Annotated in this window: 56 protein-coding genes and 2 pseudogenes (1 of these 58 running past the window's edge); 25 read left to right on the top strand and 33 right to left on the bottom strand. The window is 71.5% G+C overall.

Features of this window, described 5'->3' with window-relative positions; all coding sequences use genetic code 11:
• A protein-coding gene (locus tag AB0F56_RS23775; protein ID WP_362013039.1) for a CehA/McbA family metallohydrolase crosses the window boundary here: on the top strand, positions 1-199 show its 3' portion. It extends 1,286 nt beyond the left edge of the window; the window shows 199 of its 1,485 coding nt (coding positions 1,287-1,485); its start codon lies off the left edge, out of view; it ends in the stop codon at positions 197-199.
• Between the two features lie 9 nt (positions 200-208).
• Here AB0F56_RS23775 and AB0F56_RS23770 read toward each other — a convergent pair whose 3' ends face one another.
• On the bottom strand, positions 209-742 hold the full coding sequence (locus AB0F56_RS23770; protein WP_362013037.1) for a GNAT family N-acetyltransferase: 534 nt from the start codon (positions 740-742) through the stop codon (positions 209-211).
• A gap of 99 nt (positions 743-841) precedes the next feature.
• Positions 842-1,060 (bottom strand): hypothetical protein, encoded by a 219-nt coding sequence (locus AB0F56_RS23765; protein WP_362013035.1) that lies wholly within the window; start codon positions 1,058-1,060, stop codon positions 842-844.
• Between the two features lie 438 nt (positions 1,061-1,498).
• Here AB0F56_RS23765 and AB0F56_RS23760 point away from each other — a divergent pair.
• The 4 genes and pseudogenes from AB0F56_RS23760 to AB0F56_RS23745 form a co-directional block, all read left to right on the top strand.
• Positions 1,499-1,603, top strand: a pseudogene (locus AB0F56_RS23760) (4a-hydroxytetrahydrobiopterin dehydratase); the annotation flags it as partial.
• A gap of 146 nt (positions 1,604-1,749) precedes the next feature.
• Positions 1,750-2,517 carry a GNAT family N-acetyltransferase gene (locus AB0F56_RS23755; protein WP_362013034.1) on the top strand — a complete coding sequence of 256 codons (768 nt, stop codon included), beginning with the start codon at positions 1,750-1,752 and terminating at the stop codon, positions 2,515-2,517.
• A 122-nt stretch (positions 2,518-2,639) separates the two neighbouring features.
• Positions 2,640-3,110, top strand: coding sequence for a carboxymuconolactone decarboxylase family protein (locus AB0F56_RS23750; RefSeq protein ID WP_362013033.1), 471 nt, complete (start codon positions 2,640-2,642; stop codon positions 3,108-3,110).
• Between the two features lie 86 nt (positions 3,111-3,196).
• Positions 3,197-3,409, top strand: a complete 213-nt coding sequence (locus AB0F56_RS23745; protein ID WP_362013031.1) for a hypothetical protein — start codon at positions 3,197-3,199, stop codon at positions 3,407-3,409.
• A gap of 88 nt (positions 3,410-3,497) precedes the next feature.
• On the opposite strand, the gene AB0F56_RS23740 is transcribed toward AB0F56_RS23745, so the two are convergent.
• From AB0F56_RS23740 to AB0F56_RS23715, 6 genes are all read right to left on the bottom strand, one after another.
• Positions 3,498-5,072, bottom strand: a complete 1,575-nt coding sequence (locus tag AB0F56_RS23740; RefSeq protein ID WP_362013029.1) for an APC family permease — start codon at positions 5,070-5,072, stop codon at positions 3,498-3,500.
• A 283-nt stretch (positions 5,073-5,355) separates the two neighbouring features.
• On the bottom strand, positions 5,356-6,816 hold the full coding sequence (locus AB0F56_RS23735; RefSeq protein WP_362013027.1) for an aldehyde dehydrogenase family protein: 1,461 nt from the start codon (positions 6,814-6,816) through the stop codon (positions 5,356-5,358).
• The gene (locus tag AB0F56_RS23730; protein WP_362013025.1) at positions 6,813-8,540 is read right to left on the bottom strand and encodes a D-aminoacylase; all 1,728 of its coding nucleotides are present in this window, start codon (positions 8,538-8,540) and stop codon (positions 6,813-6,815) included. The genes AB0F56_RS23735 and AB0F56_RS23730 overlap by 4 nt, the downstream gene beginning before the upstream one ends.
• Positions 8,541-9,181: 641 nt before the next feature.
• A complete protein-coding gene (locus AB0F56_RS23725; RefSeq protein ID WP_362013024.1) occupies positions 9,182-10,306 on the bottom strand; it encodes an LLM class flavin-dependent oxidoreductase in 1,125 nt (374 codons plus the stop codon).
• 108 nt (positions 10,307-10,414) lie between these two features.
• Positions 10,415-11,176, bottom strand: coding sequence for a glucose 1-dehydrogenase (locus tag AB0F56_RS23720; protein WP_362013023.1), 762 nt, complete (start codon positions 11,174-11,176; stop codon positions 10,415-10,417).
• A 14-nt stretch (positions 11,177-11,190) separates the two neighbouring features.
• Positions 11,191-12,111: an LLM class F420-dependent oxidoreductase gene (locus tag AB0F56_RS23715; protein ID WP_362013022.1), complete on the bottom strand. Its 921-nt coding sequence runs from the start codon at positions 12,109-12,111 to the stop codon at positions 11,191-11,193.
• Between the two features lie 228 nt (positions 12,112-12,339).
• Here AB0F56_RS23715 and AB0F56_RS23710 point away from each other — a divergent pair, with 228 nt between their 5' ends.
• A complete protein-coding gene (locus AB0F56_RS23710; RefSeq protein ID WP_362013021.1) occupies positions 12,340-13,218 on the top strand; it encodes a hypothetical protein in 879 nt (292 codons plus the stop codon).
• A gap of 61 nt (positions 13,219-13,279) precedes the next feature.
• On the opposite strand, the gene AB0F56_RS23705 is transcribed toward AB0F56_RS23710, so the two are convergent.
• Complete coding sequence (locus AB0F56_RS23705; protein ID WP_362013020.1) at positions 13,280-14,497, bottom strand: amidohydrolase family protein; 1,218 nt, start codon at positions 14,495-14,497, stop codon at positions 13,280-13,282.
• 199 nt (positions 14,498-14,696) lie between these two features.
• Between AB0F56_RS23705 and AB0F56_RS23700 the strand changes: the two genes are divergently transcribed.
• Positions 14,697-17,675 carry a BTAD domain-containing putative transcriptional regulator gene (locus AB0F56_RS23700; RefSeq protein ID WP_362013018.1) on the top strand — a complete coding sequence of 993 codons (2,979 nt, stop codon included), beginning with the start codon at positions 14,697-14,699 and terminating at the stop codon, positions 17,673-17,675.
• A gap of 217 nt (positions 17,676-17,892) precedes the next feature.
• The gene (locus AB0F56_RS23695; protein ID WP_362013016.1) at positions 17,893-18,105 is read left to right on the top strand and encodes a hypothetical protein; all 213 of its coding nucleotides are present in this window, start codon (positions 17,893-17,895) and stop codon (positions 18,103-18,105) included.
• A 212-nt stretch (positions 18,106-18,317) separates the two neighbouring features.
• Here AB0F56_RS23695 and AB0F56_RS23690 read toward each other — a convergent pair whose 3' ends face one another.
• Together AB0F56_RS23690 and AB0F56_RS23685 are read right to left on the bottom strand one after the other, a co-directional pair.
• On the bottom strand, positions 18,318-19,025 hold the full coding sequence (locus AB0F56_RS23690; RefSeq protein WP_362013015.1) for a hypothetical protein: 708 nt from the start codon (positions 19,023-19,025) through the stop codon (positions 18,318-18,320).
• A gap of 243 nt (positions 19,026-19,268) precedes the next feature.
• Positions 19,269-20,810 (bottom strand): FadD3 family acyl-CoA ligase, encoded by a 1,542-nt coding sequence (locus tag AB0F56_RS23685; RefSeq protein ID WP_362013014.1) that lies wholly within the window; start codon positions 20,808-20,810, stop codon positions 19,269-19,271.
• A gap of 93 nt (positions 20,811-20,903) precedes the next feature.
• Here AB0F56_RS23685 and AB0F56_RS23680 point away from each other — a divergent pair, with 93 nt between their 5' ends.
• Genes AB0F56_RS23680 through AB0F56_RS23670 form a run of 3 tightly spaced genes read left to right on the top strand, consistent with a single transcriptional unit; the run spans position 20,904 to position 23,260 of the window.
• Positions 20,904-22,046 carry a lipid-transfer protein gene (locus AB0F56_RS23680; protein ID WP_362013012.1) on the top strand — a complete coding sequence of 381 codons (1,143 nt, stop codon included), beginning with the start codon at positions 20,904-20,906 and terminating at the stop codon, positions 22,044-22,046.
• A 15-nt stretch (positions 22,047-22,061) separates the two neighbouring features.
• Positions 22,062-22,487, top strand: coding sequence for an OB-fold domain-containing protein (locus AB0F56_RS23675; RefSeq protein ID WP_362013010.1), 426 nt, complete (start codon positions 22,062-22,064; stop codon positions 22,485-22,487).
• Complete coding sequence (locus AB0F56_RS23670) at positions 22,484-23,260, top strand: enoyl-CoA hydratase/isomerase family protein (protein WP_362013009.1); 777 nt, start codon at positions 22,484-22,486, stop codon at positions 23,258-23,260. The genes AB0F56_RS23675 and AB0F56_RS23670 overlap by 4 nt, the downstream gene beginning before the upstream one ends.
• A 94-nt stretch (positions 23,261-23,354) precedes the next feature.
• On the opposite strand, the gene AB0F56_RS23665 is transcribed toward AB0F56_RS23670, so the two are convergent.
• Together AB0F56_RS23665 and AB0F56_RS23660 are read right to left on the bottom strand one after the other, a co-directional pair.
• Positions 23,355-23,852: a hypothetical protein gene (locus AB0F56_RS23665; RefSeq protein ID WP_362013008.1), complete on the bottom strand. Its 498-nt coding sequence runs from the start codon at positions 23,850-23,852 to the stop codon at positions 23,355-23,357.
• Between the two features lie 79 nt (positions 23,853-23,931).
• Positions 23,932-24,498, bottom strand: coding sequence for a hypothetical protein (locus AB0F56_RS23660; RefSeq protein ID WP_362013007.1), 567 nt, complete (start codon positions 24,496-24,498; stop codon positions 23,932-23,934).
• 120 nt (positions 24,499-24,618) lie between these two features.
• Here AB0F56_RS23660 and AB0F56_RS23655 point away from each other — a divergent pair, with 120 nt between their 5' ends.
• Positions 24,619-25,302 (top strand): hypothetical protein, encoded by a 684-nt coding sequence (locus AB0F56_RS23655; RefSeq protein ID WP_362013005.1) that lies wholly within the window; start codon positions 24,619-24,621, stop codon positions 25,300-25,302.
• A gap of 30 nt (positions 25,303-25,332) precedes the next feature.
• Here AB0F56_RS23655 and AB0F56_RS23650 read toward each other — a convergent pair whose 3' ends face one another.
• Both AB0F56_RS23650 and AB0F56_RS23645 read right to left on the bottom strand, forming a co-directional pair.
• On the bottom strand, positions 25,333-27,708 hold the full coding sequence (locus AB0F56_RS23650) for a PQQ-binding-like beta-propeller repeat protein (RefSeq protein WP_362013003.1): 2,376 nt from the start codon (positions 27,706-27,708) through the stop codon (positions 25,333-25,335).
• A gap of 103 nt (positions 27,709-27,811) precedes the next feature.
• The gene (locus AB0F56_RS23645) at positions 27,812-28,672 is read right to left on the bottom strand and encodes a VOC family protein (RefSeq protein WP_362013002.1); all 861 of its coding nucleotides are present in this window, start codon (positions 28,670-28,672) and stop codon (positions 27,812-27,814) included.
• Between the two features lie 294 nt (positions 28,673-28,966).
• Between AB0F56_RS23645 and AB0F56_RS23640 the strand changes: the two genes are divergently transcribed.
• A complete protein-coding gene (locus AB0F56_RS23640; protein ID WP_362013000.1) occupies positions 28,967-29,614 on the top strand; it encodes a TetR family transcriptional regulator in 648 nt (215 codons plus the stop codon).
• Between the two features lie 156 nt (positions 29,615-29,770).
• Here AB0F56_RS23640 and AB0F56_RS23635 read toward each other — a convergent pair whose 3' ends face one another.
• From AB0F56_RS23635 to AB0F56_RS23625, 3 genes are all read right to left on the bottom strand, one after another.
• Positions 29,771-30,244: a nitroreductase family deazaflavin-dependent oxidoreductase gene (locus AB0F56_RS23635; RefSeq protein ID WP_362012999.1), complete on the bottom strand. Its 474-nt coding sequence runs from the start codon at positions 30,242-30,244 to the stop codon at positions 29,771-29,773.
• Positions 30,244-31,413, bottom strand: coding sequence for an acyl-CoA dehydrogenase family protein (locus AB0F56_RS23630; RefSeq protein WP_362012997.1), 1,170 nt, complete (start codon positions 31,411-31,413; stop codon positions 30,244-30,246). The genes AB0F56_RS23635 and AB0F56_RS23630 overlap by 1 nt, the downstream gene beginning before the upstream one ends.
• An 89-nt stretch (positions 31,414-31,502) precedes the next feature.
• Positions 31,503-31,874, bottom strand: coding sequence for a DUF1801 domain-containing protein (locus tag AB0F56_RS23625; RefSeq protein ID WP_362012996.1), 372 nt, complete (start codon positions 31,872-31,874; stop codon positions 31,503-31,505).
• A gap of 34 nt (positions 31,875-31,908) precedes the next feature.
• Between AB0F56_RS23625 and AB0F56_RS23620 the strand changes: the two genes are divergently transcribed.
• The 4 genes from AB0F56_RS23620 to AB0F56_RS23605 all read left to right on the top strand — a co-directional run bounded on the left by AB0F56_RS23620 (position 31,909) and on the right by AB0F56_RS23605 (position 35,499).
• On the top strand, positions 31,909-33,084 hold the full coding sequence (locus tag AB0F56_RS23620) for an acetyl-CoA acetyltransferase (RefSeq protein ID WP_362012994.1): 1,176 nt from the start codon (positions 31,909-31,911) through the stop codon (positions 33,082-33,084).
• 173 nt (positions 33,085-33,257) lie between these two features.
• On the top strand, positions 33,258-34,541 hold the full coding sequence (locus AB0F56_RS23615; protein ID WP_362012992.1) for an FAD-dependent monooxygenase: 1,284 nt from the start codon (positions 33,258-33,260) through the stop codon (positions 34,539-34,541).
• Between the two features lie 9 nt (positions 34,542-34,550).
• On the top strand, positions 34,551-35,207 hold the full coding sequence (locus AB0F56_RS23610) for a pyridoxal 5'-phosphate synthase (protein WP_362012991.1): 657 nt from the start codon (positions 34,551-34,553) through the stop codon (positions 35,205-35,207).
• Positions 35,208-35,250: 43 nt separating this feature from the next.
• Positions 35,251-35,499, top strand: coding sequence for an SCO4226 family nickel-binding protein (locus AB0F56_RS23605; protein WP_362012989.1), 249 nt, complete (start codon positions 35,251-35,253; stop codon positions 35,497-35,499).
• Positions 35,500-35,532: 33 nt separating this feature from the next.
• Here the strand turns inward: AB0F56_RS23605 and AB0F56_RS23600 are convergent, their stop codons facing one another.
• The 7 genes from AB0F56_RS23600 to AB0F56_RS23570 form a co-directional block, all read right to left on the bottom strand.
• Positions 35,533-37,404: an AMP-dependent synthetase/ligase gene (locus AB0F56_RS23600; protein WP_362012987.1), complete on the bottom strand. Its 1,872-nt coding sequence runs from the start codon at positions 37,402-37,404 to the stop codon at positions 35,533-35,535.
• Positions 37,405-37,448: 44 nt separating this feature from the next.
• A complete protein-coding gene (locus AB0F56_RS23595) occupies positions 37,449-38,126 on the bottom strand; it encodes a TetR/AcrR family transcriptional regulator (RefSeq protein ID WP_362012986.1) in 678 nt (225 codons plus the stop codon).
• Positions 38,127-38,266: 140 nt separating this feature from the next.
• On the bottom strand, positions 38,267-39,598 hold the full coding sequence (locus AB0F56_RS23590) for a dicarboxylate/amino acid:cation symporter (RefSeq protein ID WP_362012984.1): 1,332 nt from the start codon (positions 39,596-39,598) through the stop codon (positions 38,267-38,269).
• A 413-nt stretch (positions 39,599-40,011) separates the two neighbouring features.
• The gene (locus AB0F56_RS23585; RefSeq protein WP_362012982.1) at positions 40,012-40,302 is read right to left on the bottom strand and encodes a DUF4229 domain-containing protein; all 291 of its coding nucleotides are present in this window, start codon (positions 40,300-40,302) and stop codon (positions 40,012-40,014) included.
• A gap of 61 nt (positions 40,303-40,363) precedes the next feature.
• The gene (locus tag AB0F56_RS23580; RefSeq protein WP_362012980.1) at positions 40,364-40,888 is read right to left on the bottom strand and encodes a GNAT family N-acetyltransferase; all 525 of its coding nucleotides are present in this window, start codon (positions 40,886-40,888) and stop codon (positions 40,364-40,366) included.
• Between the two features lie 13 nt (positions 40,889-40,901).
• The gene (mqnE, locus tag AB0F56_RS23575) at positions 40,902-42,065 is read right to left on the bottom strand and encodes an aminofutalosine synthase MqnE (protein WP_362012978.1); all 1,164 of its coding nucleotides are present in this window, start codon (positions 42,063-42,065) and stop codon (positions 40,902-40,904) included.
• A gap of 50 nt (positions 42,066-42,115) precedes the next feature.
• The gene (locus tag AB0F56_RS23570) at positions 42,116-42,571 is read right to left on the bottom strand and encodes an Lrp/AsnC family transcriptional regulator (RefSeq protein WP_318104107.1); all 456 of its coding nucleotides are present in this window, start codon (positions 42,569-42,571) and stop codon (positions 42,116-42,118) included.
• Positions 42,572-42,685: 114 nt separating this feature from the next.
• On the opposite strand from AB0F56_RS23570, the gene AB0F56_RS23565 reads away from it, so the two are divergent.
• A complete protein-coding gene (locus AB0F56_RS23565; RefSeq protein WP_362012977.1) occupies positions 42,686-42,826 on the top strand; it encodes a hypothetical protein in 141 nt (46 codons plus the stop codon).
• Between the two features lie 8 nt (positions 42,827-42,834).
• Here the strand turns inward: AB0F56_RS23565 and AB0F56_RS23560 are convergent, their stop codons facing one another.
• Positions 42,835-43,521, bottom strand: coding sequence for a UbiX family flavin prenyltransferase (locus AB0F56_RS23560; RefSeq protein ID WP_362012975.1), 687 nt, complete (start codon positions 43,519-43,521; stop codon positions 42,835-42,837).
• A gap of 149 nt (positions 43,522-43,670) precedes the next feature.
• Positions 43,671-43,943: a type II toxin-antitoxin system Phd/YefM family antitoxin gene (locus AB0F56_RS23555; RefSeq protein WP_362012973.1), complete on the bottom strand. Its 273-nt coding sequence runs from the start codon at positions 43,941-43,943 to the stop codon at positions 43,671-43,673.
• A 187-nt stretch (positions 43,944-44,130) separates the two neighbouring features.
• Here AB0F56_RS23555 and AB0F56_RS23550 point away from each other — a divergent pair, with 187 nt between their 5' ends.
• Positions 44,131-44,742, top strand: a complete 612-nt coding sequence (locus AB0F56_RS23550; protein WP_362012971.1) for a rhomboid family intramembrane serine protease — start codon at positions 44,131-44,133, stop codon at positions 44,740-44,742.
• Between the two features lie 145 nt (positions 44,743-44,887).
• Complete coding sequence (locus AB0F56_RS23545; protein WP_362012970.1) at positions 44,888-45,994, top strand: hypothetical protein; 1,107 nt, start codon at positions 44,888-44,890, stop codon at positions 45,992-45,994.
• A 15-nt stretch (positions 45,995-46,009) separates the two neighbouring features.
• On the opposite strand, the gene mqnP is transcribed toward AB0F56_RS23545, so the two are convergent.
• A complete protein-coding gene (gene mqnP / locus AB0F56_RS23540; protein WP_362012968.1) occupies positions 46,010-46,912 on the bottom strand; it encodes a menaquinone biosynthesis prenyltransferase MqnP in 903 nt (300 codons plus the stop codon).
• On the bottom strand, positions 46,909-48,366 hold the full coding sequence (locus tag AB0F56_RS23535; RefSeq protein ID WP_362012967.1) for a menaquinone biosynthesis decarboxylase: 1,458 nt from the start codon (positions 48,364-48,366) through the stop codon (positions 46,909-46,911). Before AB0F56_RS23535 ends, mqnP begins: the two co-directional genes overlap by 4 nt.
• Positions 48,367-48,455: 89 nt before the next feature.
• Between AB0F56_RS23535 and AB0F56_RS23530 the strand changes: the two genes are divergently transcribed.
• A complete protein-coding gene (locus AB0F56_RS23530; RefSeq protein WP_362012965.1) occupies positions 48,456-48,863 on the top strand; it encodes a PLD nuclease N-terminal domain-containing protein in 408 nt (135 codons plus the stop codon).
• The gene (locus tag AB0F56_RS23525) at positions 48,863-49,747 is read left to right on the top strand and encodes a LysR family transcriptional regulator (RefSeq protein WP_362012963.1); all 885 of its coding nucleotides are present in this window, start codon (positions 48,863-48,865) and stop codon (positions 49,745-49,747) included. The genes AB0F56_RS23530 and AB0F56_RS23525 overlap by 1 nt, the downstream gene beginning before the upstream one ends.
• On the opposite strand, the gene AB0F56_RS23520 is transcribed toward AB0F56_RS23525, so the two are convergent.
• Both AB0F56_RS23520 and AB0F56_RS23515 read right to left on the bottom strand, forming a co-directional pair.
• On the bottom strand, positions 49,650-50,591 hold the full coding sequence (locus AB0F56_RS23520) for a DMT family transporter (protein ID WP_362012961.1): 942 nt from the start codon (positions 50,589-50,591) through the stop codon (positions 49,650-49,652). The genes AB0F56_RS23525 and AB0F56_RS23520 overlap by 98 nt on opposite strands.
• Positions 50,592-50,679: 88 nt before the next feature.
• A complete protein-coding gene (locus tag AB0F56_RS23515) occupies positions 50,680-50,871 on the bottom strand; it encodes a hypothetical protein (RefSeq protein ID WP_362012960.1) in 192 nt (63 codons plus the stop codon).
• 376 nt (positions 50,872-51,247) lie between these two features.
• Here AB0F56_RS23515 and AB0F56_RS23510 point away from each other — a divergent pair, with 376 nt between their 5' ends.
• A complete protein-coding gene (locus tag AB0F56_RS23510; RefSeq protein ID WP_362012958.1) occupies positions 51,248-51,442 on the top strand; it encodes a hypothetical protein in 195 nt (64 codons plus the stop codon).
• Positions 51,443-51,479: 37 nt separating this feature from the next.
• Here the strand turns inward: AB0F56_RS23510 and AB0F56_RS23505 are convergent, their stop codons facing one another.
• Positions 51,480-51,818: a hypothetical protein gene (locus AB0F56_RS23505; RefSeq protein WP_362012956.1), complete on the bottom strand. Its 339-nt coding sequence runs from the start codon at positions 51,816-51,818 to the stop codon at positions 51,480-51,482.
• Positions 51,815-52,132 carry a hypothetical protein gene (locus AB0F56_RS23500; protein WP_362012954.1) on the bottom strand — a complete coding sequence of 106 codons (318 nt, stop codon included), beginning with the start codon at positions 52,130-52,132 and terminating at the stop codon, positions 51,815-51,817. Before AB0F56_RS23500 ends, AB0F56_RS23505 begins: the two co-directional genes overlap by 4 nt.
• A gap of 150 nt (positions 52,133-52,282) precedes the next feature.
• On the opposite strand from AB0F56_RS23500, the gene AB0F56_RS23495 reads away from it, so the two are divergent.
• Positions 52,283-52,570: a winged helix-turn-helix domain-containing protein gene (locus AB0F56_RS23495; RefSeq protein ID WP_362012952.1), complete on the top strand. Its 288-nt coding sequence runs from the start codon at positions 52,283-52,285 to the stop codon at positions 52,568-52,570.
• Positions 52,571-53,245: 675 nt separating this feature from the next.
• Positions 53,246-53,657, top strand: a pseudogene (locus tag AB0F56_RS23490) (hypothetical protein); the annotation flags it as partial.

Raw genomic sequence — 53,657 nt, 5'->3', positions numbered from 1 at the left:
CACGGTCCGCTTCGTCACGGACCAGGGCGTCCTGCACACGGCGCCCGCGCCCGCGGCGGGGCAGCCGGTGGAGTGGGCGACGACGGCCGCGTACGCCTCCTACGTACGGGCGGAGGTACGGCACCCGGCGACGCTGCCGCCCCTCCCGGGCGCGCTCGTGGCCTTCACCAACCCGGTGTTCCTGGAGGGCACCCGCTGACCGGGCTGGTCAGGCCGCGTACTCGCTGAGGTCGATGGCGTGCACGCGCAGCGGCGTACCGAAGGCCGGGTGCTCCAGCTCGCGCTCCGGGCTCATGCCGAGCTTGCGCATGACGTTCTCGGAGGCCGTGTTGGAGATGTGGGCGATGGAGATCACCCGGTCGAGGCCGCGGTCCTGGAGCGCCCACTCCAGGACCGCGTGCGCGGCCTCGGAGGCGTACCCCTGACCCCAGAACGGCCGCCCGAGCCGCCAGCCGATCTCCACCTCGTGCGCCAGCTCGGGCAGGAACTGGGGGACGGAGAGCCCGGCGAAGCCGATCAGCTCGCCGGAGCCGAGGAGTTCGACGGCGAAGAGCCCGAAGCCCTCGTCGTCCCACTCCTCCTCCCACCGCTCGATGTCCTCCGCGGTCTGCTCCAGATCCCGGACGGACCCGTCGCGGATCCAGCGCATCACCTCGGGGTCGGCGTCGATCTCGGCCATGGGCACGAGGTCGTCGTCGGTCCAGCGGCGCAGGAGGAGGCGGGGGGTGAGGATCTCGGTCATGGCCCCATCCTCTCAGCCGCCCGAGGCCGGCCCGCTCCCTGCCGAGCCGGTGCGGTGGCCCGGGCAGGGGGACGGGCATCCCGAGGCTGCCTCCAGCGGCTATCCCGCGATGACGAACCCGCGGGTGGGCCGGTAGGCCGCGGCGGCGGCCACGGCCGCGAGAGTCTCCTCGGTGATGTCCCGCTGCTCACCCGGGCCGGCCTGATCGACCACTCGCCAGGGGCCCGCCGGATACCGTCGGTCCACCGGCACGAGGACCCCGGGGATCCCGTACCTACGCATCGATTCGTGCAGTGCCGAGACTTCGCGCGCGTCCATGGCTCTCCTTGTTCCCTCGGGGGGTGCCGAGCCCATTCCCCAGGGTCGGGCGGGAGGGAAGCGCAGCCGCCGGGGTTGATCGTGCCGCAGCCGCCGGGCATCGGGGTGTGATCGCAGTTCGCGACGACAGCGACCGGCGACTTCTTCGGTCCCGCCCAGAGCTCGGCGTCCGGGGTATGGCCCGCCTGCTCGATGAGGGCCATGGTGCGGGTGAGGACCTCCGGGTCGTGCCTGGAGACGTCGGGGCGCTCGGGGTAGTGGTGGACGGTGCGGCCGAGGCAGCTGCACAGGGTCGCGTACATGTGCGTGTGGAGGATGAGCGCATGCCATCCCTCGTCCACCTCGCGGGTGGGCGCGATGCGGACCGTCGGGAAGAGGCTGGCGGCATGGACGAACTTCAGGGCCTCGTCGACGATTCGGGAGGCCATTGAGGGGTCGATCACCACGCACGATGCCGACTACCGGCTGACCGAAGCCGACTTCGACCTCGCCGCGCGCATCGACGCCATCGTCGCCGCACACCAGGCGCTGCCGCTCGACTGACCCCGGACACGACGACGGCGCGTCGTCGTGCACGGGTGCCGGCAGCGGGCGGGTCGCGCACCACCGTCTCGCCCCGCTTCTACGGGTGCCGTCGGCCCCGACGGGCGCCGATGGACCTGTGTCGCCGGGTGCGCGACCCTGCTTGGATGGCGATCATGCTGAGCCGCCTCGAGACGTACTACGACACCGTCCCCCGGTCCGCCGCCCGCGCCGAGGAGTTCAGGTCGCTGACCCTGTTCGTACGGGAGGGGCAGGGCTGGCCGTACTACGCCCGCCCCGCGCTCGGGCACACCGGTGAGGTGCCGCTCGCCGACGTGGAGCGGGTGCGGGCGCGCCAGCGGGAGCTGGGCGCGCCCGAGGCGTTCGAGTGGGTCGCGGAGACGACGCCGGGGCTGCGGGCGGCCGTCGAGAAGAGCGGGCTCGTGGTCAACGAGCACCCGCTGATGGTCCTCGAAGGGGAGGGCGTGGCGGTCCCCGCGCCCGAGGGCGTGACCGTACGGATGGTGGAGGCCGGCGACCCGGCCCTGGAGTCGGCCGCCGCCGTCCCGTACGCGGCCTTCGGGGTCACCCCGGACGCCTCGGTCGCCGGGCACCTGGCGGCCAGGATCGACGCGGGGCTCACCCGGCTCGCCGCCGCCGTGGACGCGGACGGCACGGCCCTCTCGGCCGGGCAGCACCAGCCGGTCGGGACCGCCCTGGGCACCGTCTCGGAGGTCGTCGGGGTCGGCACCCTGCCGGCCGCCCGGCGACGCGGGCTCGGCCTCGCCGTGACCGCCGCGCTCGTCGCCGACGCGCGGGCGCGCGGGGTGGAGACCGTGTTCCTGTCGGCGACGGACGAGAGCGTGGCCCGGCTCTACGGGCGGCTCGGCTTCCGTACGGCGGGCACGGCGCTGATCGCCGAACCGGCCTCCTGAGCCGCTCGGGAAAACCGCCGCGAAAAAATCTTCCCGGTCGTGTCACATCCGCGTCGCGCGGTCCGTCAGTGCTGTGAAGGCAACGAGAACCGGCACCACGGACCGCCCAAGGAGCGACCGCCATGCAGCAGCACACGACCACCCAGCGCATGACCAACCCCGCCTACCTCCTGCCCGACGCCGGAACGGCCATCCAGAGCCTGGTGAAGGCCACCCGTCAGGGCGGCGTCGCCGAGTCGATCCTGGAGCTCGTGCACCTGCGGGCCAGCCAGATCAACGGCTGCGGCTTCTGCGTCGACTACGGCGCGAAGGGCGCCCGGAAGGCCGGGGTGAGCGACGAGAAGCTGTTCGCCGTGGCCGCCTGGCGTGAGACGCCGTACTTCACCGACGAGGAGCGCGCCGCGCTCGCCCTCGCCGAGCACGCGACGCGGCTCGCGGATACCTCGGACGCCGTGCCGGACCCGGTGTGGGACGCGGCGGCGGACCACTTCGACGAGAAGCAGCTCGCCGCGATCGTGCTGATGGTCAGCCTCACGAACCTGTTCAACCGGCTCAACGTCACGGTGCGGCAGCCGGCGGGCGTGGCGATCTGAGCCCGCGGAGGGGCACACGGGCGGGCGGCCTGACGGGCACCCGAACGGACCGCACCACCCGCCCGGGGTCCCTCGTTGGTCGGGGCATGAAGAAGATGCTCACCGCGGCCCTGACCGGTCTCGCCCTCGCGGGCAGCCTCGGCGCCGCCGGTTCCGCCGTCGCCGACACGTCGACCGACCTCGGCAACGCCAACCTGCCCTCCGTCGTCCCGCTGAGCGGCCTCCTGAACCCCCAGGAGCGGCCCGCCGAGATGCCGGCCGCGAACGCGGCGGTCGAGGGGCTCCTGCCCGGGCGCTGAGCCCCGGGGGTACGAAAGCGCGAGGTGGCGGGGCCCTTTCGGGTCCCGCCACCTCGCGCGTTCATGACTCAGGTGTACGTACGGGCTGTCAGTCGGCGACCACCAGCGACGGGGTCTCCTTCGTCAGCACCTCGCCCCGGAAGAACGCGGGGCTCTTGCGCTGCATGACCAGCATGATCACGAAGCCGACGAGGAGCAGTCCGACGCCGATCACGAAGACCGAGCCGACGCCGAGGACGGACGAGCCGCTGCCGTAGGCCGGGTCCCACATGTCGTACAGCGTCTTGCCGAAGACGGCGGTCAGCAGGACGCCGCCGAGGACCGGGCACAGGCCCTTGTAGAGGAAGTCCCGGCCGGAGCGGAAGAGCTCCTTGCGGAAGTACCAGGCGCAGGCGAACGCGGTCAGCGAGTAGTAGAAGCAGATCATCAGGCCGAGCGCGTAGATCGTGTCGACCAGGACGTTCTCGCTGACCAGGGTCATCACCGTGTAGAACGCGCCGGTGGCGACGCCCGCGACGATCGTGGCCTTGCCCGGCACCTTGAAGCGCGGGTGGACCTTGGCGAAGGACGGCGGGAGCGCCTCGTACGTCGACATCGCGAGGACCGTGCGGGCCACCGGGATGAACGTCGTCTGGAGGCTGGCCGCCGCGGAGGCGAGGACGGCGACGAAGAGCAGGATGCCGAGGACCGGTCCCATGACCGGGCCCGCGAGGGCCGCGAAGACGTTGTCGGAGGTCTCCGGGTTGGCGAGGCCGAGTCCGGTGTCGCCGGAGCCGACGGCCATCTGCGCGGCGATGCCGGTGGCGAGGTAGGAGCCGACCAGGACGACCATCGCGATGAGCGCGGCGCGGCCGGGGGTCTTGGTGGAGCCCGTGGTCTCCTCGTTGGTCGCCATGCAGGCGTCCCAGCCCCAGTACATGAAGATCGAGAGGGAGAGACCGGCCGTGAAGGCGGCGAAGGACTGGACGGCGAACGGGTTCATCCACTCCCAGGAGAAGGAGAGCCCGGTGTCGAAGGTGCCGCTGCCGGCCTTCTGGAAGGCCATCGCGACGAAGATCGCGAGGACGACGAGCTGGAGGCCGACGAGGGCGTACTGCACGCCCTTGGTGGCGGTCATGCCGCGGTAGCTGATCGCGGTCGCGATGGCGATGAGCGCGAGGCAGGTGACGATGTGGACGGCCTTGTTGTCGTCCAGGGCGGCGATGGACTCAGCTCCGGTGAGTTCTCCGGCGAGGAGCCAGAAGTACGAGGTGGCGACGCCGGCCAGGTTGGAGAGCACGATGATCGTCGCGATGACGAGGCCCCAGCCGCACATCCAGCCGATCTTGGGGCCGAAGGCCTTCACGGTCCAGGTGAAGGAGGTGCCGCAGTCGGGCATGACCCGGTTGAGCTCGCGGTACGCGAAGGCGACGAGCAGCATCGGGAGGAAGCCGGCGAGGAAGATCGCGGGCATCTGGAGGCCGACCTCGCCGGCGGTGGAGCCGAGCGTCGAGGTCAGACAGTAGACGGGGGCGACGGTCGAGATGCCGATGACGGCACTGCCCATGAGCCCGACGGAGTTCCCGCCGAGACCCTTCTTCCGAACGCCGTGGCTGTCGGTGGTGGCGTCCGTGACGCCCCTTACCGTGTCTCCGGCCTGGGGCCGTGCTTCCACCTGAGTCATGAACAGGACGTTAAATGCTGCGGTTTCCACATCCGGAAGACGAAAGTCCGGGACGTTGACCGATCTTCACCTTGCATTAAGAGGGCGACAACGACCTCTGAGCATTGATTGAAAGATCGACCACCCGGTCGCACCGACCGATTGGTAGGCGTCTCACCGACTGTCCGATATGCGGGAACCGCAGCACCACCCCAAATGTCCGTTTTCAAATTTTCCCGAAGAATTTTCCGGGCCGTGCGGGAGGCCGTACTCCGGGCCGCGCTCCGGCCGCGCGGGAAGCGGGTCAGCCCGGCCAGACCACCGCCTGCGTCTCGCTGTACGCGTGCAGGGCGTACGAGCCCACGTCCCGCCCCACACCGCTCTTCTTGAAGCCGCCGAAGGGCGCCTCCATGTTCCGTCCGATCGTGTTCACCCCGACGCCGCCGGCCCGCAGCCGGGCCGCGATACGGAATGCGCGGGCCACGTCGCCCGACCACACGTAGTCGAGGAGCCCGTAGTCGCTGTCGTTGGCCAGCGCGACGCCCTCCTCCTCGTCGTCGAACGGGACGACCACGACGACCGGACCGAAGATCTCCTCCCGCACCACGCGCATGTCGTTCGTGCAGTCGGCGAGCAGGGTCGGGGCGACGTAGAAGCCGCGCTCCATGGCGGGCCGGACCCCGCCCGCCACCACCCGCGCGCCCTCCTTCTTCCCGAGCTCGACGTACGACTCCACCCGGTCGCGGTGGGCCGCCGAGATCACCGGGCCGACGACCGTGCCCGGCACCGTCGGGTCGCCGACCTTCATGAAGGCGAGGTAGCCGGTGAGCTTCTCGATCAGCTGCTCGTAGATCCCGCGCTGGGCGAGCACCCGGGTCGGGGCCGTACAGATCTGGCCGCTGTAGAAGGAGAACGTGGTCCCGATGCCCATCACGGCCGAGTCGAGGTCGGCGTCGTCGAGGACGAGCGCCGCGCCCTTGCCGCCCAGCTCCATCAGCTGCCGCTTCAGCGCCCGGCCGCAGACCTCGCCGATCCGCTGGCCGACGGCCGTGGAGCCGGTGAAGGAGACCATGTCGACGTCCGGCGAGTCGACGGCCGCCTCGCCGACGGCGGCGCTCGTGCCCGTGACGACGTTGACGACTCCGGCCGGGATGCCCGCCTCCTCCAGGGCGCGGGTCATCGCGAAGACCGAGAGCGGGTCCTGCGGGGCGGGCTTCACCACGACCGTGTTGCCCATGGCGAGCGCCGGGGCGATCTTGCCGGCCGGGTTGGCCCAGGGGTTGTTGTACGAGGTGATGCAGGTGACCACGCCGACCGGGCGGCGCACGGCGACCGCGCCGAAGACCCCTGCCTTGCCCATGGGCCCGGCCTCGTTGATCTGCGGGGGCAGCGCCTGCTCGACGGGTTCCAGGGCACCGCGAGCGTACCGCCGGAAGCGGGACGATCCGACGGCGACCTGCATCCCGCGCGCGGTGCCGGTGATGGCGCCGGTCTCGGCCTGCGCGAGGGCCACGTTCGCCTCGGCGTCCCGGGCCATCAGGTCGGCGGCCCGGTCGAGGAGCGCGGCGCGCTCCTCCGGTTTCGTACGGGACCAGGTCGCGAAGGCCTCGCGGGCGGCGGCCGCCGCCTCGTACACCTGGTGCGTGGACGCCTCGGGCGCGAGGCCGACGACCTCCTCGGTGGCCGGGTTGACCACCTCGTAGTGGCCGCCGTCGGGCTCGACCCACGCGCCGCCGATGAAGAGTCGCTGATCCGCCCGGCTCATCGGGTGGACACCGTCCTCGTGTCGCGGCCCGAGCGCAGCACTCGGCCGGGTATCGCGCCGGTCACCTCGTCGTCGCGGATGGTCTCCACGCCGTTGACGCGGACGGAGACGACGCCGATCGCGCGCGAGTCGAGCCGGGGGCTGTCGCCGGGCAGGTCGTGCACGAGGGTCGCGGGCCCGGCGTCGATCCGCTCGGGGTCGAAGAGGACGAGATCGGCGTGGAACCCCTCGGCGATCCGGCCGCGTTCACGCAGCCCGAAGAGCCGGGCCGGGTCGTCGCTGAGCATCTTCACCGCCTGCTCCAGGGGGACGAGCTTGCGGCCGCGCAGGCAGTCGCCGAGGAAGCGGGTGGTGTACGGGGCGCCGCACATCCGGTCCAGGTGCGCGCCGGCGTCGGAGCCGCCGAGCAGCACGTCCTCGTGCTCCCAGGTCTCGCGGCGCAGCGCCCAGGAAGCCGGGTCGTTGTCGGAGGGCATGGGCCACAGGACGGTCCGCAGCTCGTCGTTGGCGCAGATCTCGACGAGGCACTGGAAGGGGTCCTGGCCGCGCTCGGCGGCGATGTCGTTGACGACGCGTCCGGTGAGGCCCTCGTTCTCGCGGCTGTACGTGTCCCCTATGACGTAACGGCCGAAGTGGGCGAGGCGGCGGAAGACGCCGGCCTCCTTGGAGTCGGCGCGGCGCAGCATCTCGGAGCGGACGTCGGGGTCGCGGAGCTTGGCGATGCGCTCGGGGACGGGGAGGCCCAGGATCTCGCCCCAGCCGGGGATGAGGTTGAGGGCGCAGAACGTGCCGAGCGACATGTTCATGGGGGTCAGGATCGGCATGGTGAGCGCGACGATCCGGCCGCCGGACTTGCGGGCGCGTTCGGAGGCGACGAGCTGGCGCGGGACGCGTTCGGGGACGGCGGCGTCGATGGTGAGGACGTTCCAGTTGAGGGGGCGTCCGGCGGCGGCGGTCATGTCGACGAACAGGTCGATCTCGTCGTCGGAGAACTGGTCGAGGCAGCCGGCCAGGATCGCCTCGATCTGGGTGCCCTCGTGCTCGCCGACGGCCTTCGCGAGGGCGACGAGTTCGGCGGGCGAGGCGTGCCGGGAGGCGACGGGAGCGCCGTCGCCGTCGGAGTGGGTGGCGGACTGGGTGGTGGAGAGGCCCCAGGCGCCGGCGTCCATGGCGTCACGGAGGAGGTCGGTCATCCGCCGGATCTGCTCGGGCGTGGCGTGCCCGCCGACGGCGTCGGAGCCCATCACGTACCTGCGCAGGGCGCAATGCCCCACCATGAAGCCGGCGTTGACGGCGATGCGTCCTTCGAGGGCGTCGAGGTACTCGCCGAAGGAGGACCAGCTCCAGTCGACGCCCTCCTCCAGGGCCTTGAGGGCCATGCCCTCGACCTTGGACATCATGCGGCGCGTGTAGTCGGCGTCCTCGGGCCGGTCCGGGTGGAGCGGGGCGAGGGTGAAGCCGCAGTTGCCGCCGGCGACGGTGGTGACGCCGTGGTTCATGGAGGGCGTGGCGAAGGGGTCCCAGAAGAGCTGGGCGTCGTAGTGGGTGTGCGGGTCGACGAACCCGGGCGCGAGGACGAGGCCGCGGGCGTCCTCGGTGGTACGGGCGACCGCGCCGGCCTCGGGGAGGACGATCCGCCCGTCCTTTATCCCGATGTCGGCGACGCGTGCGGGGGCGCCGGTGCCGTCCACGACGGTGGCGCCCTTGATCAGGTGGTCGAGCATGACGGTCCTTTCGGCACGTGGACTGCCCCGGCCGGGACCCACGCAGTCGGCCGCGACTACGAGGCCCCCGACCGGGGCCGGTGACGGGACGGCGATCCGGGAAGACACCGCCCCGCGCTCGTGGTGGGCGGGGACGTTTCCCCCACCCCGCCCCTTCCCTGAACCCTGCCGGGGGCGGGGTGAGGGCTGCTCAGGTGCACGTGAGGCTGCGCCCCGCCCGGTGGGGGCGAGGGCTACGCCCCGCCCCGGAGGACGGATCGGGTTCCCGGGACTGCGCCCCGCCCCCGGTGGGCGGATCGGGTTCCCGTGACTACGCCCCGCCCCGGAGGACGGCAGCTCCGCGCCGCCCACGCCCGTTGTGGGCAGTCGTTCCGCTGGGGCGGAACGGGTGGGCACAACGGACGGCGCCCTGGCGGGCGCGTCCGCTCCAGGGCCCGACGCCCACGGGACCGGCACCCCGTGAAGACCGTCCGCCCGGAGGGCCTGACCCACGGGGGCGGTGCCCCATGCGGGGCCACCCCGAGGACTTCGGCCCTCCGGGCCGGAACCCGGGCGGGCGCCCGCGCAGCAGGCCCCGGTGCGGGTGGGGCCCTGAACGGAACGCGCCCGCAAGGGCGCCGTCCCGCGGCGAAGCCCCCCCGTCACGCGCCCGCGGCCCCGCGGAAGCGGGTGGTGCGGTGGATCGGGTCCGTGTCGATCTTCGGGATCACGTGTTCGCCGATCAGCTTGATCGAGTTCATCGTGTCCTCGTACGAGATGCCGATCGGCAGGCCGAAGGAGAGCTGGTCCGCGCCCGCCTGCTCCCAGCGCTTGCACTGGGCCAGGACCTCCGACGGGTCGCCGCAGATCATCAGCTCCTCCGCGATGAGGAGTTCGATGATCTCCGCGCTGTACTCGGGGAGCAGCTCCGGCCACTCCGGGATGCCTTCGGGGCGCGGGAAGGTGTCGTGGTAGCGGAAGAGCAGCGACTGCAGGTAGTTGAGCCCGCCGCCGACCGCGATCTCGACCGCCTTGTCGTGCGTCTCGGCGCAGATCGCCGTCGAGGTGACCATGACGTTGTCGTTGACGAAGTCACCGACCGCCTTCGCCTCCTTGATCGCCGTCTTGTACGACTCGAGCACCCACTCCATGTCGGAGACCTTCTGCACGCTGAAGCCCAGGACCCCGAGCCCCTTCTTCCCCGCCATCGCGTACGAAGGCGGCGAGCCGGCCGCGTACCACATGGCCGGGTGGGACTTCCCGTACGGCTTCGGCAGGACCTTGCGCGGCGGCAGGGACCAGTGCTTGCCCTGGAAGCCGACGTACTCGTCCTGGAGCCACATCTTGGGGAACTCGGCGATCGTCTCCTCCCAGATCTCCTTCGTGTGGTTCATGTCGGTGATGCCCGGCATGAACCCGAGGATCTCGTGGGAGCCCGCCCCGCGCCCCGAGCCGAACTCGAAGCGGCCCTGGGAGAGGTGGTCGAGCATCGCGACCTTCTCCGCCACCTTGACCGGGTGGTTCACCGGCGCGAGGGGGTTGAAGATGCCCGAGCCCAGGTGGATCCGGTCGGTCGCGTGGGCGAGGTAGCCCAGGTAGACGTCGTTCGCCGAGAGGTGCGAGTACTCCTCCAGGAAGTGGTGCTCGGAGGCCCAGGCGTACTTGAACCCGGACTTGTCCGCCTGGATGACGTACTCGGTCTCCTCCATCAGCGCCTTGTGCTCGGCCTCGGGATCGGTCTCGGCGCGCTTGCCGACGTATCCCTGTACGAAGATCCCGAATTCCAAGGGGGTTCACCGTCCTCGTTGTTTCTGACGTACCGTCAGATTCTCGATGTGCCCGACTCTCGCACCGCACCGTGGGTCAGTCAATACCTGACGCCTCGTCAGGCAAGCTCAGAACAGGCTCACGCCCGCCAGCCAGCCGCCGTCGATGACGAACGGCTGGCCCGTGATGTACGAGGAGTCCTCCGCGGTCAGGAAGAGCGCGAGCGCCGCCACCTCCTCCGGCCTCCCGATCCGCCCCATCGGCACGAGCTTCTGGTACAGCCCCGCCGTCGCCTCCGGGTCCACGCCCTCCGGATTGCTCATCGGGGTGTCGATCGCCCCCGGGCAGACCGCGTTGACCCGGATCCTCTTCGCCGCCAGCTCCAGGGCCGCGACCTTGGTGAGCCCGAGCACCGCGTGCTTGGTCGCCGCGTACGCGCCGACCCCCGCCATGCCCGTCACCCCGGTGTACGAAGCCGTGTTGACGATCGTGCCGCCGCCCGCCGCCTCGATCTCGGGCGAGACCGTCCGTATCCCCAGGAAGCAGCCCACCTGGTTGACCGAGACGATCGCCTGGAACTCCTCCAGCGGGGTGGACACCAGCTCGTTGAAGCGCAGGATCCCCGCGTTGTTCACCAGGCCGTCGATCCGCCCGAAACGCTCCTTCGCGACCGCCACCGCCGCCGTCCAGTCCTCCTCCTTCGTCACGTCGAGGTGGACGTAGACCGCGCGCGCCTCCCCCAGCTCCTTCGCCAGCGCCTCGCCCGGCGCGTCGAGCACGTCCCCGAGGACGACCCGCGCCCCCTCGGCGGCGAAGAGCCGCGCCTCCTGCTCGCCCTGCCCGCGCGCCGCGCCCGTGACGACGACGACCCGCCCGTCCAGCTTGCCCATGTCGGTCCAACTCCTCAGCTCAGGTGGGGGGCGACCTCGGCGGCGAACGCCGCCATCTGATCGGTGAGTTCGGTACGGCTCCGGGAGCGGAACCGGACCTGGATCTGGTGCACGCCCATCGCGCCGTACGCGTTCAGCGACTCCGCCAGGGCCTCCGGCTTGCCGGTCAGCGTCCGCCGGCCGACCTCCCAGCCCGCCTCGCCGACGTACAGCGCCTCGGTGATCGCCCCGACGGTGATCGGGTCCGCGATCCCGGCCTCCTCGCGGAGCTCCTTGAGGCGGGCGATCCGGACGGCCAGCTTCTCCCTCGGGTCGCCCTGCGGCAGCCAGCCGTCGCCCTTGAGCGCGGCCCGGCGCACGGCGGCCGGCGACGAGCCGCCGACCCAGACCGGCACCCGCGCCTGGACGGGCCGGGGCCGCTGCCCGAGGTCCTTGAAGGCGAACCGCTCACCCGCGTGCTCCGGGAACTCCTCCGGCCCGAGGGCCGCCCGCAGCGCGTCGATCGTCTCGTCGAGGACCGGTCCCCGGCGGACGAAGTCCGCGCCGACCGCCTCGAACTCCTCCTGGACGTGCCCGGCCCCGACCCCGAGGACCAGGCGGCCGCCGGAGAGATGGTCGAGGGTCGCGTACGCCTTCGCGGAGACCAGCGGGTGGCGCAGGCCGACGACGGCGACGTGCGAGAGCAGCCGGACGCGCTCGGTGGCGGCGGCCAGGAAGGAGAGGGTGGCGACCGGGTCGTACCAGATGGTGCTCATCGGCCCGGCGAGCCGGCGCGGGATGGCGACGTGGTCGCAGCTCGCGATGTAGTCGAAGCCGGTGCGGTCGGCGACGCGGGCGATCTCCAGCAGGTCGGCGGGGCCCGCGTCGGCCTCCCAGGGCTCGGCGTAGAGGGTGCTCTGCGACTGGACCGGGAGCTGCATCCCGTAGACCACCATGATGGGACCCCCTGCTCTTGATCTGACGATTCGTCATATGGGTGGGCGGGTCTCATGCTTGCGTCTGACGGTCCATCAGACAAGGGGTGGGCCGTGACGAGGTGCCGGAACCGTTCCGGGCATGTCTCGGAGCCGTAACCGGCTGAGTGACCCCCGCGGCCGCCCCCGTACTCCCCCGCGAAGGCAGCACACGAAGGGCACCGACGCCCACGTCACACAGGGGGAACCATGAAGATCCAGCGCCTCGGAACGATCGCCGCCGTCACCACCACGGCCGCGCTCCTGCTCACCGCGTGCGGCGGTACGGAGGACAAGGCGGCGGACAAGGCCGCGGACAGGCCCACCGCGAGCGCCACGAGCTCCGCCGACGCCGCCTCCTCCTCCTCGGAGTTCACCTCCCTCAGCGGCACCGCGAAGCAGAACAACGCCCAGCCGAAGACCGGTGACTGGGCCAACTCGCCCGGCAAGCCGCAGAAGTGGGTGCAGCTGAGCGCCGCCCGCGCGGGCGCCCTCTCGCCGGTCGTCGTCAACGGCGCGGGCTTCACGCTCTACCGCTTCGACAACGACACCGCGAAGCCGTCGAAGTCCACCTGCAACGACGCCTGCGCGACCACCTGGCCTCCGGTGGTCGTCGCGCCCGGCGGGCGGATCTTCATCGACGGCGTCAGGAAGTCCGACGTCGGCGTCGTCAAGCGGGACGACGGCAAGCTCCAGGTCACCATCGGCGGCTGGCCCGTCTACCGCTTCAACAAGGACCTGCGGCCCGGCGACACCAACGGCCAGGGCGTCGGCGGCACCTGGTTCGGCGTGACCCCGGACGGCAAGAAGGCGGGCGGTGGCGCGAGCGCGCCCGCCGGCTCCGGCACGAAGAGCAGCGTGACCCTCTCCGACGAGAAGAACTTCGGCGACCCCTCGGAGGGCCTGGCCGGCACCGGCTGCCAGAACGTGGGGCGCGACAACAGCGCGTCCTCGCTGCAGGCGAGCGGCACGGTGAAGATCTGGACGGAGAAGGACTGCAAGGGCACGTCGAAGTCGGTGACCGGCAACATCGCCGACCTGGCGTCGATCGGCTTCGACAACACGATCTCGTCGGTCCGCTTCGGCTGAGCCGCACAGAGCGGGGAGGCCGCCGCCCCGGAAGGGGTGGCGGCCTCCCCGCGTGACCTGGTTACGGCACCCAGAGCCCCTCCGCCGAAAGCCCCAGCAGCTCGATCGCGTTGCCGCGCACGATCCGCTCGACGACGTCCGGCGCCAGGTGCCCCATCTGGGCCTCGCCGACCTCGCGCGACTTGGGCCAGGTGGAGTCGGAGTGCGGGTAGTCCGTCTCGTAGAGGACGTTCCCGACCCCGATCGCGTCGAGGTTCTTCAGGCCGAAGGCGTCGTCGAAGAAGCAGCCGTAGACGTGCTCGGCGAAGAGCTCCGACGGCGGGCGCAGCACCTTCTCGGCGACGCCGCCCCAGCCCCGGTTCTCCTCCCACACCACGTCGGCGCGTTCGAGGATGTACGGGATCCAGCCGATCTGGCCCTCCGCGTACATGATCCTCAGGTTGGGGAAGCGCTCGAACTTGCCGCTCATCAGCCAGTCGACCATCGAGAAGCAGCAGTTGGCGAAGGTGATCGTGGAGCCGACGGCCGGCGGGGCGTCGGCGGAGGTGGACGGCATCCGGCTGGAGGAGCCGATGTGCATGGCGACGACCGTGCCCGTCTCGTCGCACGCGCGCAGGAAGGGGTCCCAGTAGTCGGTGTGGACGGAGGGGAGCCCGAGGTGCGGGGGTATCTCCGAGAAGGCGACCGCGCGCACGCCCCGGGCGGCGTTCCGCCGGACCTCCTCGGCGGCGAGGTCGGCGTCCCAGAGCGGGATGAGGGTGAGCGGGATCAGGCGCCCGTGGGCCTCGGGCCCGCACCACTCCTCCACCATCCAGTCGTTGTAGGCGCGGATGCCGAGGAGTCCGAGTTCGCGGTCGCTCGCCTCGGTGAAGGTCTGCCCGCAGAAGCGCGGGAAGGTGGGGAAACACAGGGCGGACTGGACGTGGTTGACGTCCATGTCCGCGAGCCGGTCCGGCACGGAGTACGAGCCGGGGCGCATCTGCTCGTAGGTGATGACCTCGAGCTTGATCTCGTCCCGGTCGTAGCCGACGGCGGTGTCGAGGCGGGTGAGCGGCCGGTGCAGGTCCTCGTACACCCACCAGTCGCCGATCGGCCCGTCGTCGCCCTTGGCGCCCATGACGGGCGCGAACTTGCCGCCGAGGAAGGTCATTTCCTTCAGGGGCGCGCGGACGATCCGGGGTCCTGTGTCGCGGTACCTGGACGGGAGCCGGTCCCGCCAGACGTGAGGCGGCTCCACGGTGTGGTCGTCCACCGAGATGATCTTCGGGAAGGTCTCCATGCGTTTCACGGTAGCGCTGATCTGACGACCCGTCAGCTCCTTGTGCGCGTACGAGCACCGTTACGCGCACCGTCTCGTGGGCCGGAACCTGTCGGATCATGGGGCAGGACTTGTGCAGACAGTCACCCGATGCTGACGCGCCCCCTCCGGACAAGGCAGACTGTCTTGGGCGAAACCAGCGGTACGGGCAGGGGGAGCTATGGACCGTGCGAACGGCCCGCGAGTTCCGGAGCAGCGCGCTCCGTCGACAGGTCCCGGCGTCGTCGGTCACGACGATGTCGGTCAGGACCTGCGCTTCGGTGTGCTCGGCCCGGTGCGTGCCTGGCGGGACGGCGAGGCCCTGCCCTCCGGCTCGCCCCAGCAGCGCGCCCTGCTCGCCGCGCTCCTGCTGCGCGACGGGCGGACGGCCACGGCCGGCGAGCTGATCGACGGCATCTGGGGCGACGAGCCGCCCTCGCAGGCCCTGGCGGCGGTACGGACGTACGCCTCGCGGCTGCGCAAGATCCTGAACCCCGGGGTGCTGACCTCCGAGTCGGGCGGCTACGCCATCCGCACCGCCCACTCCGGGGCCCTCGACCTGAACGTCGCGCAGGACCTGGCCGCCGAGGCGGAGAAGCTGCGCGTGGCCGGTGACCGCGCCGCGGCCCGGTCACGGCTCAACAAGGCCCTCGGGCTCTGGGACGGCGAGGCGCTGGCCTCCGTACCGGGGCCGTACGCCGAGACGCAGCGGACCCGCCTGGAGGAGTGGCGGCTCCAGCTCCTGGAGACCCGGCTCGACCTGGACCTGGAGGCGGGCGCGCACGCGGAGGCCGTCTCCGAGCTGACCGCGCTCACGGCGGCGCACCCGCTGCGGGAGCGGCTGCGCGAGCTCCTCATGCTGGCGCTCTACCGCAGCGGCCGGCAGGCCGAGGCGCTCGCCGTGTACGCGGACACCCGCCGGCTCCTCGCCGACGAGCTGGGCGTCGACCCGAACCCGGAGCTCTCCCGCCTCCAGCAGCGGATCCTGCGCGCGGACGCCGAACTGGCCCGCCCGGTCGAGGAGTCCGCGCCCGCGCCGACCGTGGCCCGCCCCGCGCAACTCCCGGCGACCGTCCCCGACTTCACCGGCCGCACCTCCTTCGTACGGGAGCTGGGCGACCAACTGGCGACCGCCGAGGGGTCCGTGATGGCCGTATCGGCGCTCGCGGGCATCGGCGGCGTCGGCAAGACGACGCTCGCGGTGCACGTGGCGCACGAGGCCCGCCCGCACTTCCCCGACGGCCAGCTGTACGTGGACCTCCAGGGCGCGGGCTCCCGCTGGGCGGCGCCCGAGACGGTCCTGGGCGCGTTCCTGCGGGCCCTCGGGACGCCGGACTCGGCCATCCCCGACTCGCTGGAGGAGCGGGCGGCCCTCTACCGCTCCACGCTCGACGGCCGCCGGGTCCTGGTGCTGCTCGACAACGCCCGGGACGCGGCCCAGGTCCGCCCGTTGCTTCCGGGCACGGCGGGCTGCGCGGCCCTGGTGACCAGCCGGATCCGGATGGTGGACCTGGCAGGGGCGCACCTGGTGGACCTGGACGTGATGTCCCCGGAGGAGGCGCTCCAGCTCTTCACCCGGATCGTCGGCGAGGAGCGCGTCTCGACGGAGCGCGAGGCGGCCCTGGACGTGGTCGCCGCCTGCGGCTTCCTTCCGCTGGCGATCCGTATCGCCGCCTCGCGCCTGGCGGCCCGCCGCACGTGGACGGTGGCGGTCCTGGCGGCCAAGCTCGCCGACGAGCGGCGCCGCCTGGACGAGCTCCAGGCGGGCGACCTCGCGGTGAAGGCCACCTTCGAGCTCGGCTACGGCCAGCTGGAGCCGGCCCAGGCCCGCGCCTTCCGCCTCCTGGGTCTCGCGGACGGCCCGGACATCTCCCTGGCGGCGGCCGCGGCCGTCCTCGACCTGGAGCTGCACACGACGGAGGACCTCCTGGAGGCCCTGGTCGACACCTCCCTCCTGGAGTCCGCCGCACCCGGCCGGTACCGGTACCACGACCTCGTACGCCTCTACGCGCGTGCATGCGCGGAACGGGACGAAGAGCCGCCGACGGAACGCGAGAAGGCCCTGTCGCGCCTCCTCGACTTCTACCTGTCGACGGCGGCCCGGGTGTACGCGATCGAGCGCCCGGGGGACCGTCTGGTCGACCACCTGGAGCCCACGGAGTACGAGGGCCTGGTCTTCACGGACCGCCACGACGCCCAGGACTGGCTGTACCGCGAGGCGAACTGCCTGCTGGCGTGCGTCCGGCAGTCGGCGGGGACGGCGGGGACGCTGCGGCGGGCGGTGGACCTGCTGTGGGCGGGCATCGACCTGGGCGAGTCCGGCGCCAACTCCAAGCAGTACGAGTCCGCGGCGGCGGCCCTGCGCGACGCCGCGCGCCAGTTCAGCGACGAGTACGCCGAGGGCCGCGCGTACATGAGCCTCACCAACGTCCGTACCCACACCGGCCGTTTCGACGAGGCCGACCGCGACGCCGCGCACGCCGCCCGGCTCGCGACGAAGACCTCGGACGCCCTGACGCTGCCGTGGGCGGCCAACGCGCGCGGCATCATCGCCGTCTACCAGACCCGCCAGACCGACGGCGAGCGGTATCTGACCACGGCCATCGAGGGGTTCCGCGCGGACGGGAACAACCCCGGCGAGGCCAGCGCCCTGTGCAACCTCTCGCGGATCCACCTGGCGATGGGCCGGGTGGCCAGCGCGGTCTCCCTGGCCGAACAGGGCATCGCCATATACGACTCCATGGGGCACTCGCTCCGCGGGGCGAACGGGCGGTACGCGCTCGGCATGGCCCTGACCGAGAGCGGGCGGCACACGGCGGGGGCGGAGGCCCTCCACGAGGCCCTCGCGGTCTTCCGGGACAGCCGCCAGCGGCTGTGGGAGGGCATGACGCTCTTCCGGCTCGCGGAGCTCGAACTGGCCGCCCGCCGGCACGCGCAGGCGGCGACCCTGGCGGAGCAGGCGCTCGTGGTGCTCAGCGGGATCGGTGGCGAGTGGCGGCGCGGAAACGTCCTCGCCGTGCTCGGCCAGGCGCTCGACCACATCGGGCAGAGCGGCCGGGCGCAGGCGTGCTGGCGCGAGGCGCTCACGATCCACGAGACCCTCGGGTCGCCGGAGGCGGCCGCCATCAGGGCGCTCCTCACCCCTTCGGCCGCCGCGTAGGAGTCCCGGACTGCGCGTTCATCGAACGTTTATCGCCGAACGGCATGCTCTGACTCATCGATCCGTCGCGTCGGGGGGCAGACGGGTCGCTGGTAAGGCCGTCGCTCCGACGCACTAGGGTGAGCGGCCCTGAGAGGCCCGTCCGGCAGTCCGCGGGGGAGCGGCCGGACGGGCCTGCCGATCCGACTCCACCGCTCAGAACAACGGAGGACCCATCATGACCGAGCCGAAGAAGACCGAGCCCGTCCTGAAGCCCCAGGACCAGCACGCCACCGGCACGGAGGAGGCTGCGATCACGAGCATGGACCAGCACGCCACCGGGGGCGGCGCCGACAAGGTCACCACGCTCGACCAGCACGCCACCGGCGGCGGCATCACCACCCTGGACCAGCACGCCACCTCCGAGCCGTTCAAGCCCAAGCAGGTCTGAGCCTTCTCTCGGGAAGCGACCGCGGCGGCGCCATCGGGGGAGCCGCCGGGGTCCCCACTGTCCGGAAGCCAGGAACGCAGGAGCTCGGGGGACGTCCACCGGAGCCGGGGGGACCTCGGCGGACTGAGCACCGCGCACCGCGACCGGACACGCAAGACGGAGGGGCCGGGCAATCGCCCGGCCCCTCCGGCGTGTTCCCGCCCTGATCGCGGTCAGTTCCGCGCGTACGAGCCGAGGCCCACCAGGCAGTAGACGTACTCGTTGATCGTCGCGCCGTTGATCGTGTAGCGGTGGGAAAAGGCGTACTCGGTCTTCGGGTTGCTGTTGCAGCGGTTCAGGTCCGAGGTCAGCGGGAACGTCTGGATCACCTTGTAGTGCGCGTCCGACGCCGAGCACGCGACCTCCTCCACGCCCGAGACGCTCTGCGCGGTCTCGGAGTTCGGGAGCTCGCCGTTGAGGCAGGTGCCCTTCGTGTACGGGTCCGGGGCCGGCTCGGTCGTCTGGGTGGGGTCCGGGGTCGGCGCGGTCGTCGGGTCGAGCGGGTTCTCGGACGAGAAGCTCGGCGAGGGCGCGGTCGTCGAGCCGCTGCCGCCCGCGTTGTCCGTGCTGTCGCTGTCGCTGTTCGAGAAGATCAGGAACGCGATCACCCCGACCACGACGAGCGGCGCCAGGCAGCCGAGGATCCCGGACTTGCGCGGCGGCGCCGCCTGCGCGCTGCCGGCGAAGAGGTTGACCCGGATGCGCAGAAGGACGACCGAGCCGTCGGCGGCCTGCGCCGGGACCAGGTCGCCGTCGCGGCACGGCGGGATGGAGACGTTCGTGGGGCCGGTCGGCAGCTGGACGGTGATGATCACGCCAGTGGCGGCCTGCTGCGGGGAGAGCGTGAGAGGGAACTCGGGCGACGACACCTGCTGCTCCAAGGGGTGAAGGCTGTGAAGCCGTGTGACGCTGGGGACGGGGATGCGGTGCTCAGGGCAGTGCTCGTGCGGGCGGTGCTCAGGGGCGGTGCTCCTGCGGGGCGTACGCGTCGTACTCGCTGGGCCCCGTGCGTGCGGTGCTCGGTGCGGCGCGTGCTCGCGTACTCGTCGTACTCGTTCGGCCGGCGCTTGGCCCGTATGACGTGTACCCGACCGGTGTTGGTTGCAGCGTCCCCCACCCCCTCCCTAACGCCCCCGCAGCACCCCCTTCACCACCTTCCCGCTCGCGTTCCTCGGCAGCTCCCCCACGAACTCCACCGCCCTCGGAACCTTGTAGTTCGCCATCTCCCGCCGCGCCCACGCGATCAGGTCGTCCGCCGTCACCGTCGCCCCCGCCCGCCGGACCGCGAAGGCCTTGCCGACCTCGCCGAGCCGGGCGTCCGGGACGCCGATGACCGCGACGTCGGCGATGTCCGGGTGCAGGCCCAGGAGTTGCTCGATCTCCGCCGGGTAGGCGTTGAAGCCGCCCACGATGAACATGTCCTTGATCCGGTCCGTGATCCGCAGGTTCCCCGCCTCGTCCAGGACGCCCACGTCGCCCGTGTGCAGCCAGCCGTCCGCGTCGATCGCGCGGGCCGTCTCCGCCTCGTCCTCGAAGTAGCCGCTCATCACGTTGTGCCCGCGCACCAGGACCTCGCCCGCCGGCGAGAGCCGGACCTCCGTGTCCGGGATCGGCCGGCCCGAGGTCGTCGCGACGACCTCGGGCGCGTCCCCCCGGCGGCACATCGTCACGATCCCGCTCGCCTCGGACAGTCCGTACGCCGTCAGGACCGTCCCCACCCCCAGCTCGCCCCGCAGCCGCTCCACCAGCCGCAGCGGCACCACCGCCGCGCCCGTCACCACCAGGCGGAGGGCCGAGAGATCGTGGGAGGTACGGGACGGGTGGTCCAGGATCGACTGGTGCAGGGTCGGCGGGCCCGGCAGCACCGAGATCCGCTCCGCCGCGATGTTGGCGAGGACCGTGTCCACGTTGAAGACCGGCTGCGGGATCATCACCGCGCCCCGCATCAGGCACGCGATGATCCCGGCCTTGTAGCCGAAGGTGTGGAAGAACGGGTTCACGATCAGATAGCGGTCGCCCTCGCGCAGGCCCGCGAGCTCCGACCAGATCGCGTAGCAGCGCAGGGTCTGGGCGTGCGTGATCACCGCGCCCTTCGGCGCGCCCGTCGTCCCCGAGGTGTAGATGATGTCCGAGGGGGCCGAGGAGTCGAAGGAGTCCGCCCGTGCCCGGACCTCCGCCCCGCTCACCCCGTCGCCCTCCGCCAGGAAGGACTTCCACGTCACGTAGTCGTCCGGGGCGGTCTCGCCGAGCACCACCACCCGTTCCAGGTCCGGGAGTTCGACCTCCGAGCGGCGCAGGGACGCGACGTACGAGGTGCCCAGGAACGTACCGGTGATGAAGAGCAGCTTCGCCCGGGACCGCGAGAGGACGTACGCCGCCTCCGTGCCCTTGAAGCGGGTGTTGAGCGGGACGAGCACCGCGCCCGCCGTGACCGCGCCGAGCGCCGAGACGATCCAGTCCAGGGTGTTCGGCGCCCAGATCGCGACCCGGTCGCCCCGCTCCACGCCCGCCGCCATGCAGGCCGCCGCCGCCCGTTCGACCCGCGCGCCCAACTCCTCGTACGAGACGCGGTTGCGGCCCTCGACGACCGCCTCCGCCGTCCCGTACCGTTCGGCCGCCGCGCGCACCAGGCCCGCTATGGAGCCCCACTCCAGGTCACCGCGCATAACCGCCCCTCCCGCCGCACCCGTAGCTGACTATCCGTCAGATTAGCTGTAGCCTGACGCGCTGTCAGCAGTGAGGACGATCGAGGGGGTCGTGTGCTCAAGGACCGCACAGCCATCGTCGGCATCGGACAGACACCGTTCGCCAAACAGCTCCCGGAGTCGGAGAAGACCCTCGCCTGCCGGGCGATCCTCGCCGCCCTCGACGACGCCGGGATCGCCCCCTCCGAGGTCGACGGCTTCGCCTCGTACACGATGGAGGAGACCGACGAGGTCGAGGTCGCCAAGGCCATCGGCGCCGGAGACGTCACCTTCTTCTCCAAGATCGGGTACGGCGGAGGCGGCTCCTGCGCGACCGTGGGCCACCTCGCCGCCGCCGTCGCCACCGGGCAGGCCAGCGTCGGCGTCGCCTGGCGCTCGCGCAAGCGCGGCAGCGGGCCCCGGCCCTGGAAGAACACCGCCGTCCAGCTGCCCACGCCCGGCCAGTGGACCCGCCCCTTCGGGCTGCTGCGCCCCACCGACGAGATCGGCATGCTCGCCCGCCGCTACATGCACGAGTACGGCGCGACCCGCGACCACCTCTTCAACGTCGCCCTCGCCTGCCGCAACCGCGCCAACCAGAACCCGGCCGCGATCATGTACGAACGCCCGCTGACCCGCGAGATGTACATGACCGCCCGCTGGATCAGCGAGCCCCTCTGCCTCTTCGACAACTGCCTGGAGACCGACGGGGCGTTGGCCTGCGTGATCGTCAGCGCCGAGCGGGCCCGCGACTGCCGGCAGAAGCCCGTGTACGTCCACTCCGCCGCCCAGGGCCTGCCCGCCCAGCACCACGGCATGGTCAACTACTGGAACGACGACCCGCTCACCGGACCCGCCTGGACCGCCGCCCGACACCTGTGGAAGCAGGCCGACTTCGGCCCCCAGGACGTCGACGTCGCCCAGATCTACGACGCGTTCACCCCGCTCATCCCGCTCTCCCTGGAGGGCTACGGCTTCTGCGAGCGCGGCGAGGGCGCCGCGTTCACCGAGGGCGGCGCCCTGGAGATCGGCGGCCGGCTGCCCGTCAACACCGGCGGCGGCGGCCTCTCCGAGGCGTACGTCCACGGCTTCAACCTCATCAACGAGGGCGTGAAGCAGCTCCGGGGCAGCTCCACCGCCCAGGTCCCCGACGCCTCGACCTGCCTGGTCACCGCCGGCGAGGGCGTCCCCACATCGGCCATCCTGCTGCGAGCCTGAGGAGTTGAATCCACCATGCTGACGCCTGTCGTGGACGAGGACGGGGCGCCGTTCTGGGAGTACGCCGCCCGTGGCGAGCTGCGGATCCAGGGCTGCGCCGACTGCGGCGAACTGCGCTTCCCGCCCCGGCCCTGCTGCCCGCACTGCCAGTCCTTCGCCGCCGAGTGGCGGCTGATGTCCGGACGCGGCCGCATCTGGTCGTACGTCCTGCCCCATCCGCCCCTGCTGCCCGACTACGCCTCCCAGGCCCCGTACAACGCCGTCGTCGTCGAACTCGTCGAGGCGCCCCGCATCCGGCTCGTCGGCAACGTCGTCGCCACCCCGGACGCGGCCCTCGACTCCGTCGACCCGGCACGGCTGCGGATCGGGGCGGGCGTGAAGGTGGCGTTCACCGAGATCGACGGCATGGCCGTGCCGCGCTGGCTCCTGGAGCGCGGATGACCGTCACCGTCGAACGCGACAAGGAGACCGGCGTCGCGGTCGTCACCCTCGACCGGGCCGACAAGCACAACGCCCTCACCCTGGACATGGCGCGCCGACTGGGCGAGATCTGGCGGGAGTTCCGCTACGACGACACCGTACGCGCGGCCGTCGTCACCGGCGCCGGACAGCGGGCCTTCTGCACCGGCATCGACCGGGCGGCCGCCACGGGCGTCCCGCAGCCCTCGTCCCCGTACACGATCGACGATCCGCTGATCGCGATCGGTCCCAAGGCCAACGACCTGTGGAAACCGGTCGTCGCCGCCGTGGAGGGCATGGCCTGCGGCGGCGCGTTCTACCTCCTCGGCGAGGCCGAGTTCCTCGTCGCCGGCGAGGGCGCCACCTTCTTCGACCCGCACACCACCTACGGGATGGTCAGCGCCTTCGAGACCATCCACATGGCCCAGAAGATGCCGTACGGGGAGATCGCCCGGATGGCGCTCATGGGCAGCGCCGAACGGATCTCGGCCCGCCGCGCGTACGAGACGGGCCTCGTCTCCGAGCTGACGGAGGACGGCGGCGCACTGGCCGCCGCCCGCCGCGCCGCCGCCGTCGTCGCGTCCCACCCGACCGAGGCGGTGCAGGGCACGGTCCGGGCGCTCTGGTCGGCCAAGGAGGCCGCCCGCGCCCAGGCCCTCGCCCACGCACCGCACCTGGTCACGCTCGGGAACCTGCCGCCGGTGCGGCAGTCGGAGCTGTTCGTCCGGAGGGCCGGCGGCTTCCGCCTGCGCTAGGGAGTGTCCGGAAAGTATGGTCGTCCGCCCGGAGGGCGTCGCGAGCCAGGCCAGACTTTCCGGACACGACCTAGGGAGTGTCCGGCGGGTCAGGTCAGCCGATGATGCGGTCGGCGTCGACGACCACGCACTCGGTGTACTCGGAGCCGTTGCCGGTGCCGGTGTACGGAGTCGTCGCCTCCGCCGACTTCGAGCCACCGGCCTCGACGCGCACGTCGTCGGCCTTCGCCATCGCGACGGGGGCGCTCGGGTCGCCCTTGAACTGCAGGGAGACGTCGTAGAGGTACGCCGAGGAGTCGCTGTTGGTGATCGTCACCTTGGCGACCAGGTTCTTGCCGTCGGCGCTGACCTTGCACTCGTCGATGCGGACGTCGCGCTTGGCCTTGTCCCTCGACGAGCCGCCGACGCCGCCGGTGGTCACACCACCGCTGGTGGAGCTGGAGCCGCTGTCGGAACCGCCGCTGCTCGAGCTGTTGCTGCTGGAGCTGCTGCTACCGCCGCCGCAGCTGCCGCCGTGGGAGCCGCGGGCGCCGGTGAGCGCGACCAGGGCGATACCGAAGACGGCGATGGCACGGACATGACGAAGCTTCACGCTTCAACCCCCGTTGAGTGTGCGCAGAACGCGAATGTGCGAATGGATACGGGCCCGTTCTTGACGAGCGCACGTCACCCTACTGGATCCGGACACCTGCGATCGCACACTTCTTGACCCGGTCGACCGTCTTCGGCGACCCCATCGAGACCTCGAAGGTCTTCGTCTCCCCCGGCTCGACCGTCACCAGCTTCGACGCGTCGTCGACGTCCACCCCGCCGGAGCCCTCGAAGTCGACCTCGACCTTGAACGTCTCCGTGAACGCCTCGCGCGAGGTGATCTTCAGAGTCGCCGTCGTGTCCGCCTTACGGGCCGGCTTGCCCTTCCGCTTCTTCTGCGCGGGCTTCACACAGTCGACGACCACCACGTCCACCGTGGAGGACGGGGAGGAGGTGACGCTCGGCGTGGGGGCGGTCGTGTAGTCGCTGCCGCCGCTCGAACTTCCGAGGTCGTTGTTGTCGTCGTAGTCGTAGTCGTTGTTCTTCTTCTTCGAGCTGGAGCAGCCCCCTCCGGAGCTCTTGCCCTTGCTCTTGCCCCCGCTGCTGCCGCCGCTCTTGCTCGTCTGGAACCCCGTCAGCGCGAGCACCACCACTGTGAGCGTCGCCGCGAGCCTGAGCCCCCTGCGACGCGCCTTCCCCGTTGCCATTCCGCTCCTCCTGTCGTGTCCGCGCCACCCTAGTGGGTGGCTCGCCGGCGCCGCGTGGCGTGCCCCCCGTACCCGGCGTAGCGTCAAGACCGAGAGCCGGACCGGTAAGGAGGCCGATCGATGGTCCGCAACGTCATCGGCTCGGTCCTGGCCCTCGCCGGAGCGACGGCCGCCGTCTGGAGCCCCTTCCGTGCCTGGTACGACGGCCGTCACGGCAGCGACTACCGCATCGAGGACCTGTTCGGCGGCATCACCGACGCCAAGGCCGAGGTGATCGGCTCGATCCTGCTCCCGTTCGCCTTCGCGGCCCTCGTCACCCTGCTCGGCGTGGTGCTGCGCTCCCGGCTGCTCGTGGCCTTCGCAGGCCTCGTCGTCCTCGGCTTCACCATCCTGTGGATGGTCCGCGTCGGCCAGGCCGAGGGCAGCCTGACGGTCGGCGGCGACGGTACGGGACTCGGCGACGGCCTCGCGTACGCCTTCGGAGGCGGGCTCCTGCTGCTCCTCGGCGCCCTCGTCATGTCGGGCCGCACCCGCGCGCACACCGTGCCCATCGAGCCGGAGCCGACGTACCCGATGCGCCCCATGTACCCCACGCTGGACGACGGCGGGGCGCCGGGCGGCGGCGAGCCGACCCGGACGATGGACGTCCCGACCTGGGACCCGGACCGGGACCGGACGCAGGCACAGGACTGGCCCCCGGCACAGGCGCCCGACCGGGACCGGACCCAGGTCCAGGACTGGCACCAGGGGCAGGACTGGAACCAGGGCCAGGCCCCGGACCCTGGCCGGAACGACCGCGGGTAGGGCCTTTCGTAAGCGCTCAGGCCCCCCGCGTCACGCCCTCGGCGCCGCGCCCCGTCCCGTGGCCGTGCCCTTCACCGCGTCCAGCGCGTACACGCACCGGTCCTTGCTGCACGCGTACACGACCCCGGCCCGCGCCACCGGCGAGCCGGTGATCTCGCCACCGGTCGCCAGCTTCCAGCGCAGCTGGCCGCCCGCCGCGTCCAGCGTGTACAGGACGTGGTCCGCCGAACCGAAGTGCACCCGGCCGTCGGCCACCACCGGCGTACCGATCAGCTCGCCGCCCGCCGCGAACCGCCACTTCGGCGTGCCCGTGACCGCGTCGAGCGTGTACAGCGCGCTGCCGCTGCCGACGTGCACGTTCCCGTTGACGACGAGCACCGGCTCGCCCGACTGCCGGGACTCGGTCGCGATACGCCACCGGTCCTGGCCGGTGGTGGCATCCAGCGCGTACACCGTGCCGAGGTAGTCGGCGAGGTAGACCCCGCCGCCCGTGACGGCGGGCCCGGGCGCGAAGGCGGGCGGGGAGAGGAAGACCGCGGGCGCCTCGAAGTGCCAGCGGACGTGCCCGCCCGCGATGTCGATCGACAGCACGCGCGTGCCGGCCGCGACGTACACGCAGCCGTCCTCCGCCGGAGCCACCCGCACCGGCACGTTGCCGCAGGAGGCGGCGTCGCCGACCGGGTACGACCAGCGCTCCGCACCCGTACGGGCGTCGAGCGCCTGAAGTCGGGCGTCCCGCCACACGTACACGGTGTCGCCGTGCACGGCGGGCCCCGCCTCCGGGGTCTCGAAGTCGGTCTGCGCGCCGGTGATCTCCCACAGCTTGGCCCCGTTGGAGGCCTCCCAGCCCTGGACCCCGCCGCCGCGCGTGCCGGTGACGACCGTGCCCCGGTCGACCTTGAGCGAGTACACCCAGGCGTCGGTCTGGAGCCGCCAGCGCTCGCTGCCGTCGGTGGCGTCGAGGGCGTAGAGCGTGGGCCCGTCGGATGCGTGGATACGGCCCTGGGCCACGGCCATCGACCAGGCGACGTCCCGCGTCTTGAACTGGCGGCGGCCGCTGGCCACGTCGAGGGCGTGCACCTCGAAGGAGGTGACGTAGAGCAGGTCGCCGGCGACGACCGGGGTGCCCCAGACGTCGTTGGACATGCGGAAGCGCCAGGGCCGCCAGTGCGCGGGCTCGGGCTCCTGCGTCGGCGGGGGTACGGGCAGCCGGGTGTCGGGCTGGGGGCTCGGCTCGTGGGGGTACGTGCCACCCGGCGGGCGGACCCAGCCGGTGGCGGTGCTCGCGTCGACGACCGGGCCGAGCGCGGCGCGGGTGTCGGCGACCCGGAGGCCGGGGCCGATCTGCACGCCGGCGCCCGCGAGGCGTACGGGACCGCCGACCTCGGCGGGAGCCCCCGCGTGCCGGCCGCCGCCGCCCTGGCCACCGCGCCCGTCGCCGCTCCACTCCGGCGGCTGCCGGGGCGGGCGGGGCGGGGTGGGCGGGCTGGCCGGGGGCGGCGGGACGGTGGTCCGGCCGCCGCGGCGCCGCTCGATCATCTCGACGGCGGACCGCGGCAGCCAGGCCGAAGCCGTACCGCTGTCGTCGCTGCCGGGTCCGAACAGATGGGGCGCGAGCTGGGCCTGCAGATCGGCCGGGGTGGGACGCCGCGAGACGTCCATCTGCATACAGGAGTCGATGAGCGGCCGCAGCTCGTCCGGCAGCCCCTCCAGGTCCGGCCCCTCCCTGAGCAGCATGAAGACGGTCTCGACGGGGTTGGCGCCGTGGTACGGAGCGTGCCCGGTGGCGGCGAAGACGAGCATGGACCCGAGCGAGAAGACATCGCTCGCGCCGGTGACGCTGCGCGAGTCGCGGGCCTGCTCGGGCGACATGTACGCGGGCGTGCCGACGGCGACGTTGGTCATGGTCAGCCGGGTGTTGGAGACCCCGGAGGCGATACCGAAGTCGATCACCCGGGGGCCGTCCTCGACGACGAGGACGTTCGACGGCTTCAGGTCGCGGTGGACCAGGCCCGCGCCGTGGATGGACTGCAGGGCCTCGGCGACCCCGGCGGCCAGCCAGCGGACGGCCTGGGCCGGCAGCGGCCCGCACTCGTTCACTATCTCTTCGAGGGAGGGCGCGGGAACGTACGCGGTGGCCAGCCACGGCACGGCGGCGCGCGGGTCGGCGTCGACGACGGCGGCCGTGTAGAAACCGGAGACGGCCCGGGCGGCCTCGACCTCACGGGTGAAACGGACACGGAACAGCTGGTCCTCGGCGAGCTCGGTCCGCACGGTCTTGATCGCCACCCGCCGCCCGGAGGCCGAGCGCGCGAGATAGACAAGCCCCATGCCACCTGCACCGAGCCGGCCCAGCACCTCGAAGGGCCCGATCCGTCTCGGGTCGTGCTGCGTCAGCTGCTCCACTTGCCTGCCACCTCCCCGTACGGGCCATGAGGGTACGGCCCCGTGGCCCTGATTCTTCCTGTCCGGGGCGACGGTTGCGAACCCGGGGGCGGATCGGGGTGTCTTAGTTCATTTCGCCGGAGGGGGCGGGGGGCTTTTCGGCGGGTTCGACCGGTTGGGAGGCGGAGGCGTCCGGCACGGCGCCCTCGTCCTTCGGTTCGGCGAGGATCGCGAAGCGGGCGCCCTGGTTGTCGTGGAGGACGGCGATGCGGCCGTGGGGGGTGTCGAAGGGGGGGTTCGTGATGCGGCCGCCCTGGGCCACGGCGGTCGCGCAGGTCGCGTCGCAGTCGGCGACGGCGAAGTAGACGAGGACGTGGCCCGGCATCGCGGCCGGGAAGGCGTCGGTGAGGACGGCCCGGCCGCCGAAGGACGTGTCGTCACCGGCGCGCGAGCCGGGCGGAGACCAGACGCGGTAGTCGAAGTCGCTCTCCCTGCCCTCCTCGCCCGGTTCCACCTGGCGGCCGAGGTAGCCGAAGACGGAGGCGTAGAAGGTGTCGACCGCGTCGCGTTCCCTCGTATAGACCTCCATCCAGCAGAAGGAGCCGGGGAGCATCGTCTTCTCGAAGCCGTCGTCGTCGCCCGCCTGGCGCAGTCCGAAGACGGCTCCGCCGGGGTCGGCGGCGAGTGCGAGGACGCCGAAGGGGCCCACGGGGTACGGATCCATGATCATCCGGCCGCCGGCGGCCTTGATCCGGGCGGCGAGAGTGCCGGCGTTGGATGTGGCGAGGTAGACGGTCCAGGTGGTGGGCATCCGGCCGTCGCTCTTCGGTACGAGCCCGGCGACGCGCTTGCCGTCGCTGAGGGCCTCGTCGCGGTCGGGGTCGAAGGTCCAGCCGAAGAGCTCGCCGTAGAACCGCTTCCCCGCCTCCAGGTCGGGGAGCTGCGCCTCCACCCAGCAGGGGGTGCCCTCTGTGAATACCGCCATGGCTCCACGCTAGGTCGCGGCACCCCTCCCCGCACGCCCCATAATCGAACATACCGCCATATAGGGAGGCGGCCGCCCCGGCCTCCACAGAGTTGTCCACCGAAGTTGTCCACAGGCTGTTAATAAGCCTATTCGAGTGGGCGTCGCTGGGCCGGGCCCCGCCGGTGCCCCCGCCGCCCGCCCGCCGCCCGCCTCCAGGGCCCCTGGGGCCACCCGGGTGCCGCCCCGGAGGGGGTGCACCCCATTTGCAGTCGGCCGAATCGCGCGCCGATCACCCCTCGGTAAGCTGACGGCATGACAGGACAAGTACGCACCGTCGACGGCCGCGTGGCCGGACGACGCGGTCAGGCGACGCGGCAGAAGCTGCTCGACTGCCTCAGCGAGATGCTCAGCTCCTCGCCGTACCGGGACGTCAAGGTCATCGACGTGGCCCGGAAGGCGGGCACTTCCCCCGCGACGTTCTACCAGTACTTCCCCGACGTCGAGGGTGCCGTCCTCGAGATCGCCGAGGAAATGGCCAAGGAGGGCGCCGCGTTGACCGAGCTGGTCTCCGGCCGCTCCTGGGTCGGCAAGGCCGGCTGGCAGACCTCCGAGGAACTGGTCGAGGGCTTCCTGGACTTCTGGCGCCGGCACGACGCGATCCTGCGGGTCGTGGACCTCGGTGCCGCCGAGGGCGACAAGCGGTTCTACAAGATCCGCATGAAGATCCTGAACTCCGTCACCAACTCCCTTACGGACGCGGTGAAGGACCTCCAGGCCAAGGGGAAGGTCGACAAGGACGTCAGCCCCGCGGCGATGGCGGGCTCCCTGGTGGCGATGCTGGCCTCGGTGGCCGGCCACCAGAAGGGGTTCCAGACCTGGGGCGTGAAGCAGGCCGAACTGAAGCCGAACCTGGCACTGTTGGTGCACCTGGGGATCACGGGCAAGAAGCCGACCAAGTAGCCCCTGCCCCTGCCCCCGGACACACGCTCCACCCGCGCTTCGTCCGTCCTGTCGCGCCGGCGGCGGCTCTCTCCACGAGACCGCCGCCGGCGTTCCCCTGTCCGGGGCCGGTACTGCCCAGGGCCGGTACTCTCCAGGGCCCGTACGCCCCGCCCGTCACCGCCTCGTCAGCCGGAAGAGCCTGATCTCCCGCTCCACCCGCGCCTGGTACGTCGCGTACGGCGGCCAGAACCCGAGCGCGGCCCGCCAGGCCGCGGCCCGCTCCTCCCCCGCGAGCAGCTCCGCCCGCACCGGGATCGTCTCGCCGCGCCAACTCACCTCCACGTCGGGGTGTTTCAGCAGGTTCCCGGTCCACGCCGGATGCCCGTCACGGCCGAAGTTGGAGCCGATCAGGAGCCAGGTCCCGGCCGGCTCGGGCATGCACGCGAGCGGCGTGACCCGCGGCTGCCCCGACTTGGCGCCCTTCGCCGTCAGGATCAGCCCGGGCAGCATCTGGGCGCTCAGCATCACCTTGCCGCGCGTCAGCCGGTGCACGGCCCGGTCCATCGCGGGGATGAAGTGCGGGGCGACCTTCGCGAACGTCCTCGTGGACGACACCTTCTGCATCAGACGTACGCCGACGGGGGGCATCAGGCCGCCACCTCTCCGAAGAGTCCTGTCACCTGGGCGGCCCGCTCGCGCAGCCGCCGCGCGGGCCCGAAGAGCAGCTCGTCCGCCGTCGCCCGCTTGAAGTACAGATGCGCCTCGTGCTCCCAGGTGAAGCCGATGCCGCCGTGCAGCTGGATCGTCTCGCCGGCCACCGTCCGCAGCGCCTCCAGGGCCGCGGCGAGGGCGAGGGCACCCGTTCCCGGTTCGCGGGCGGCGCCGTACGTCAGCGAGCGGGCCGCCTCCACCTGGACATACAGGTCGGCGACCCGGTGCTTGACCGCCTGGAAGGAGCCGACGGGCCGCCCGAACTGTTCGCGGGAGCCGACGTACTCGACCGTGCGGTCCAGGGCCGCCTGCGCCGCGCCGACGGCCTCGGCCGCGAGCGCCACGGCCACCGCCCGCCCGGTCGCGGCGAGCGCCCCGAGCACGTCGACCGGCTCCTCGCCGAGCAACTCGGCGTCCACGTCTCGCAGTTGGATCGAGGCCTGGGAGCGGGTCGCGTCCAGGGCGGGCTGCCGTGCGCGGACGAGTCCGGCGGCCTCCCCCCGTACGAGGAAGAGCAGGGTCCGGCTGCGCGCGAAGCCACCGGCGTGGGCGGCGACCAGGAGCAGCCCGGCGCTGTGCCCGTCGAGGACCTGGGTCGCCTCCCCGTACAGCTGCCAGCCGCCGTCCGCGGCGGCCCGCGCCTGGACGCCGCCGGCCCGCCCGCCGCCCGCGACCCAGGAGCCGTTGTCGCCGGTCAGGCCGAGGGCGAGGGCCAGCGAGCCGCCGGGGACGGCGAGTGCGCAGGTCAGGGAGCCGTCGGCGATGCGCGGCAGCAGGTCGGCGCGCTGCGGCCCGGCGCCGAGGGCGTGGATCAGGGGCGCGGCGAGGAGGGCGGTGGCGAGGAGGGGGGACGGGGCGAGGGCCCGGCCGGTCTCCTCGCAGGCGAGGGCGAGTTCGGCGGGGCCGCAGCCGACCCCTCCGTACTCCTCGGGCAGGGCGAGCCCGGGCAGTCCGAGGGTGCCGGACATCCGGTTCCACAGGTCGGTGTCGTACCCCTCGGGGGTGGCGACGGCGGCGCGGACCTCGGCGGGCCCGGAGCGTTTGGCGAGCAGTTCGCGCAGGGTGCGGCGGATCTCGTCCTGCTCCGCGGTGAAGGCGGCGTCCATGGAGCTCCCCTCCGTATCTGACGGTCCGTCATGTTAGGGCGGACGGGGCCAGAAACCCAGAGCCGGGAGCACCCGGAACCAGCACCGGTTCAGCAGACCTCCCCCGGCGCCTTCGCCGTCGCCCGCAGCAGATCCCGTACGAGGGTGAAGTCCACCCGCTCGGGGCGGCGGAAGCGCAGGCACCCCTTGCCCATGTCCTGGTCGGCGAGCCGCTCCTCGAAGCCCTCCCGGACGTCCGGTCGCATCAAGTAGAAGGAGATGTACTGCTTCTGTGAGGCGAAGGCGATCTCCGGCTCGCCGCCAGGCCGTTGGTAGGTCGGCATGCCGTACGCCATGACCTCCTCGAAGCCGTGGAGTTCGGTGCGGCAGAGCTCGCGCAGCCGGACGAGTGCGGTGAGGCGGTCCGGGTCCGTGACCTCGGTGAGGTAGGTGTCGACGTCTTCGGCCGTGCTTCGCGCCATCCCGAAACTCCCTATCTGATGTACCGTCAGATTCATGCCCACCACTTCACGGAACCGCGACCGCGCCGGGCGACGCGTCGCCGTCGTCGGCATATCCCTCTCCGACTGCGGCCGGGTCGACGAGGCCACTCCCTACACTCTGCACGCCCAGGCCGCCCGCCGCGCCCTCGCGGACAGCGGTCTCGACCGCTCGGTGATCGACGGCCTCGCCTCGGCGGGGCTCGGCACCCTCGCCCCGGTCGAGGTCGCCGAGTACCTGGGCCTGCGGCCCCGCTGGGTGGACTCGACCGCCGTCGGCGGCGCCACCTGGGAGGTCATGGCCGCGCACGCGGCCGACGCCATCGCCGCGGGCCACGCCAACGCCGTCCTGCTCGTCTACGGCTCGACCGCCCGCGCCGACATCAAGGCCCGCCGCCGCACCTCGAACCTCTCCTTCGGTGCGCGCGGCCCGATGCAGTTCGAGGTCCCCTACGGACACACCCTGATCTCCAAGTACGCGATGGCCGCCCGTCGCCATATCCACGAGTACGGGACGACCCTGGAGCAGCTCGCCGAGGTCGCCGTCCAGGCGCGGGCGAACGCGGCGCTCAACCCGGAGGCGATGTTCCGCGAGCCGATCACGGTCGACGAGGTGCTCGGCGGCCCGATGATCGCGGACCCGTTCACCAAGCTGCACTGCTGCATCCGCAGCGACGGCGGCTGCGCGGCGCTGCTCGCGGCGGAGGAGTACGTACCGGACACGGCGAAGGCGCCCGTCTGGGTCCTCGGCACGGGCGAGCACGTCTCGCACACCACGATGTCGGAGTGGGAGGACTTCACGGTCTCCCCGGCGGCGGTCAGCGGCCGGCTCGCGTTCGAGCGGGCGGGGGTCACTCCGGCGGACATCGACCTCGCGGAGGTCTACGACGCCTTCACGTACATGACGCTGGTGACCCTCGAGGACCTGGGCTTCTGCGCGAAGGGCGAGGGCGGCGCGTTCGTCGAGGCGAAGGACCACCTGCCGGTGAACACGGACGGCGGCGGCCTCTCGGCCTGCCACCCGGGGATGCGGGGCCTGTTCCTCCTGGTGGAGGCGGTCCGCCAGCTCCGCGGCGAGGCCCCGGGCCTCCAGGTCCGACGCCCGGACGGCAGCCTCCCGGAGCTGGCGGTGGCGTCGGGGACGGGGGGCTGGTTCTGCTCGTCGGGGACGGTGGTGCTGGGCCGAGGCTGAGACGGGAGCCAGGGAGCCAGACGCCGAGGAGCCGGACGCCAGGAAGCCGGCCGCCAGGAAGCCGGCCGCCAGATCTATACATCCGTCATAGACAAGCGTGTAGGACATCCGTATAGTCATGGGTGCAGGGCCGACGCGGCTCCGCACCCACGACCGCGACCAGGAGTCCTGCCATGACGCACGCACCCTCGAGCAAGACGGTCCTCATCTCCGGCGCCTCGATCGCCGGCCCCGCTCTCGCCCTCCTCCTCCACCGCCACGGCTTCACCCCCACCGTCGTCGAGCGCGCCCCCGAACTCCGCACCGGCGGCTACAAGGTCGACATCCGGGGCACCGCCATCGAGGTCTGCCGCCGCCTGGGGATCCTGGACGAGGTACGGGCCAACTCCACGGACATGGACGGCGGTTCGTACGTCGACGCGCAGGGTCGCACGATCGGCGTGCTGCCTGCCGAGATCTTCGGCGGGCGGACCGAGGGGGACGACGAGATCATGCGCGGCGACCTCGCCCGCATCCTGTACGAGCGGACCCGCGACGACGTCGAGTACGTCTTCGGCGACTCCATCGAGGCCCTCCACGACGACGGCCACGGCGTGGACGTCGCCTTCGAGAGCGGGCGGCGCCGCCGCTTCGACCTGGTGGTCGGCGCGGACGGCATGCACTCGAACACCCGGCGCCTCGCCTTCGGCGACGAGCGGCGCTTCACCCGCTACCTGGGCGCGTACATCTCGATCTTCTCCGCCCCCAACCGCCTGGGCCTCACCCGCTGGGAGACGTACCACGCCCGCCCGAAGAAGCTGATCTCCGTCTACAGCACGGCGGGCGAGCAGGCGCACACGGCGAAGAACCTCTTCGTCTTCTCCGCGCCCGAGGAGCTCTCCTACGACCGCCGGGACACGGCGGCGCAGAAGCGGCTGCTCGCCGAGGCCTTCGCGGGCGACGACTGGGAGATCCCGCGCCTGATCGCCGACGCGGCGGAAGCCGAGGACTTCTACTTCGACACGATCTCCCTCGTCGAGATGGACCGCTGGTCGACCGGCCGCGTCGTCCTCGTCGGCGACGCCGCCCACTGCGTCTCCCCCGCCGCCGGCCAGGGCACCGGCCTCGCCCTCATCGGCGCGTACGTCCTCGCGGGCGAACTCGCGGCCGCCCACGGCGACCACCGCACGGCCTTCGCCGCGTACGAGCGCGTGATGCGCCCGGGCGTCGAACTGAACCAGCGCTTCGCGGCCCGCTTCGCGAAGGAGATGACGGTCTCCTCCCGCTGGAAGATCGCCCTCCGCATGGCCATGGTCCGCACCCTCCCCCGCACCCCCTGGAAGAACCTGATCGCGAAGAAGATCCGCGACGACATCCAGCGCGCGGCGAACGCGATCCCGCTGAAGGAGTACGGGCACGAGCACGGTGCCCGGCCGGAGCGACACGGCGCGCGCAGACACGCGTCCGCTCCGGCCTAGGGTTCCCCCATGACCGACTTCGACCGCACCCTCCGCTCCCTCAAGGTCTGGGACACCACCCTGCCGGTCTTCGCGCCCGAGACCGCGCCCGTCGAGCCGTTGCCGCTCTTCCACGAGTGGTTCGTGGCCGCGGCCGAGGCGGGGCAGGTGGAGCCGCACACCATGTCGCTGGCGACCGTGGACGAGGGTGGGCGGCCCGATGTGCGGACCGTGATGCTGCACGGGGCCGACGCGCGGGGCTGGCACTTCGCCTCGCACGCCACCAGTGCCAAGGGGCGCCAGCTCGCCGCCCGCCCCGAGGCCGCGCTCGGCTTCTACTGGCCGGTCCAGGGCCGCCAGGTCCGGGTCCGCGGCCGGGTCTCGACCTCGCCGCGCGACGAGGCGTACGCCGATCTGCACGCCCGCACCACCGGGGCCCTGGCCTCCGCGCTCGTCGGGCGGCAGAGCGAGGTCCTCGACGACCTGGACACGCTGGCCCGCGTGTCCCGGGCGGCCTGGGAGCGGGCGGAGGCGGAGCCGGGGGCGCACGCCGAGAGCTGGACGCTGTACGTCCTGGAGCCGGCCGAGGTCGAGTTCTTCCAGGGCGACGAGCGGCGGCGGCACGTACGGCTCCGGTACCGCAGGGAGGCGACGGGCGGCTGGGTACGGGAGCTGCTCTGGCCGTGACCGGGGGCCGGGGCGCACCATGAGAAGAGGAGGTGGGAGAACCATGGGTACGTACATGGATGTCCACCGGAACATGGTCGGGATCACCGCCGACGAGCTGAAGGAAGCGCACGCGGCGGACCTGGCGATCGAGAAGGACGAGGGCGTCCACTTCGAGAAGGCGTGGGCGGACCCGGATTCCGGCACGGTCTACTGCCTGTCCCACGGGCCCTCGGCCGACGCCGTCCAGCGCATTCACGCCCGTACGGGCCACGCGGCCGACGAGATCCACGAAGTGAGCCTCATGGTGTGACGACCCTCAGGGTCCCTCAGGGCGTGACGGCCCTCAGGGGGTGACGGCCGCGTCCTCGCCCCCGTACATCCCCTCGACCTCGTCGGCGAAGTCGCGCAGCACCGCCGCGCGCCGCAGCTTCAGCGAGGGCGTCAGGTGGCCGCTCGCCTCGGACCACTCGGTGGTGAGGACGCGGAACGCGCGGATGGACTCGGCCCGGGAGACCAGCCGGTTGGCGTCGTCGACGGCGCGCTGGAGCACACCGAGGAGTTCCTCGTCGTCGGCGAGCTGCCGGAGCGGGAGGTGGTCCTTCTTCCGCATCCGCCGCCAGTGCACGAGCCCTTCCTGGTCCAGGGTGAGCAGCGCGGTGATGTACGGGCGGTTGTCGCCGAGGACCAGGCACTGGCCGATCAGCGGGTGGGCGCGGAGCCAGTCCTCCAGCGGGGCGGGGGTGACGTTCTTGCCCGCCGAGGTGATGAGGATGTCCTTCTTCCGGCCGGTGATCCGCAGATAGCCGTCCTCGTCGAGCGCGCCCAGGTCGCCGGTGGGGAACCAGCCCTCGTCGGTGAAGGGCACGGCCACCCCGCGCTGGGCGTCCCAATAGCCGGCGAAGATGTGGCCGCCCTTGAGCCAGATCTCGCCGTCGTCCGCGATCCGTACCGCCGTCCCGGGCAGCGGCCGGCCCACCGTCCCGGTGCGGGGCCGCCGGGGCGGGGTGACGGTGGAGGCCGCGCAGGTCTCCGTGAGGCCGTACCCCTCGTAGACGTCGATGCCGGCGCCCGAGTAGAACTCCGAGAGCCGGGTGCCCAGCGGGGAGCCGCCGCAGATCACGTGCCGTACGCGGCCGCCGAGGGCGTCCCTGATCCGCCGGTAGACCAGCGGGTCGTACAGTGCGCGGGCCGCCCGCAGCCCGAGCGAGGGCGCGTCCTCGTGGCCGTACCGCTGGGCGACGCGCGCGGCGCGGTCGAAGGAGGAGGCCCGGCCGGACCGTTCGGCGGTCGCCCGGGCGGAGTTGTAGACCTTCTCCAGGACGTACGGGATGGCCAGCAGGAACGTCGGCCGGAAGCCGGCCAGGTCGGCGAGCAGGTCGCCGTTCTCGATGGACGGCGCGTGCCCGAGCCGCACCCTGGCCCGTACGCAGCCGATGGCGACCATCCGCCCGAAGACGTGCGCGAGGGGCAGGAAGAGCAGGGTCGCGGGCGCCTCCTTGAGGATCTCGCGGAACACCGGGTGCAGGAAGGCGATGGCGTTGTCGACCTCGGCGAAGAAGTTGCCGTGGGTCAGGGCGCAGCCCTTGGGGCGGCCGGTGGTGCCCGAGGTGTAGACGAGGGTGGCGAGCGTCTCGGGGCCGAGGAGCGCGCGCCGGGCGGTCACGGCCTCGTCGGGCACGTCCGCCCCGGCCCGCCTGAGCTGGTCGACGGCACCGGCGTCGAGGACCCAGAGGTGCGCGAGCCCGGGCAGTCCGCGGCGCTCGGTGGAGACGAGCCGGCCCTGCGCGGGGTCCTCGACGACACAGGCGACGGCGCCGGAGTCCTGGAGGATCCAGCGGGTCTGGAACGCGGAGGAGGTCGGGTAGACGGGGACGGTGACCAGGCCGGCGGCCCAGGCGGCGAAGTCGAGCAGCGTCCACTCGTAGGTCGTACGGGCCATCAGCGCGAGCCGGTCGCCGGGTTGCAGCCCCGCGGCGATCAACCCCTTGGCGACGGCGTGGACTTCGGCGGCGAAGGCGGCGGCGGTGACGTCGTCCCAACCGCCGTCGGCGCGCTTGCGCCCGAAGACGACGGCGTCGGGCTCGGCGGACGCGTTGTCGTACGGAACATCGGCGAGCGACCCGTGGCGGACCGGAGGAACGAGCGGCGGTACGGAGGCCTCCCGTACGGCGCCGGCGACGAGGGTGATCCGAGGATGGGGCTCGGGGACGGACACGTGCGGCTCCTCGGCCCTTCGGCCCTTGGTAACTCCGGGTAAATCTAGGAGAGATGAGAGGGTGAGGACAATCCCCGAGGGGACCAGCGCTCACTCCGCATCAGATTGCCGAGCCCGGCCCACGCGAAGTTCATCAGCGTCGCCGCCGCCTCCCAGGCCGTCATCCCCGGCGTCTCGTTGGCCCAGCCGGCCAGCGATTCGGCGGCCCCGACGAGCGCCTGGGCGAGCCCCGCGACGTCCCGCTCGGCCAGCTCCGGGTCGCGGTTCGTCGCGCGGTGGGTCTCCTGGGCGGCGGCCCCGATCAGCGTCCCCACGTACGCGACGATCTCGTCCCGCATCCGCCCCGCCTCACCGGCGAACGGCTCCCCGTGCGTCCGCGCCTGCCGGCTCAGCACCGCCCACCCGTCGGGGTGTTCGGCGGTGTGCGTGAAGAAGGCGAGCAGCCCCGCCCACAACTGCTCCTCGGCCGGCTCCGCCCGGTCGACCCCGCCCACGACGGCGGCGACCAGCGCCTGCGCCTCGCGCCGGATGCAGGCGGTGAAGAGCTCTTCCTTGGAGTTCAGGTACAGATAGACCAACGGCTTGGAGACCCCGGCGAGTTCGGCGATCTCGTCCATCGAGGCGGCCTGGTACCCCAGCCGTCCGAAGGTCCGCACGGCGGCATCCATCATCTGCCGCTCCCGGACCTCCCGAGGCATCCGCTTCCCCTTCACCCCACCCATCACGACCGCCGCCCTTCCCGCCCGTGCCCGCCCTGCCCGCCGACTCGGGGGAGAGCCTATGTCCACCGCCACGGACCGCGGGAACGCGTGATGCCCATGCCCCCGCGGGGACATGGGCATCACGGGCGTGCGGGTGCGGGTCAGGCGGCGACGGCCACCGTCTCGCGGGTGCTCTCGCGCTCGTCGACCGGGGAGGACGAGGCGGAGTTGTACGCGTCCAGGTCGAGGATCTTCTCGCGGGCGGCGACGACGACCGGGACCAGCGCCTGGCCGGCGACGTTCGTGGCCGTACGCATCATGTCCAGGATCGGGTCGATCGCCATCAGGAGGCCGACGCCCTCCAGGGGGAGCCCCAGGGTGGAGAGGGTCAGGGTCAGCATGACCGTGGCGCCCGTCAGACCGGCCGTGGCGGCCGAGCCGACGACCGAGACGAAGGCGATCAGGAGGTAGTCCTGGATGCCCAGCTGGACGTCGAAGATCTGCGCGATGAAGATCGCGGCGAGCGCCGGGTAGATCGCGGCGCAGCCGTCCATCTTCGTGGTCGCGCCGAACGGGACGGCGAAGGAGGCGTACTCCTTCGGGACGCCGAGGCGCTCGGTGACCTTCTGGGTGACCGGCATCGTGCCGACCGAGGAGCGGGAGACGAAGGCCAGCTGGATGGCCGGCCAGGCGCCCTTGAAGAACTGGATCGGGTTGACCTTGGCGACCGTCGCGAGCAGCAGCGGGTAGACGCCGAAGAGGACCAGGGCGCAGCCGATGTAGACGTCGGCGGTGAAGGTCGCGTACTTGCCGATCAGCTCCCAGCCGTAGTCGGCGATGGCGAAGCCGATGAGGCCGACGGTGCCGATGGGGGCGAGGCGGATGACCCACCACAGGGCCTTCTGGAGGAGCTCCAGGACCGACTCGGAGAGGGACAGGATCGGCTTGGCGCGGTCGCCGAGCTTGAGGGCGGCGACGCCGGCGACGGCGGCCATGAAGACGATCTGCAGGACGTTCAGCTCGGTGAACGGGGTGATGACGTCCGTCGGGATGATCCCGGTCAGGAAGTCGATCCAGGTGCCCTCGCGCTTCGGCAGCTTGCCGTCCTGCGGGGTGAGGCCGGTGCCGGCGCCCGGGTTGGTGAGCAGGCCGAGCGCGAGGCCGATGGCGACCGCGATGAGCGAGGTGATCATGAACCAGACGAGGGTCTGCGCGGCCAGCCGGGCCGCGTTGTTGACCTTCCGCAGGTTGGTGATCGACACCAGGATCGCGAAGAAGACGAGCGGGGCGACGGCCAGCTTCAGGAGCTGGACGAAGATGTCGCCGACCTGGCCGAGGGTGTCCTTCAGCCAGCTGATGTCCTGGCTGCGGGCGAGCCAGCCGAGCAGGACGCCGAGCACGAGACCGGCGACGATCTGGGCCCAGAAGGGGATCTTGGGTATGCGGGAGGAAGTCGGGGACTTCGTCTCGGGCGTGGACGCGGACGCGGACACAGACACACTCCAGCGGTGCGTATCGGGGAAATACGGGGACGGGGTGCGGTACACACGCGTTCAAGCGGTACCGCTGCATGATGCCGGGGTCAGAGCTCGCGGCAACAGACCGCGGACATACAGCGGCACAGATCGACATGCAGGCGCGCCACGAGCGGAATGCTCACGGCATCGAGGGGGCGCACTGCTGTCGTCATGGCAGGTACGTTAACACTTGAACTTTGAGAACCTCAAAGCCATTCTTTGAGGCTCCCGGAGCCCACCCTGGCCTCCGAAACGCAGAACACCCCGGTCAAGAGCCTTCGAAGCTCCGACCGGGGTGTTTGTACTGTGATGAAACTTACCCAGGCCTTACACAGGTCCTACCCGGCCTGACGCGCCCGCACCGCGGCTACGCGTCCTCGCGGCCGCGGCTACGCGTCCTCGCGCGACCGGTTCTCCGCCAGGCGGTCCTTCGCCCGGTCCACCTTGGCCACGATCTGCTCGGACATCGCGTCCCGCTGGCCCCGCAGCAGGACGTAGCTGAGCGGCGCGGAGATCACGATGGAGAGAAGCAGCACCCAGAGCAGGTTGGAGTCGCCGAGGCCGCGCGGCAGCACGCCCACGTAGACGAGCCCCCAGAGCGCGAAGAAGCACCCGGCGAAGATGCCGAGGCGCATGAGGGTGTAGCGGAGGGTCGCAGCGCCCGTCCCGTTCGCGGCCACGACGGCCCCTTTCTCTGTCTGTGTCAGTTCGCCCCATCAGTGAAGCACGGGTCGAAATGGATCAATTCAGCGGGAGCAGCATGAAGATGTCGTCCCGGTCGTCGCCCTCGGCCACCCGGATCGCGCCGGGCACCCTCCCGACCTCCTTGTAGCCGCAGGAGGCGTAGAAGCGGTCGACGCCCGTGCCGCCCCGGCAGGTGAGCCGGATCGCGTCGATCCCGTCGAAGCCGCGCACCTCGTCCTCGACGGCCGCCATGAGGTCGCGGCCGTACCCCTTGCCCTGGTGGGAGGGGTGGACCATGACCGTGTAGAGCCAGACCCAGTGCCGCATCAGCCGGTGCGTGTTGTACGCGACGAAGGTGGTGGCGGCGACGGTGCCGTCCTCCTCGTACCCGACGAGGAGGCGCATCCGGCCCTCGGCCATGGCGGCGAGGTGCTTGACCAGCTCGGACCGGACGTCGTCCACGGTGACCGGCGGGACGAAGCCGACGGCTCCGCCCGCGTTGGAGACGTCCGTCCACAGGCGCAGGACCCCGTCCCGTACCTCAGGGGTGATCGAGGGGTCGAGTTCGAACCTCAGGGACATCGGTGCCGGTACCTCAGACCCGCATCGCCTGCGGCGACTCGCGGCGGTCCGCGTCCGGGCCCGGGTACTCGCGGATGATCTCGTACCGCGTGTTCCGCTCCACCGGGCGGAAGCCGGCGTCCCGGATCAGTTCGAGCAGGTCCTCGCGGCCCAGCTTGTTCGGGGTGCCGTAGTTGTCGGCGTCGTGCGTGATCTTGTACTCGACGACCGAGCCGTCCATGTCGTCGGCGCCGTGCTGGAGCGCGAGCTGGGCGGTCTGGACGCCGTGCATGACCCAGAAGACCTTGACGTGCGGCACGTTGTCGAAGAGGAGGCGGGAGACGGCGAAGGTCTTGAGGGCCTCCGCGCCGGTCGCCATCGTCGTGCGCGCCTGGAGCTTGTTGCGGACCTTGCCGTCCTGCATGTCCACGAAGTCGTGCTGGTAGCGCAGCGGGATGAAGACCTGGAAGCCGCCGGTCTCGTCCTGGAGCTCACGCAGGCGCAGCACGTGGTCGACGCGGTGCCGGGGCTCCTCGATGTGCCCGTACAGCATGGTCGAGGGGGTCTTGAGCCCCTTCTCGTGCGCGAGGCGGTGGATCCGGGACCAGTCCTCCCAGTGGGTGCGGTGGTCCACGATGTGCTGGCGGACCTCCCAGTCGAAGATCTCCGCGCCGCCGCCGGTGAGGGACTCCAGGCCGGCCTCGATGAGCTCGTCGAGGATGTCGGAGGCCGACATGCCCGAGATGGTCTCGAAGTGGTGGATCTCGGTGGCGGTGAAGGCCTTGAGGGAGACATTCGGGAGCGCCTTCTTCAGCTCGGAGAGCGAGCGCGGGTAGTAGCGCCAGGGCAGGTTGGGGTGGAGCCCGTTGACGATGTGCAGCTCGGTGAGGTTCTCGTTCTCCATCGCCTTGGCGAGGCGGACGGCCTCCTCGATGCGCATCGTGTACGCGTCCTTCTCGCCCGGCTTGCGCTGGAACGAGCAGTACGCGCAGGACGCGGTGCACACGTTCGTCATGTTGAGGTGGCGGTTGACGTTGAAGTGGACGACGTCACCGTTCTTGCGGGTCCGGACCTCGTGGGCCAGGCCGCCGAGCCAGGCGAGGTCGTCGGACGCGTACAGAGCGATGCCGTCCTCGCGGCTCAGCCGCTCTCCGGAACGGACCTTCTGCTCCAGCTCGCGCTTGAGTCCCGCGTCCATCTAGGGCCGCCTCCCATGTCTGACGATTTCAGGCTCCACCCACCGTACTCTCAGCCCTCTTCGGGCAGATCCCCGACCCGGTTCTCCCACTTCGTGGAGAGCACGATCGTCGTACGGGTGCGGGAGACGCCCTTGGTGCCGGAGAGACGGCGGATGGTCTTCTCCAGCCCGTCGACGTCGTCCACCCGCACCTTGAGCATGTACGAGTCGTCGCCGGCGATGAACCAGCAGTCCTCGATCTCGGCGAGGTCCTTCAGACGGCGCGCCACGTCCTCGTGGTCGGCGGCGTCGGAGAGGGAGATGCCGATGAGGGCGGTCACGCCGAGGCCGAGCGAGGCGGCGTCGACCGTCGCGCGGTAGCCGGTGATGACGCCGGCCGCCTCCAGACGGTTGATGCGGTCGGTGACGGAGGGGCCGGAGAGCCCGACGAGCCGGCCGAGTTCGGCGTACGAAGCGCGGCCGTTCTCGCGCAGAGCCTGGATGAGCTGCCTGTCCACGGCGTCCATAGGTATGAAACCTTCCATTGTCCAGCGATACCGCGAGTTTAGGTATAGAATCTAAGGTACACAGGGGTCGACACCCTGTGAATCTTTCAATTGAACAAAGACGATCATTCAGGAGTGGTGTTCACCGTGTACACGATCGAGATGGCCTACGCCCGTATGCGCGAGCTGCAGGACCTGGCCGACCGCTCGCGTGCCCACCAGCCGTCCCGCGCCGCCCGGCGCGCCGAGAAGAAGCGCACCGCGAAGAAGCGCTGATCACGGCCCTAATCCCCCCGGGGGGAGGCTGCTCCACCGAGCTCCCCCTCCCAACGGCGGTACAGCTTGTGCGGCACCCCTGCCGCGTCGAGCACCCGCCCCGCGACGAAGTCCACCAGATCCTGGATGTGCGTCGCCCCCGCGTAGAACGCCGGCGAGGCGGGCAGCACCACGGCGCCCGCCTCGTCCAGCGCGACCAGGTGCTTCAGCGTCTGCCCGTTCAGCGGGGTCTCCCGCACCGCGACCACCAGCGGCCGCCGCTCCTTGAGCGTCACGCTCGCCGCCCGCTGCAGCAGGTCCTTCGAAAGCCCCAGCGCCACGCCCGCCACCGAGGCGGTGGACGCGGGCACGATCAGCATCCCCTTCACCGGGTACGACCCCGATGACGGCCCGGCGGCCAGGTCCCCGGCCGCCCAGTACCGCACGTCGTCGATCCGGGGTGCGAACGTCTCCGGCTTCCCGTCGGCGCCCCGCGCCAGCCAGGTCGCCAGGTCCTCGCGCCAGTGCGCGTCCCGGAAGGCGATCCCGGTCTCGTCGAGCAGCGTCAGCCGCGACGCCCGCGACACGACCAGGTCGACGCTCTCCCCCGCCGCGAGCAGCCCCCTCAGCACGGCGGCGGCATACGGCGTCCCCGACGCCCCGGACACCCCGACCACCCAGGGACGACGCTGCTGTTCCTCTACTACCCGCTCCACGCCGACGAGCCTATCCGGCGGCGCGAGCGCCCCGCCCTCTCAGGCCGCCCTTCCGACCTTGACGACGTACACCGTGATCGTCACGTCGTCCGGGCGGTAGAGCACGCGCCAGTCCGCGACTGCAAGGTGCTCCCACACCACGGCATGAGTCACCGCTGAGCCTCGCGATCCTCGGCCTCCAACTGGGCCATGAACTCCTCGTGACTGAGCGGCACCCCGCCCGGATCCGCCTCGCGGCGCGCGGCCTCGGCGATGTCCGCCTCGTCACGCAGGCGCTGGAGTTCGGCGAGTTCCTCTATGGGCACGAGTGCCGCCGCGGGCTTGCCGTACTCGCTGATCAGAATGTGCTCATGGCCGTGGCGAACCCGGCCGACCAACTGGCCCAGCTGGTTGCGGGCTTCCACGAGCGGATAGGTGTCCATACGGAAACCGTACAAACCTGCGGGTCTGTACGGGTTCTCCTTCGCTCTTTCCGGATGAATGCAGGCCTCGGGGTGCGCCGGACCGGCTCCGGCTCCCGAGTTCCTCCGGCCGGGGCCCACCCGGAGGAACTGGGTAGGGTGTCCCGGACGTTTCCGGGGGGAGGCGCACTGACCGCAGGGGGCTGCGATGACTGATCCGCGGATCGACGAGTGGAGTTCGACGGACCGGGCCAAGGCCGCCACGAAGCTGATGCTCGTCTGGGTGACCGCCCTCTGGGCCCTCGAAGGCATCGACTACGCGACGGGTCACGCGCTCGACGCGTACGGCATCGTCGCCCGTGATCCGGAGAGCCTCGGCGGGATCCTCGCCGCGCCGTTCCTGCACTTCGGCTTCGGGCACGTCGCCGCCAACAGCATCCCGCTGCTCGTCCTCGGCTTCGTCGCGGCGCTCGGCGGCATCCGCCGCTTCCTCGCCGTCTGCGGGCTGATCATCCTGGCCGACGGCGTCGGCGTCTGGCTGATCTCCCCGTCGAACTCGATCACCGCGGGCGCGTCCGGCCTGGTCTTCGGCCTCTTCGGCTACCTCGTGGTCCGCGGCTTCGTGGAGCGCAAGCTCCTCGGCATCGCCGTGGGGGTCACGATCGCCGCGATCTGGGGCGGCGCGATCCTCGCCGGCATCTCCCCCGCGAACACGACCGTCAGCTGGCAGGCCCATCTCGTCGGCCTGGTGGCCGGCGCGGGCGCGGCGTTCCTCTTCCGGCCCAAGGCGAAGGACGCGAGGACAGCCCTGACGGGATGACCGGGTGACCGGGTGACCGCCTGGCCGGGCCGGCGTACCCCCAGGGGTGCCCCTGGCTCTGCCCTTGGGGGCCTGGGCCGGTCGACCGGCCCCCGAGAAGACTGTGGGGGCGCACGTCATGACGTCGGACCCTTCCGGAGCGGCCATGTTCACCCATCGAGACCGCGGAGCGACCGAGGCCACGCAGGGCCACGGGCATGAGCAGCGGACCGCGGACCGGGAGCACGCGCATCACCCCGGGCACCCGGGGCATTTCACGCCCGCGGCCCTCCAGGCCATCCAGCGCAGCGCGGGGAACGCGGCCGCCGTCCGCGCGCTCGGCCGGCAGCACCCGGCTCAGCACCCGGTCCAGCACGCGATCCAGCGGGCGCACGGAGGCGGCGAGCAGGCGGGCGAGCGGGCGGCCGCGCCCGCCGTCGAGCAGACCGGCCAGCCCGCCCCCGCGCAGACCGGCGAGCAAGCCGGCGAGCAGACCGTCGAAGAGACCGGCCGGCAGGCAGGCGCGCTCGCCATCGCCAACAGCACGCCGGCCGACGAGCAGGCCGGCGGCGCCGCCGCCAAGAAGAAGGAGCCCCCCAAGCCGCGGTACCGGATCCAGATCCAGACGGCGAAGAACAGCCGCACCCACAACCTCGACTACTGGGCGAACCTCTCACTCGGTCACGCCTGGGTCGCCCTCTACAAGGAGGAGGGCGGAAGGGGGACGTGGAAGTCGTACGGCTTCTTCCCCGCCGAGCGGGTCCCCCACGACAAGCCCTTCAAGTCGGTGAAGGGCGTGGTCAAGAGGAACCACGACGAACCGGGCAACGCGACCTCCAAGCTCACCGCGGAGCTCACGGAAGAGCAGTACAACCAGGCGAGGGAGTTCATCCGGTCGAACGAGGGCCACTCCTACAACCTGGCCACGTTCAACTGCACCACCTTCGCCCGCTCGGTCTTCCAGGCCGCGACGGGCGAGTCCGCCCCCGGCCTCGGTCTCCCGCTGCTCGAGAACCCGAACACGCTGCAGGACTCGATCAAGCGGCGCAACGACAAGAAGGGCGCTCCGCGCAAGGGCGAGAACATCAGCGCGGACGTCGGGTCGAACTCGGACTACAACTCGGACTCGGACGGCAGCGTAGACCTCTGGGCCGTTCAGAACCCGACGGGCGGCCTCCGGGAGTTGAACGCGCCCGAGGCCGAGAACGCGGCAGCGGCCGCGCCGCCGGCCCGGCCGGCCGCACCGGCCCGCCCGCGCTTCGAGATCGACTAGGAGACTCCGGACTCGCTAGACCGTCAGGCCCCGCATCACCAGGTCGATCAGCGCGCACAGGAACAGCGAGATGCCGATGAACCCGTTCGTCGTGAAGAACGCACGGTTCAGGCGGGACAGGTCGTGGGGCTTGACGATCGTGTGCTCGTAGCAGAACGCGGCGACCACGATCACGAGCCCGACCCAGAAGAACGTTCCGGCGTCGGTGGCGAGCGCGTACCAGACCAGCAGGCCCGTCGTGACGACCGCCGAGCCCCGCGCGGCCCAGAGCGCCGCCGGGACGCCGAAGCGGGCCGGGACCGACTTCACGCCCTCGGCGCGGTCGGCCTGCACGTCCTGGCAGGCGAAGATCAGGTCGAAGCCGCCGATCCAGATCCCGACCGCGAGCCCGAGGATCACCGCGTCCCAGGACCAGGTGCCCGTCACGGCGAGCCAGGCCCCGATCGGCCCTATGGCCTGCGCGAGCCCGAGGATCGCGTGCGGGAAGTTCGTGAACCTCTTGCCGTACGGATAGACCACCATCGGCACCACGGCGAGCGGCGCGAGCGCCAGGCAGAGCGGGTTGAGCAGCGCCGCAGCCCCGAGGAAGACGACGACGGCGATCCCCGCCCCCGTCCACGCGGACCGCACCGACACCGCGCCGGTCACCAGCTCGCGGCCGGCCGTCCGCGGGTTACGGGCGTCGATCTCCCGGTCGATGATCCGGTTGCAGGCCATCGCGAAGGTCCGCAGCCCCACCATGCAGACGGTGACGAGCAGCAGCTTGCCCCAGTGGATGTTCTTGTCCAGCTGGAACATCGCGGTCAGCGAGGCGATGTACGCGAAGGGCAGCGCGAACACCGAGTGCTCGATCATCACCAGGCGCAGGAACGCCTTCGTACGCCCCGGCCGGGCGCCGGGTACGGCCGCGGTGGTCACAGGCCGTACTCCTTCCAGCGGCGGTCCACGAGGGCCGCCGTCGCCGGGTCCGACTCCACCATGTCCGGCCAGCCGCCGTCCCGGGTGTAGCCCTCCTCGGGGAGCTTCTTCGTCGCGTCGATGCCCGCCTTGCCGCCCCAGAACTGCTGGTACGAGGAGTGGTCGAGGTGGTCCACAGGACCCTCGACGACGGTCAGGTCGCGGGAGTAGTCGGTGTTCCCGAGCGCCCGCCAGGACACCTCGTGCAGGTCGTGGACGTCGCAGTCCTTGTCCACCACGATGATCAGCTTCGTGAGCGACATCATGTGCGCGCCCCAGATGGCGTGCATGACCTTCTGCGCGTGCTTCGGGTACTTCTTGTCGATCGAGACGATCGCGCAGTTGTGGAAGCCGCCCGACTCGGGCAGGTGGTAGTCCACGATGTCCGGCACGATGATCTTCAGGAGCGGCAGGAAGAACCGCTCCGTCGCGCGGCCCAGCGGACCGTCCTCGGTCGGCGGGCGACCGACCACGATCGACTGCAGCAGCGGACGCTTCCGCATGGTGACGCAGTCGATCTTCAGCGCGGGGAACGGCTCCTGCGGGGTGTAGAACCCGGTGTGGTCGCCGAACGGCCCCTCCGGGAGCATCTCGCCCGGCTCGAGCCAGCCCTCGATGACGACCTCGGCCTGCGCCGGCACCTGCAGCGGCACGGTCTTGCAGTCGACCATCTCGATCCGCTTGCCCTGCACGAAGCCCGCGAACAGGTACTCGTCGATGTCACCGGGCAGCGGAGCCGTCGACGCGTACGTCACGGCCGGCGGGCAGCCGAAGGCGATGGCGACGGGCAGCCGCTCCCCCTTCGCGGCGGCCACCGCGTAGTGGTTCCGGCTGTCCTTGTGGATCTGCCAGTGCATGCCGATGGTGCGCTTGTCGTGCCGCTGGAGGCGGTAGAGCCCGAGGTTCCGGACACCCGTCTCGGGGTGCTTGGTGTGGGTGAGCCCCAGGTTGAAGAAGGACCCGCCGTCCTTGGGCCAGGTGAAGAGCGCGGGCAGCATGTCCAGGTCGACGTCGTCGCCGGTGAGGACCACCTCCTGCACGGGGGCGTTCTCGGCCTTCACCTTCTTCGGCGGCACGTGGACCATCGAGCCCAGCTTGCCGAAGGCCTCCCGTACGCCGACGAAGCCCTGCGGCAGCTCGGGCTTGAGCAGCCCGCCGATCTTGTCGGAGATGTCCTCGTACGACTTCAGGCCCAGCGCCTTGAGCAGCCGCCGGTCGGTGCCGAAGACATTCATCGCGAGCGGCATGGCGGAGCCCCTGACGTTCTCGAAGAGAAGCGCCGGACCCCCCGCCTTGTTCACCCGGTCGACGATCTCCCCGACCTCCAGGTACGGATCGACTTCGGCCTTGATGCGCTTGAGGTCGCCTTCGCGCTCCAGCGCCCTGAGCAGCGAGCGGAGATCGTCGTAAGCCATAGGGGCAAGTATCGGTCACCGGCTAGGCTTGACCTGTCACCGGGGCCGACGAAACGTTCCCCGCCACTGTTTCCAGGGGGCTGTCCCACATGCTCAGGGCGCTGATGTTCATCCTGCCGCTGGCGCTGACGATCTACGCCTTCATCGACTGCCTCAACACCCCCGAGGACGAGGCCAAGCACCTGCCGAAGGTCGTCTGGGTCATCATCATCCTGCTGTTCTGGATCGTCGGCCCGATCGTCTGGTTCGCCGCGGGCAAGATGCGCAAGGCCCCGGCCGGCGGCCGTACGCCCTCGGAGTGGCACCGCAACCACCGCACCGAGTGGGTCGCGCCGGACGACAACCCCGAGTTCCTCAAGTCCATCCGCGAGGAGAACAAGAAGGACGAGTCCCTCCTCAAGGACTGGGAGGCGGACCTGCGCCGCCGCGAGGAGGAACTGAAGAACCGCGAACAGGACGAGGGCAAGAGCGGGGACAAGGACAAGGACAACGGCTGATGGAGCTGAGGCTCCTCGTCACCTTCGAGAAGGTCGCGACCGTCCTCTCCTTCACCCGTGCCGCGACGGAACTGCGGTACGCCCAGTCCAGCGTGACCAGCCAGATCCGCGCCCTGGAGTCCTCGCTCGGCGTGGAGCTCTTCGAGCGGCTCGGCAGCCGCATCCGCCTCACGGAGGCGGGTGAACGCCTCGTCCCGTACGCCCGCCGGATCATCGAGCTGACGGAAGAGGCACGGACGGCGGTCGCGGAGACGGACGTACCGGCGGGAACGATCGCGATCGGCACGATGGAGTCCCTGACCTCCTACCGTCTGCCACCCCTGCTGGAGCTCTTCCACCACCGCTACCCGAAGGTCCAGCTGTCGCTGCGGACCACGCTCGGCGACGAGACGCGGCAGGCGCTGCGCCAGGGGACGTACGACATCGGCTTCCTGATGGAGCCGGACACGCAGCACGCGGGCCTGGAGAGCGAGATCCTGGCCCCGGAACCCCTGGCCCTGGTCGCCTCACCCCGCCACCCTCTCGCGGCCCGTACGTCCCTGACTGCGGCGGACCTGGCGGCCGCGCAACTGGTCGGTACCGAGCCGGGCTGCCCGTACCGCGACCTGTTCGAGGCGGCGCTGAGCGAGTGGGCGCCGCCGTTCATGGAGTTCGGCACGATCGAGGCGACGAAGCGGGGCGTGGCGAGCGGCCTGGGCATCGCCCTGGTCCCCAGGATCACGGTGGCGGAGGAGCTGTCGTCCGGGGTGCTGGTGGAGCTGGACTGGAAGGTCCCGTTCACGCTCTTCACGCAGATCGCGTGGAGGCGGGGGAAGCGGCTTCCGGCGCATGTGCGGCTGTTCGTGGAGCAGGCGCGGCGACTGGTGTCGGAGCAGCGAGCGTGACCTTGAGGCTCGCGAGCACGATCAGCGGAACCCCGAGGGCCTGCACCACCCCGATGTGATGCCCGTACACGGCCCAGTCGGCGAGCATGGCGACGGCGGGGTAGGTGAAGGCGAGCACGGCGATCTTGGCGGTGGGCAGCTTCTGGTAGGCGGCGTACATCAACACGTACATGACCCCGGTGTGGATGAACCCGAGCCCGACAAGCCAGGCCCACCCCGTGCCGAGGCCGGCGGTCTCCCCGAACCGAACGAAGGGAAGCAACAGCGGCAGCCCGACAAGAACCTGCACGAGCGCGATGAGATGGGGCCGTACCCCGCTGACGCGCTTGGTGACGACGGTGGAGAGCGCGTAGAGCACGGCGGCGGCGAGGGCGAGCCCGAGCCCCTTGAGGGAGGCCGTGTCCCCGGGCCGGATGCCGGACACGAGCACGAGCCCGACGAAGGCGACCCCCAGCCACCCGAACTTGGCGGCGGTGATCCGCTCCCGGAAGAGCACGGCGCCGAGGACCACCAGGAAGAACGGCTGGGTGTGGTAGACGACGGTGGCGAAGGAGATCGAGGTCGCCTCGTACGCCTCGAACAGGAACACCCAGTTGAAGACGATGAACACCCCACCGAGGGCGGCCATCCCCAGCTTCTTCGCCGTGAACCCGTGCCCGCGGAAGTACCCCCGCAGGAGGCTGTACACCCCGAGGGCGACGGCCCCGAAGAGGCACCGGAAGAACACCACGGTGAAGGGCGAAGCCCCGGACTCGACGACGAAGATGCCGAGGGTGCCGGAGAGCACCATGGCCAGGGTCAACTCGACGGTTCCCCGGGCCTGCGTCCCACTCTCGTTTCTCATGCCCCCGACGGTACGAACGGCCCCGGTGGCGGGTCCAGGAGCCGGCGGGGCGTCCTCTCGATGGGCCCATCGGCCCGGCCGATGGGGCTCAGTTGTCGGAGCCCACGGTGTTGTCGTGACCGGCGTTGAACACGTCGTCCTCGGCGAACTGGAGCCAGTCGCCGAACACGATCGTGTGCGAGTCCTCCGGCTCGTAGTTGACATACACATCGGCGCTCGCGACCCCGGCGGTGCCGAGGACAAGGGCACCGGCGGCGAGGGCGGTCAGCAGGGAACGCATGGCGGAGACCTCTCGGTAGAACGGCGGATTGCTCGGCAAGCCAAGACCACCCGCGGCGCGTGCTCCGCACACCTGGCCGGTACGTTCCGGGACTTCAGCCGATCGGCGGCAACTGGTCCGACCGCTGCCGGTGGCCCGCCCGCCGGCAAGTAATCCGCTCGATTCGACGGTCGAGGCCATGGCACGATGCGCGGCATGACGACGACGAACCGAAAGGTCCATGCCGCGTAGGCGGCGAGGGGACGCCTGGGCCGGGGTCACCCGCCACCGGACACGAAAGGGCCGGCCGGCCCTCGACGGGCTGTCCGCGCGTGCGGTGTCCGAGATCTTCCATCTCGAGGACTCCCGCAACTATCTCCAGCCAGGAGACGTCATCTTGGCTCTGCACCTGTGGAAGGACTACGCCCGCCGTCCCGCGCGCGAGTTGTGGCAGGACGACGAGAGGGGCGACGCGCACGGGTACTGCTGCGGCGACCCTCTCGAAGCCCGCGCACTCCTCGACACCGTGATCGGGGCCCTGTCGCCTCGAAGCGCCCGCGAACTCCGGGAGATCGTCAGCCGGTTCGACTGACGCGCGTGGCTTCCGCGTCGTCGAACAGCCGAGCCGATCAAGCGCCGTGAGCCGGATGGCAGAAGCACCCGCAGACGAGATGGCGAACTCCTTCCGCGCCGCTGTCACGGTGCACCCCGTCCCGGCAGCCGTCGTGGCGGCCGACGATGCAGCGGGGCGACCGGAACTCCGGCTCGGGCTCGCCTGCGAGGGCGCGGGTCAGGAGGGAGACGCTCACGGCGTCGGCGATCTCCGGGGTGACCCACCAGGCGTCCCCCGCACGGTCACGGTGCGGACCGTCGTGCCCCGGCGCGAGGACGCAGACCGAGCCCGCGCACACCGCGCGCATCACTTCCACGACGGCGACCACGGGCCGCCGCGCCCCGCAACGGCTCAACGGACGCCCCCTGCGTGGATGTTCCGCCGGTCGACATCCACCCCGACCGTGGCCAGCCACAACACCTGACGGCGCCTGCGCTGCACGTAGGGCCGCTCCAGGGGCGAGCGGGCGCCGTCGAGGAGCAGCGTCTGCTCCTGGGCGTAGGGGGAGCGGAGGGTGGGGGTGTGGTGGCGCGGCGCGGAGGGTGGGGGTGTGGGGCGGGGGTGGGGAACCGGGCGGGGGCGGAGGACCGGGCGGGGGCGGTGCCTGCCGGTGGGCGGCAGGGTCAGGACGAGCAGCCAGATCAGTAGGCGCGCGATAGGGTTCCGCACGTCATCAACTCCTGTGGCAGTTGGTGGCCATGCCCCGGGAGGTCTAGCCACCTCGCCGGGGTTTTCGTGTCACACGAGCCTACGAGGCATGTATAGCTCTGTATAGCTCACCAGTGGTTCGCACAGGTCTTCGATGCTTACGTTGGACGGGTGACCGACCGCAACCAGATCCCCGAGTTCGACCCGCAGGGCCCGCAGCTGGTGTACGTCGCGGTGGCCGACCACATCGCCGCTCGTATAGCGGCCGGCGAGTTGAGTCCAGGCGCCCGACTGCCGGCCGAGCGAGACCTCGCGGAGGAGTACGGAGTCGCCTACCTCACGGTCCGTCGCGCAGCCCGGGTCCTGCGCGAGCGAGGCCTGATCCTGACCGTTCACGGCAAGGGCACGTTCGTCGCCGACCCACTCCCGACGGACGAGGGTCAGGGAACGGAGGCCTGAGAAGCTCTCGGGCCGAACGCGGCCGCGAGCTTCTGGTGGGGCCGCCCTCTCTCCGAGAGTCGCACCTTCCACCGCCGCGTCAAGGGCGCTCCCTCCGGTCGCGTCGCTCCGCGATGGCCTACGGCCACCCTTGACCCGACGCCTCCAGGCGCGAAAACACTCTCGGAGGGCGGCCCGGGGCGTGGCCACGGGGAAGACCGGGCATCGCTCCGCCCCGAGACCGGCCTGCGGCCCGGCGGATGGGGGGCCGGGCATCGCTCCGGTCGGGCGGATCCCTCACCCCCGGTGGGTGGGGGCTCGGTTCGCAGCCGAGGTGGGGAAGCTGGTGCCGGTCGGCTCTGGGTGCGCGGCAGTGGAATGGGGCGGTGACGGCCCCGGCTCAGCGGCCACCGGCCGAGGCTCGGCTGGGCCTCATGCCCCGCTGACTACTCCCGGCGGGTCCCCAATCCCCTGCGGGAGCCACTTTTTGGTACCTAAGTGCAGCGAACTCCGCATAGCCGCACACGGACGGCGGCAATTGCCGGGGATATCGGCTACGCGGGGGCGAGTTCGGGGGCAAACGTGCACGCTTGAGGTGCTGGCGCGCACCCCGAGCCGACCGCCACCAACTCCCCCACCCCCGCCACAAACCGAGCCCCCACCCACCCGGGGCGAGACACCCGCGCGACCCGAGCGATACCCGGCCCCCCACCCACCAGACGCGAGGGACCCACCCCGCCCAGCCAATCCCCAAGCCCCCACCCACCGGGGGCAAGGCATCCGCCCGACCGGAGCGATACCCGGCCCCCACCCCACCGAGCAGCAGGCCGCCCCCATGCCGGAGCGATACCCGGCCCCCACCCCACCGGCCCGCAAGCCGGACTCGCCACCGCAGCGATCCCCGGCCTCCCCCGTGGCCACGCCCCCGGCCGCCCCCCGAGTAAAAGCAGGCGGCCGGAGGGGGTGCGTCAAGGGCGCTCCCTGCGGTCGCGTCGGCTCCGCCGATTCCGCTCCGCCCCGACGTTCTCCAAGTTCCAGGGGAAGACGGTCGGCGGGGTGCAGGTCCAGGTGCACGACCGGGCCGCCTTCGACCCCGTACGGACCGGGA

The sequence above is a fragment of the Streptomyces sp. NPDC026092 genome (assembly GCF_040638605.1).
Taxonomy (GTDB): domain Bacteria; phylum Actinomycetota; class Actinomycetes; order Streptomycetales; family Streptomycetaceae; genus Streptomyces.
Note: the sequence above shows the minus strand (reverse complement) of the source record. Positions and strands in the feature narration are given on the sequence as shown.

Bases quoted from the DNA above. Each gene is read 5' to 3' on its own strand.
- AB0F56_RS23670 (WP_362013009.1), top strand. From the start codon at position 22,484: ATGACCGTCACCGTCGAACGCGACAAGGAGACCGGCGTCGCGGTCGTC.
- AB0F56_RS23750 (WP_362013033.1), top strand. From the start codon at position 2,640: ATGCAGCAGCACACGACCACCCAGCGCATGACCAACCCCGCCTACCTC.
- mqnE (WP_362012978.1), bottom strand. From the start codon at position 42,065: ATGGACGCGGGACTCAAGCGCGAGCTGGAGCAGAAGGTCCGTTCCGGA.
- AB0F56_RS23515 (WP_362012960.1), bottom strand. From the start codon at position 50,871: ATGCGTTCCCTGCTGACCGCCCTCGCCGCCGGTGCCCTTGTCCTCGGC.
- AB0F56_RS23695 (WP_362013016.1), top strand. From the start codon at position 17,893: ATGACCGAGCCGAAGAAGACCGAGCCCGTCCTGAAGCCCCAGGACCAG.
- AB0F56_RS23535 (WP_362012967.1), bottom strand. From the start codon at position 48,366: ATGGCTTACGACGATCTCCGCTCGCTGCTCAGGGCGCTGGAGCGCGAA.
- AB0F56_RS23715 (WP_362013022.1), bottom strand. From the start codon at position 12,111: ATGGTGGTCTACGGGATGCAGCTCCCGGTCCAGTCGCAGAGCACCCTC.
- AB0F56_RS23720 (WP_362013023.1), bottom strand. From the start codon at position 11,176: ATGGGCAAGCTGGACGGGCGGGTCGTCGTCGTCACGGGCGCGGCGCGC.
- AB0F56_RS23615 (WP_362012992.1), top strand. From the start codon at position 33,258: ATGACGCACGCACCCTCGAGCAAGACGGTCCTCATCTCCGGCGCCTCG.
- AB0F56_RS23675 (WP_362013010.1), top strand. From the start codon at position 22,062: ATGCTGACGCCTGTCGTGGACGAGGACGGGGCGCCGTTCTGGGAGTAC.
- AB0F56_RS23655 (WP_362013005.1), top strand. From the start codon at position 24,619: ATGGTCCGCAACGTCATCGGCTCGGTCCTGGCCCTCGCCGGAGCGACG.
- AB0F56_RS23555 (WP_362012973.1), bottom strand. From the start codon at position 43,943: ATGGACACCTATCCGCTCGTGGAAGCCCGCAACCAGCTGGGCCAGTTG.
- AB0F56_RS23525 (WP_362012963.1), top strand. From the start codon at position 48,863: ATGGAGCTGAGGCTCCTCGTCACCTTCGAGAAGGTCGCGACCGTCCTC.
- AB0F56_RS23685 (WP_362013014.1), bottom strand. From the start codon at position 20,810: ATGCGCGGTGACCTGGAGTGGGGCTCCATAGCGGGCCTGGTGCGCGCG.
- AB0F56_RS23705 (WP_362013020.1), bottom strand. From the start codon at position 14,497: ATGGAGACCTTCCCGAAGATCATCTCGGTGGACGACCACACCGTGGAG.
- AB0F56_RS23570 (WP_318104107.1), bottom strand. From the start codon at position 42,571: ATGGACGCCGTGGACAGGCAGCTCATCCAGGCTCTGCGCGAGAACGGC.
- AB0F56_RS23630 (WP_362012997.1), bottom strand. From the start codon at position 31,413: ATGGACGCCGCCTTCACCGCGGAGCAGGACGAGATCCGCCGCACCCTG.
- AB0F56_RS23620 (WP_362012994.1), top strand. From the start codon at position 31,909: ATGCCCACCACTTCACGGAACCGCGACCGCGCCGGGCGACGCGTCGCC.
- AB0F56_RS23545 (WP_362012970.1), top strand. From the start codon at position 44,888: ATGTTCACCCATCGAGACCGCGGAGCGACCGAGGCCACGCAGGGCCAC.
- AB0F56_RS23660 (WP_362013007.1), bottom strand. From the start codon at position 24,498: ATGGCAACGGGGAAGGCGCGTCGCAGGGGGCTCAGGCTCGCGGCGACG.
- AB0F56_RS23580 (WP_362012980.1), bottom strand. From the start codon at position 40,888: ATGTCCCTGAGGTTCGAACTCGACCCCTCGATCACCCCTGAGGTACGG.
- AB0F56_RS23765 (WP_362013035.1), bottom strand. From the start codon at position 1,060: ATGGACGCGCGCGAAGTCTCGGCACTGCACGAATCGATGCGTAGGTAC.
- AB0F56_RS23595 (WP_362012986.1), bottom strand. From the start codon at position 38,126: ATGGGTGGGGTGAAGGGGAAGCGGATGCCTCGGGAGGTCCGGGAGCGG.
- AB0F56_RS23530 (WP_362012965.1), top strand. From the start codon at position 48,456: ATGCTCAGGGCGCTGATGTTCATCCTGCCGCTGGCGCTGACGATCTAC.
- AB0F56_RS23755 (WP_362013034.1), top strand. From the start codon at position 1,750: ATGGCGATCATGCTGAGCCGCCTCGAGACGTACTACGACACCGTCCCC.
- AB0F56_RS23735 (WP_362013027.1), bottom strand. From the start codon at position 6,816: ATGAGCCGGGCGGATCAGCGACTCTTCATCGGCGGCGCGTGGGTCGAG.
- AB0F56_RS23625 (WP_362012996.1), bottom strand. From the start codon at position 31,874: ATGGCGCGAAGCACGGCCGAAGACGTCGACACCTACCTCACCGAGGTC.
- AB0F56_RS23635 (WP_362012999.1), bottom strand. From the start codon at position 30,244: ATGCCCCCCGTCGGCGTACGTCTGATGCAGAAGGTGTCGTCCACGAGG.
- AB0F56_RS23550 (WP_362012971.1), top strand. From the start codon at position 44,131: ATGACTGATCCGCGGATCGACGAGTGGAGTTCGACGGACCGGGCCAAG.
- AB0F56_RS23730 (WP_362013025.1), bottom strand. From the start codon at position 8,540: ATGCTCGACCACCTGATCAAGGGCGCCACCGTCGTGGACGGCACCGGC.
- AB0F56_RS23645 (WP_362013002.1), bottom strand. From the start codon at position 28,672: ATGGCGGTATTCACAGAGGGCACCCCCTGCTGGGTGGAGGCGCAGCTC.
- AB0F56_RS23700 (WP_362013018.1), top strand. From the start codon at position 14,697: ATGGACCGTGCGAACGGCCCGCGAGTTCCGGAGCAGCGCGCTCCGTCG.
- AB0F56_RS23710 (WP_362013021.1), top strand. From the start codon at position 12,340: ATGAAGATCCAGCGCCTCGGAACGATCGCCGCCGTCACCACCACGGCC.
- AB0F56_RS23745 (WP_362013031.1), top strand. From the start codon at position 3,197: ATGAAGAAGATGCTCACCGCGGCCCTGACCGGTCTCGCCCTCGCGGGC.
- AB0F56_RS23640 (WP_362013000.1), top strand. From the start codon at position 28,967: ATGACAGGACAAGTACGCACCGTCGACGGCCGCGTGGCCGGACGACGC.
- AB0F56_RS23610 (WP_362012991.1), top strand. From the start codon at position 34,551: ATGACCGACTTCGACCGCACCCTCCGCTCCCTCAAGGTCTGGGACACC.
- AB0F56_RS23740 (WP_362013029.1), bottom strand. From the start codon at position 5,072: ATGACTCAGGTGGAAGCACGGCCCCAGGCCGGAGACACGGTAAGGGGC.
- AB0F56_RS23520 (WP_362012961.1), bottom strand. From the start codon at position 50,591: ATGAGAAACGAGAGTGGGACGCAGGCCCGGGGAACCGTCGAGTTGACC.
- AB0F56_RS23605 (WP_362012989.1), top strand. From the start codon at position 35,251: ATGGGTACGTACATGGATGTCCACCGGAACATGGTCGGGATCACCGCC.
- AB0F56_RS23770 (WP_362013037.1), bottom strand. From the start codon at position 742: ATGACCGAGATCCTCACCCCCCGCCTCCTCCTGCGCCGCTGGACCGAC.